General features: G+C 64.6%; 52 protein-coding genes (2 of these 52 running past the window's edge). 26 read left to right on the top strand and 26 right to left on the bottom strand.

Annotated elements, in window-relative coordinates; all coding sequences use genetic code 11:
- Positions 1–2,880, bottom strand: the 5' portion of a protein-coding gene (locus ABD654_RS03210) for an efflux RND transporter permease subunit (RefSeq protein WP_344702223.1). The gene continues 234 nt to the left of window position 1, outside the view; only the first 2,880 of its 3,114 coding nucleotides appear in the window; the start codon lies at positions 2,878–2,880; its stop codon lies off the left edge, out of view.
- Positions 2,880–3,980, bottom strand: coding sequence for an efflux RND transporter periplasmic adaptor subunit (locus tag ABD654_RS03205; RefSeq protein ID WP_344702221.1), 1,101 nt, complete (start codon positions 3,978–3,980; stop codon positions 2,880–2,882). Before ABD654_RS03205 ends, ABD654_RS03210 begins: the two co-directional genes overlap by 1 nt.
- A 225-nt stretch (positions 3,981–4,205) precedes the next feature.
- Between ABD654_RS03205 and ABD654_RS03200 the strand changes: the two genes are divergently transcribed.
- Both ABD654_RS03200 and scpC read left to right on the top strand, forming a co-directional pair.
- Positions 4,206–5,180: a malate dehydrogenase gene (locus tag ABD654_RS03200; RefSeq protein WP_344702219.1), complete on the top strand. Its 975-nt coding sequence runs from the start codon at positions 4,206–4,208 to the stop codon at positions 5,178–5,180.
- A gap of 274 nt (positions 5,181–5,454) precedes the next feature.
- The gene (gene scpC / locus ABD654_RS03195) at positions 5,455–6,990 is read left to right on the top strand and encodes a succinyl-CoA:acetate CoA-transferase ScpC (RefSeq protein ID WP_344702217.1); all 1,536 of its coding nucleotides are present in this window, start codon (positions 5,455–5,457) and stop codon (positions 6,988–6,990) included.
- Between the two features lie 26 nt (positions 6,991–7,016).
- Here scpC and ABD654_RS03190 read toward each other — a convergent pair whose 3' ends face one another.
- From ABD654_RS03190 to ABD654_RS03175, 4 genes are all read right to left on the bottom strand, one after another.
- Positions 7,017–7,391 carry a YbaN family protein gene (locus ABD654_RS03190; RefSeq protein ID WP_344702215.1) on the bottom strand — a complete coding sequence of 125 codons (375 nt, stop codon included), beginning with the start codon at positions 7,389–7,391 and terminating at the stop codon, positions 7,017–7,019.
- A gap of 68 nt (positions 7,392–7,459) precedes the next feature.
- Positions 7,460–7,849, bottom strand: a complete 390-nt coding sequence (locus ABD654_RS03185; protein WP_344702212.1) for a SirB2 family protein — start codon at positions 7,847–7,849, stop codon at positions 7,460–7,462.
- Positions 7,850–7,906: 57 nt separating this feature from the next.
- Positions 7,907–9,100, bottom strand: a complete 1,194-nt coding sequence (locus ABD654_RS03180; RefSeq protein ID WP_344702209.1) for an NnrS family protein — start codon at positions 9,098–9,100, stop codon at positions 7,907–7,909.
- Between the two features lie 147 nt (positions 9,101–9,247).
- Positions 9,248–9,523: a PepSY domain-containing protein gene (locus tag ABD654_RS03175; RefSeq protein ID WP_344702207.1), complete on the bottom strand. Its 276-nt coding sequence runs from the start codon at positions 9,521–9,523 to the stop codon at positions 9,248–9,250.
- 128 nt (positions 9,524–9,651) lie between these two features.
- Here ABD654_RS03175 and ABD654_RS03170 point away from each other — a divergent pair, with 128 nt between their 5' ends.
- The 4 genes from ABD654_RS03170 (at position 9,652) to ABD654_RS03155 (ending at position 14,205) form a co-directional block, all read left to right on the top strand.
- On the top strand, positions 9,652–10,590 hold the full coding sequence (locus ABD654_RS03170; protein ID WP_344702205.1) for a cobyrinic acid a,c-diamide synthase: 939 nt from the start codon (positions 9,652–9,654) through the stop codon (positions 10,588–10,590).
- 32 nt (positions 10,591–10,622) lie between these two features.
- Positions 10,623–11,780, top strand: coding sequence for a toxic anion resistance protein (locus ABD654_RS03165; protein WP_344702203.1), 1,158 nt, complete (start codon positions 10,623–10,625; stop codon positions 11,778–11,780).
- A gap of 78 nt (positions 11,781–11,858) precedes the next feature.
- On the top strand, positions 11,859–13,676 hold the full coding sequence (locus ABD654_RS03160; protein ID WP_344702201.1) for a monovalent cation:proton antiporter-2 (CPA2) family protein: 1,818 nt from the start codon (positions 11,859–11,861) through the stop codon (positions 13,674–13,676).
- A gap of 145 nt (positions 13,677–13,821) precedes the next feature.
- On the top strand, positions 13,822–14,205 hold the full coding sequence (locus tag ABD654_RS03155) for a thiol-disulfide oxidoreductase DCC family protein (RefSeq protein WP_344702199.1): 384 nt from the start codon (positions 13,822–13,824) through the stop codon (positions 14,203–14,205).
- A gap of 26 nt (positions 14,206–14,231) precedes the next feature.
- Here ABD654_RS03155 and ABD654_RS03150 read toward each other — a convergent pair whose 3' ends face one another.
- Positions 14,232–14,657 carry a DUF488 domain-containing protein gene (locus ABD654_RS03150; RefSeq protein WP_344702197.1) on the bottom strand — a complete coding sequence of 142 codons (426 nt, stop codon included), beginning with the start codon at positions 14,655–14,657 and terminating at the stop codon, positions 14,232–14,234.
- Between the two features lie 240 nt (positions 14,658–14,897).
- On the opposite strand from ABD654_RS03150, the gene ABD654_RS03145 reads away from it, so the two are divergent.
- Both ABD654_RS03145 and ABD654_RS03140 read left to right on the top strand, forming a co-directional pair.
- Positions 14,898–15,638, top strand: a complete 741-nt coding sequence (locus tag ABD654_RS03145) for a methyltransferase domain-containing protein (protein WP_344702303.1) — start codon at positions 14,898–14,900, stop codon at positions 15,636–15,638.
- A gap of 43 nt (positions 15,639–15,681) precedes the next feature.
- Positions 15,682–16,689 (top strand): methyltransferase, encoded by a 1,008-nt coding sequence (locus tag ABD654_RS03140; protein WP_344702195.1) that lies wholly within the window; start codon positions 15,682–15,684, stop codon positions 16,687–16,689.
- 79 nt (positions 16,690–16,768) lie between these two features.
- Here ABD654_RS03140 and greB read toward each other — a convergent pair whose 3' ends face one another.
- Complete coding sequence (gene greB / locus ABD654_RS03135) at positions 16,769–17,305, bottom strand: transcription elongation factor GreB (RefSeq protein ID WP_344702192.1); 537 nt, start codon at positions 17,303–17,305, stop codon at positions 16,769–16,771.
- Between the two features lie 176 nt (positions 17,306–17,481).
- On the opposite strand from greB, the gene ABD654_RS03130 reads away from it, so the two are divergent.
- From ABD654_RS03130 to ABD654_RS03105, 6 genes are all read left to right on the top strand, one after another.
- Positions 17,482–18,516, top strand: a complete 1,035-nt coding sequence (locus ABD654_RS03130) for an RNA-guided endonuclease InsQ/TnpB family protein (RefSeq protein ID WP_344702189.1) — start codon at positions 17,482–17,484, stop codon at positions 18,514–18,516.
- Between the two features lie 188 nt (positions 18,517–18,704).
- On the top strand, positions 18,705–19,352 hold the full coding sequence (locus ABD654_RS03125; RefSeq protein WP_344702187.1) for a TRAP transporter TatT component family protein: 648 nt from the start codon (positions 18,705–18,707) through the stop codon (positions 19,350–19,352).
- Positions 19,353–19,447: 95 nt separating this feature from the next.
- Positions 19,448–20,119, top strand: a complete 672-nt coding sequence (locus ABD654_RS03120; protein ID WP_344702184.1) for an NUDIX domain-containing protein — start codon at positions 19,448–19,450, stop codon at positions 20,117–20,119.
- A 17-nt stretch (positions 20,120–20,136) separates the two neighbouring features.
- On the top strand, positions 20,137–20,592 hold the full coding sequence (locus tag ABD654_RS03115; protein ID WP_344702182.1) for a DUF1249 domain-containing protein: 456 nt from the start codon (positions 20,137–20,139) through the stop codon (positions 20,590–20,592).
- A 10-nt stretch (positions 20,593–20,602) separates the two neighbouring features.
- Positions 20,603–21,388 (top strand): metallophosphoesterase, encoded by a 786-nt coding sequence (locus ABD654_RS03110; protein WP_344702180.1) that lies wholly within the window; start codon positions 20,603–20,605, stop codon positions 21,386–21,388.
- Between the two features lie 4 nt (positions 21,389–21,392).
- Positions 21,393–22,508, top strand: coding sequence for an App1 family protein phosphatidate phosphatase (locus tag ABD654_RS03105; protein WP_344702178.1), 1,116 nt, complete (start codon positions 21,393–21,395; stop codon positions 22,506–22,508).
- On the opposite strand, the gene cmoB is transcribed toward ABD654_RS03105, so the two are convergent.
- Both cmoB and cmoA read right to left on the bottom strand, forming a co-directional pair.
- Positions 22,505–23,506, bottom strand: a complete 1,002-nt coding sequence (gene cmoB, locus ABD654_RS03100) for a tRNA 5-methoxyuridine(34)/uridine 5-oxyacetic acid(34) synthase CmoB (protein ID WP_344702301.1) — start codon at positions 23,504–23,506, stop codon at positions 22,505–22,507. The genes ABD654_RS03105 and cmoB overlap by 4 nt on opposite strands.
- A gap of 15 nt (positions 23,507–23,521) precedes the next feature.
- Positions 23,522–24,265 (bottom strand): carboxy-S-adenosyl-L-methionine synthase CmoA, encoded by a 744-nt coding sequence (cmoA, locus tag ABD654_RS03095; protein ID WP_344702176.1) that lies wholly within the window; start codon positions 24,263–24,265, stop codon positions 23,522–23,524.
- A gap of 119 nt (positions 24,266–24,384) precedes the next feature.
- Between cmoA and pgi the strand changes: the two genes are divergently transcribed.
- Positions 24,385–26,085 carry a glucose-6-phosphate isomerase gene (pgi, locus tag ABD654_RS03090; RefSeq protein WP_344702174.1) on the top strand — a complete coding sequence of 567 codons (1,701 nt, stop codon included), beginning with the start codon at positions 24,385–24,387 and terminating at the stop codon, positions 26,083–26,085.
- A gap of 53 nt (positions 26,086–26,138) precedes the next feature.
- Here the strand turns inward: pgi and ABD654_RS03085 are convergent, their stop codons facing one another.
- Both ABD654_RS03085 and ABD654_RS03080 read right to left on the bottom strand, forming a co-directional pair.
- Positions 26,139–27,608 (bottom strand): NCS1 family nucleobase:cation symporter-1, encoded by a 1,470-nt coding sequence (locus tag ABD654_RS03085; RefSeq protein WP_344702173.1) that lies wholly within the window; start codon positions 27,606–27,608, stop codon positions 26,139–26,141.
- A 172-nt stretch (positions 27,609–27,780) separates the two neighbouring features.
- Positions 27,781–28,977 (bottom strand): IS4 family transposase, encoded by a 1,197-nt coding sequence (locus ABD654_RS03080; protein ID WP_344702171.1) that lies wholly within the window; start codon positions 28,975–28,977, stop codon positions 27,781–27,783.
- Between the two features lie 304 nt (positions 28,978–29,281).
- Here ABD654_RS03080 and parE point away from each other — a divergent pair, with 304 nt between their 5' ends.
- The 3 genes from parE to serB are packed head-to-tail and all read left to right on the top strand — an operon-like array spanning position 29,282 to position 34,449.
- Positions 29,282–31,177 carry a DNA topoisomerase IV subunit B gene (gene parE, locus ABD654_RS03075; protein WP_344702169.1) on the top strand — a complete coding sequence of 632 codons (1,896 nt, stop codon included), beginning with the start codon at positions 29,282–29,284 and terminating at the stop codon, positions 31,175–31,177.
- A gap of 37 nt (positions 31,178–31,214) precedes the next feature.
- Positions 31,215–33,488: a DNA topoisomerase IV subunit A gene (parC, locus tag ABD654_RS03070; protein ID WP_344702167.1), complete on the top strand. Its 2,274-nt coding sequence runs from the start codon at positions 31,215–31,217 to the stop codon at positions 33,486–33,488.
- A gap of 4 nt (positions 33,489–33,492) precedes the next feature.
- On the top strand, positions 33,493–34,449 hold the full coding sequence (gene serB, locus ABD654_RS03065; RefSeq protein WP_344702165.1) for a phosphoserine phosphatase SerB: 957 nt from the start codon (positions 33,493–33,495) through the stop codon (positions 34,447–34,449).
- On the opposite strand, the gene ABD654_RS03060 is transcribed toward serB, so the two are convergent.
- Genes ABD654_RS03060 through ABD654_RS03035 form a run of 6 tightly spaced genes read right to left on the bottom strand, consistent with a single transcriptional unit; the run spans position 34,446 to position 40,269 of the window.
- Positions 34,446–34,832: a Na+/H+ antiporter subunit G gene (locus tag ABD654_RS03060; protein WP_344702163.1), complete on the bottom strand. Its 387-nt coding sequence runs from the start codon at positions 34,830–34,832 to the stop codon at positions 34,446–34,448. The two genes, serB and ABD654_RS03060, sit on opposite strands and share 4 nt — an antisense overlap.
- Entirely contained in the window at positions 34,829–35,098 is a 270-nt protein-coding gene (locus ABD654_RS03055; protein ID WP_344702161.1) for a K+/H+ antiporter subunit F, read from the bottom strand. Before ABD654_RS03055 ends, ABD654_RS03060 begins: the two co-directional genes overlap by 4 nt.
- Positions 35,092–35,589, bottom strand: coding sequence for a Na+/H+ antiporter subunit E (locus ABD654_RS03050; protein WP_344702159.1), 498 nt, complete (start codon positions 35,587–35,589; stop codon positions 35,092–35,094). The genes ABD654_RS03055 and ABD654_RS03050 overlap by 7 nt, the downstream gene beginning before the upstream one ends.
- Positions 35,586–37,103, bottom strand: coding sequence for a monovalent cation/H+ antiporter subunit D (locus ABD654_RS03045; RefSeq protein ID WP_344702157.1), 1,518 nt, complete (start codon positions 37,101–37,103; stop codon positions 35,586–35,588). Before ABD654_RS03045 ends, ABD654_RS03050 begins: the two co-directional genes overlap by 4 nt.
- A complete protein-coding gene (locus tag ABD654_RS03040; protein WP_344702155.1) occupies positions 37,100–37,432 on the bottom strand; it encodes a Na+/H+ antiporter subunit C in 333 nt (110 codons plus the stop codon). Before ABD654_RS03040 ends, ABD654_RS03045 begins: the two co-directional genes overlap by 4 nt.
- Positions 37,432–40,269, bottom strand: a complete 2,838-nt coding sequence (locus tag ABD654_RS03035) for a monovalent cation/H+ antiporter subunit A (protein WP_344702153.1) — start codon at positions 40,267–40,269, stop codon at positions 37,432–37,434. The genes ABD654_RS03040 and ABD654_RS03035 overlap by 1 nt, the downstream gene beginning before the upstream one ends.
- A gap of 682 nt (positions 40,270–40,951) precedes the next feature.
- Between ABD654_RS03035 and leuA the strand changes: the two genes are divergently transcribed.
- Positions 40,952–42,658: a 2-isopropylmalate synthase gene (leuA, locus tag ABD654_RS03030; RefSeq protein ID WP_344702151.1), complete on the top strand. Its 1,707-nt coding sequence runs from the start codon at positions 40,952–40,954 to the stop codon at positions 42,656–42,658.
- A 99-nt stretch (positions 42,659–42,757) separates the two neighbouring features.
- Here the strand turns inward: leuA and epmB are convergent, their stop codons facing one another.
- Positions 42,758–43,783 (bottom strand): EF-P beta-lysylation protein EpmB, encoded by a 1,026-nt coding sequence (gene epmB / locus ABD654_RS03025; RefSeq protein WP_344702149.1) that lies wholly within the window; start codon positions 43,781–43,783, stop codon positions 42,758–42,760.
- Positions 43,784–43,874: 91 nt separating this feature from the next.
- On the opposite strand from epmB, the gene efp reads away from it, so the two are divergent.
- Together efp and epmA are read left to right on the top strand one after the other, a co-directional pair.
- A complete protein-coding gene (gene efp / locus ABD654_RS03020; RefSeq protein WP_344702147.1) occupies positions 43,875–44,441 on the top strand; it encodes an elongation factor P in 567 nt (188 codons plus the stop codon).
- A complete protein-coding gene (gene epmA / locus ABD654_RS03015; protein WP_344702144.1) occupies positions 44,441–45,451 on the top strand; it encodes an EF-P lysine aminoacylase EpmA in 1,011 nt (336 codons plus the stop codon). Before efp ends, epmA begins: the two co-directional genes overlap by 1 nt.
- 1 nt (position 45,452) lies before the next feature.
- On the opposite strand, the gene ABD654_RS03010 is transcribed toward epmA, so the two are convergent.
- The 6 genes from ABD654_RS03010 to rsgA form a co-directional block, all read right to left on the bottom strand.
- Positions 45,453–45,788: a hypothetical protein gene (locus ABD654_RS03010; RefSeq protein WP_344702142.1), complete on the bottom strand. Its 336-nt coding sequence runs from the start codon at positions 45,786–45,788 to the stop codon at positions 45,453–45,455.
- Positions 45,789–45,800: 12 nt separating this feature from the next.
- Positions 45,801–46,424, bottom strand: coding sequence for a hypothetical protein (locus ABD654_RS03005; RefSeq protein WP_344702140.1), 624 nt, complete (start codon positions 46,422–46,424; stop codon positions 45,801–45,803).
- A gap of 108 nt (positions 46,425–46,532) precedes the next feature.
- The gene (locus ABD654_RS03000) at positions 46,533–47,033 is read right to left on the bottom strand and encodes a DUF2628 domain-containing protein (RefSeq protein WP_344702138.1); all 501 of its coding nucleotides are present in this window, start codon (positions 47,031–47,033) and stop codon (positions 46,533–46,535) included.
- A 15-nt stretch (positions 47,034–47,048) separates the two neighbouring features.
- Entirely contained in the window at positions 47,049–47,888 is an 840-nt protein-coding gene (gene asd, locus ABD654_RS02995; protein ID WP_344702136.1) for an archaetidylserine decarboxylase, read from the bottom strand.
- A 29-nt stretch (positions 47,889–47,917) separates the two neighbouring features.
- A complete protein-coding gene (locus ABD654_RS02990) occupies positions 47,918–48,760 on the bottom strand; it encodes a sulfurtransferase (protein ID WP_344702134.1) in 843 nt (280 codons plus the stop codon).
- A 26-nt stretch (positions 48,761–48,786) separates the two neighbouring features.
- The gene (rsgA, locus tag ABD654_RS02985; RefSeq protein ID WP_344702132.1) at positions 48,787–49,797 is read right to left on the bottom strand and encodes a small ribosomal subunit biogenesis GTPase RsgA; all 1,011 of its coding nucleotides are present in this window, start codon (positions 49,795–49,797) and stop codon (positions 48,787–48,789) included.
- A gap of 152 nt (positions 49,798–49,949) precedes the next feature.
- Here rsgA and orn point away from each other — a divergent pair, with 152 nt between their 5' ends.
- The gene (orn, locus tag ABD654_RS02980; RefSeq protein ID WP_344702129.1) at positions 49,950–50,540 is read left to right on the top strand and encodes an oligoribonuclease; all 591 of its coding nucleotides are present in this window, start codon (positions 49,950–49,952) and stop codon (positions 50,538–50,540) included.
- 14 nt (positions 50,541–50,554) lie between these two features.
- Here orn and queG read toward each other — a convergent pair whose 3' ends face one another.
- Positions 50,555–51,664 (bottom strand): tRNA epoxyqueuosine(34) reductase QueG, encoded by a 1,110-nt coding sequence (queG, locus tag ABD654_RS02975; RefSeq protein WP_344702127.1) that lies wholly within the window; start codon positions 51,662–51,664, stop codon positions 50,555–50,557.
- Positions 51,665–51,786: 122 nt separating this feature from the next.
- Between queG and ABD654_RS02970 the strand changes: the two genes are divergently transcribed.
- The 4 genes in view from ABD654_RS02970 to mutL are tightly spaced (at most 40 nt apart) and all read left to right on the top strand, a layout consistent with a single transcriptional unit that may run on beyond the window.
- Entirely contained in the window at positions 51,787–53,289 is a 1,503-nt protein-coding gene (locus ABD654_RS02970) for an NAD(P)H-hydrate dehydratase (RefSeq protein ID WP_425552698.1), read from the top strand.
- A gap of 40 nt (positions 53,290–53,329) precedes the next feature.
- Positions 53,330–53,803, top strand: a complete 474-nt coding sequence (gene tsaE / locus ABD654_RS02965; protein WP_344702299.1) for a tRNA (adenosine(37)-N6)-threonylcarbamoyltransferase complex ATPase subunit type 1 TsaE — start codon at positions 53,330–53,332, stop codon at positions 53,801–53,803.
- Positions 53,800–55,257, top strand: coding sequence for an N-acetylmuramoyl-L-alanine amidase (locus ABD654_RS02960; RefSeq protein WP_425552697.1), 1,458 nt, complete (start codon positions 53,800–53,802; stop codon positions 55,255–55,257). Before tsaE ends, ABD654_RS02960 begins: the two co-directional genes overlap by 4 nt.
- Before the next feature lie 17 nt (positions 55,258–55,274).
- Positions 55,275–56,262: the 5' portion of a DNA mismatch repair endonuclease MutL gene (mutL, locus tag ABD654_RS02955; protein ID WP_344702123.1), read on the top strand. 968 nt of this gene lie beyond the right edge of the window; only the first 988 of its 1,956 coding nucleotides appear in the window; it begins with the start codon at positions 55,275–55,277; the stop codon falls past the right edge of the window.

Genomic DNA, 56,262 nt, shown 5'->3' with positions numbered 1-56,262 from the left:
CGTCAGCAGCACCGGGCGCAGGCGCAGGCACCCGGCCTCCAGCGCCGCTGCGGCCGGGGCCAGCGGCTCGTGGCCGCGCTCGCCGCCCCGGCGCAGCGCGTTGTAGGTATCGATCAGTACGATGTTGTTGTTCACCACGATGCCGGCCAGGGCAATAATCCCCATGCCCACCATCACAATGCCGAAGGCCTGCCCGGTGACCAGCAGCCCGATCAGCACCCCGGCGGTGGAAAACACAATGGCCGACAGCACCAGTGCGGCCTGATAGAAGCTGTTGAACTGGGTCACCAGAATCAGCGCCATCAGGCCGATGGCCACGCCAAAGGCGCTGACCAGAAACTGCGAGGCTTCCTGCTGGTCTTCCTGCTGGCCGGCAACGTTGATGCGCACGCCGTCGGGCAGCGCGCCGTCCATGTCGGTAAACAGCGCGTCCAGGCGCTCGGCGGACTGCGCGTCCGGCGCCAGCTCGGCCTTGACGGTGATGGCCCGCCGGCCGTCAATGCGGTTGAGCGTGCCGACCCGGGGGGCCGGGCCGATATCGACAAAGTGGGTGATCGGCACCTGGCCGCGCGGCGTGTTGAGCGTGAGGCGTTCAAGCTGGTCAAGCGAACGCCAGCCTTCGGGCAGGCGTACGCGAATGTCCACTTCGTCGTTGGCGGTGGGCGGGCGATATTCGGCTACCTTCAGCCCGTTGGTCAAAAGCTGCACGGCGCTGCCCACGGCGGTAACGTCGGCGCCCAGCCGGGCGGCGGCCTCGCGATCGACCTTGATACGCCATTCCACGCCCGGCAGGCTGCGGTTGTCTTCAATATCGACAAAGCCGCCCAGCTCACGCATGGCACGCTTGAGCCGGTCCACGGCCTGGCTGGCCTTGTCAGGCTCGGCGGCGCTGACTTCAAGGACCACGGGCTTGCCGCTGGTGGGGCCCATTTCCTGCTCTTGCGTCTCCAGCACAATGCCGGGCAGCGAGGCGGTGCGTCTGAGCATGTCGTCAAGGATGGCTCGGGCCGGGCGGCGCCGGTGCCAGTCGATGAACTGAAACTGCAAAACGCCGATAACGTCGTTGCCCATTTGCTCGTTGGGCACGGCAAAGGAGCGTGCGTACATGGCCTCGACCTCGGCCATGTTGCCCAGCCGCTTTTCTACCCGGCGCACAATGGCGTCGGTTTCCTCGGCGGAGAAATCGCCCCGGGCGCGCACCAGCACCTGGGCGCTGTCGGGCTCGACGCTGGGGAAAAAATTGACCCCGTGATTGAAGCGCGCATAGCCGCTGTAGGCCACGCCCATCAATAGCACGGCAATGAACACCACCCAGCCGGGGTGGCGCAAAAGGCGTGCGAGCATGCGGCGATAGCCGCGACCGAAAGACGTTGTCGTCGCAGCACCGCTGTGGGCTGGCGTTTCGGCGGCGCCGCGGCGGGTGAAGACGCGGCCCAGCGTCGGCAGAAAGACCAGCGCCATGGCAAGCGAGGCCAGCAGGCACAGCACCACCGTGGCCGGCAGGTATTTCATGAACTGGCCGACCACGCCGGGCCAGAACAAAAGCGGCAAAAACACCACCAGGGTGGTAGCGGTGGAGGCGATGACCGGCCAGCTCATGCGCGTGGCCGCGGCAAGCCAGGCGTCGTGCGGCGCCATGCCGTCGCGCAGGTGGCGATCGGCCAGCTCGCTGACCACGATGGCGCCGTCCACCAGCATGCCGGCGACCAGAATCAGGGCAAACAGCACCACGATGTTGAGCGTAAACCCCAGCGCCCAGATCAGCATGATGCCGGTGAGAAACGCCCCGGGAATGGTCAGCCCCACCAGCAGCGAGGTGCGCCAGCCCATGGCCGCAACGACCACAATAAGCACCAGCACCACGGCGGTGAGCACGTTGTTCAACAGCTCGCCGAGCATGTCTTCGACGGTGGTCGACTGGTCGAGAATGGTAGTCACGCTGAGCGCGTCGGGCAGCGTGTCGCGGGCGCTTTCCATCAGCTCGTCGACGGCGTTGATGGTGGCGATGATGTTGGCCCCGGCGCGCTTGGAGATTTCCAGCACCAGGGCAGGCTGGCCGGCAATGCGGGCAAAGCCGTCGGGATCTTTGAAGGTGGGATGAATCCAGGCCACATCGCCGAAGGTGATCACGCGATCGCTTTCCACCTTGATCGGCATGTTCATCACATCGTCAAGGTCTTCGATGATGCCGGGCACCTTGAGCGGGGTGCGCCCAGCGCCGGTGTCCAGGCTGCCGGCGGCGACCAGGCGATTGTTGTTGCGCACCCGGCTGAGCAGGGTGTCAAAGTCCAGCCGATAGCTTGACAGCACCAGCGGATCGACGACGATTTCCAGCAAATCGTCACGCTCGCCGGCGATGTCGACTTCCAGCACATCGGCAATGCCTTCGATTTCGTCTTTCAGCCGCCGGGCCACGGTCATCCGTTCGCGCAGGCCGAGCTGGCCGGAAAGCCCCAGGGTAAGCACCGGGAACTCGGAAACGTTGACCTCGTTGACCCGGGGCTCTTCGGCCTCGTTGGGCAGGCTGCTGCGGGCGATATCCACCTTTTCGCGAACGTCAGACAGCGCGGTGTCGGCGTTAAAGCCGGCGTCGAATTCAAGCGTGATCGAGGCGTGGCCCTGGCTTGCCTGAGCGGTGAATTTGTTGAGCCCTTCAATGCCGCGAAGCTCTTGTTCCATGGGGCGAATCAAAAGCCGCTCGCCGTCTTCGGGGCTGACGCCCTCCAGCGCCATGGCAACGTAGATAATGGGAATGGTGACGTCGGGATTGGCTTCCTTGGGAATGACCTGCCAGGCGGCGATGCCTGCCAGCAAAAGCCCGGCAAGCAGCATCAGCGTGGTGCGCGCGTAGGTCATGGCCGCAGCGATTAGACGGTGCATCAGCGCTCATCTCGTTCGGTGGTGTCTGCGGCCACGGCGTTGACCCGTTCGCCCGGCGCTACCAGCCCGGCGCCCAGGGTGATCAGCCGGGTGGGGTCGGGCAAACCGGTGACGTAGGCCTGGCGGGTATCGGCGCTGACCAGCTCAACGTTGGTTTGGGCCACCCGGCCGTCGTCGTCTACGTGGCGCACGCTAAGCGTGCCCTGATCGCTCAGGCGCAGCAGGGCCGGCGAAAAGGTGTGCACCCGGCGAGCGGGCAGGGCCACGGTAAATTCGGCACTGGCACCTGCCAGGCGCCGTCGCCGGGGATTGTCCAGCGTGACTTCTATGTAAAAGCTGCGGGTGTCTTCGGCGGCGCGGCGGGCCACATGGGTCAGCGTGCCGCTGAGCGTAGCGCCGTCAAGCAGCCGGGCCGTGACGCGCTGGCCTTCTGCCAGCGGGGCCACGTCCTGCTGGGAAACCCAGCCGGTGCCGGTCAGCGTTTCGTCGGCGACCAGCCGTCCCCACTGTTCGCCGGGCTGCAAAAGCTCGCCCAGCTCGACGCTGATGCGATCCACCGTGCCGGCAAAGGGGGCGTCGGGGCGGATGTCCGCCTGCTGTTTCTCCAGCCGGGCCACGTCGGCTACGTTTTGCGTGAGTGCGGCGCGCCGGCGCAGCAGCTCGGGGCGGGAAATCAGCTCGCGCCGGCGCAGCTTTTCGGCCCCGGCAAGCTCGGCCCGGGCCAGCTCAAGGCTGTCGCGCGCTTCTGCCAGGCGCTCGGGCAGGGCGTCGCTGTCCAGCACCAGCAGGGTTTCTCCCCGGGTGACATGCTGCCCCTGGGCGACGGGCTTTTCCTGCACAAAGCCTGCGACGTTGGCTCGCAGCGCCACTTCGCGCTGCGCTTCGAGCGCGCCCTGTATGACCTGCACCGGGGTATAGTCAACGGCTTCGATTCGGCGGGTTTCAACGCGGGTGGCCCGGGCGTTGCCGGCGGTGTCAGCGGGGGCGTCGCGGCGAAAAGCGTCGAAGTCGCCCAGCGCCAGCCATACCACCAAGGCGAGCAGCAGAAGGCTTGCCAGCACGTAGGAAAAAGGCAGTTGTGAAAATCGGGGTTGCCGCATGGACTCGGTGTCCCTCGGTCAGTGTGCGGCGCGGGTATGCGGCCGGCACGAGAACGCCAACGTAAACGCGCTTTAGCCTGCCCGATAGCCGGGTGCGAGCGCAACTGTGTGCGGCCAAGGTATGGCCCGGGGTTGATTGTGTTTTGCATCGACGGCGCATAACATCCGGACAGGGCAGCGCCGTTTGCCGCGGCTACCCCAAGGCAAAATACACAAGGAGTGATGATGAAAGATCCCGTACGTATTGCGATTACCGGCGGCGCCGGCCAGATCAGCTATTCGCTTATTTTCCGCATTGCCGCAGGCGACATGCTGGGGCCGGATCAGCCTGTCATACTCCAGCTGCTGGAAATTCCCCAGGCGATGGAAGCGCTGAACGGCGTGGTCATGGAGCTCAACGACTGCGCTTTCCCGCTGGTTCACGATATCGTGGCAAGCGATGACGCCAACGTTGCGTTCAAGGATGCCGACTTCGCACTGCTGGTCGGCTCACGCCCGCGCGGGCCGGGTATGGAGCGCAAGGACCTGCTTGAGGCCAACGCGGCGATTTTCTCCGCTCAGGGCCGGGCGCTCAACGACTACGCCAGCCGCGACGTCAAGGTGCTGGTCGTTGGCAACCCGGCCAACACCAACGCGCTGATTGCCTCGTGCAACGCCCCGGATCTCGACGCCGGCCAGTTTACCGCAATGACCCGACTGGATCATAACCGCGCTTTGACGCAGCTGGCCCAGCAAACCGGCAAACACGTCAACGACGTGGAAAATCTGATCATCTGGGGCAACCACAGCGCGACCCAGTACCCGGATATCGCCCAGTGTCAGGTGGACGGCAAGCCGGCGCTGGAGCTGGTGGAGCGCGACTGGTACGAAAACGACTTTATCCCCACCGTCCAGCAGCGCGGCGCGGCCATCATCAAGGCCCGCGGTGCGTCTTCAGCCGCCTCGGCGGCCTCTGCGGCCATTGACCACATGCGCGACTGGGCGCTTGGCTGCGACGCCGTTGTCAGCATGGCAGTGCCCGCCGACGGCAGCTACGGCATCGAAGAGGGCATCATCTATTCCTTCCCGGTGCGCTGCCAGGGCGGACACTACGCCATCGTCCAGGGCTTTGACATCGATGCCTTCAGCCGGGAAAAAATGCAGGCCACCGAAAATGAGCTGCGCGAAGAGCGCAGCGCCGTGGCGCATCTGCTGGGCTGATGGCCTGTAGCCTCGCCTGAAATCCCGCCTGAAACCCCGCCGGGCGCTACTGAACTGCACCCCGAACGCTGGATGTTTGCATCCGGCCACCGGGGTGCAGCTGAGTTCGCCGACGCCATTTTTTTGTCTGGCTTTTAGTCCGCGAAACCCGCAGCACGTGCAACTTTGGTCGTGAAACGCGCCGTTGGGCGCTTTGGCGTGGCATGATGCGGCGCGAAGCGGCAGCGGGGCAGGCCCGGATGCCGTTGCGACGTGTCTGCTGAAGGAGAGTTCCATGTTTGACGAGGGTATGGTCAATGAGCGCTGCCGCTGGCCCCGCTGGCGCGACAGGCTGCGTACCGCTGAACAAGCCGCTGCGCTGATTGAAGACGGCATGACCGTGGGCATGAGCGGCTTTACCCGAGCCGGGGAAGCCAAGGCCGTGCCCCGGGCGCTGGCCGAGCGGGCCAACAACGAGCCGCTTGCCATCACGCTGATGACCGGCGCGTCGCTGGGCAATGACCTGGACAAGCTGTTGACCGAGGCCAACGCGCTTTCCCGGCGCATGCCGTTTCAGGTCGACGCTACCCTGCGCCGGGCGATTAACGACGGTAGCGTGATGTTTATGGACCAGCATCTGTCCGAGACGGTAGAGCTGTTGCGCAATCGCCAGCTGGCCGAGATGGACGTTGCCGTCATCGAGGCCTGCGCGATTACCGAAGAAGGCTACATCGTGCCGACAACCTCGGTAGGCAACTCGGCCAGCTATGCGATACTGGCCGACAAGGTCATCATCGAACTGAACCTGGATTCGCCGGCGGCGCTGGAGGGGCTGCACGATATCTATATTCCCCAGATGCGCCCCACGCGCACGCCGATTCCGGTGGTAGCGCCCGATTCGCGCATCGGCACGCCGTATATACCGATCGATCCCGATAGCGTCGCGGCGATTGTGATCACCCAGGGCAAGGACAGCCCCTCCACGGTGCAGCCGCCGGACAACGATACCCGGCGTATCGCCGAGCACCTGATCGGCTTTTTTGCCGATGAAGTGGAAATCGGCCGTTTAACACCGGCGCTGCTGCCGCTGCAGGCGGGTATCGGTAACATGGCCAACGCGGTGGTGAGCGGGCTGGCCGAAGGCCCTTTCAAGCACCTGACCATGTACTCTGAAGTGCTGCAGGATTCGACCTTTGAGCTGCTGGACAGCGGCAAGCTGGACTTTGCTTCGGGCTGCTCGATTACGCTTTCAGAGCGCTGCGGCGAACGGGTGTGGAACGATATCGAACGCTACCGTGACCGTTTGATACTGCGGCCCCAGGAGCTTTCCAACCATCCGGGGATTATTCGCCGGCTGGGCATCATCGCCATCAACACAGCGCTGGAAATGGACATTTACGGCAACGTCAACTCCACCCACGTTGGCGGCACCAAGATGATGAACGGCATCGGCGGCTCCGGCGATTTTGCCCGCAACGCGCAGCTGTCGGTTTTCATTACCAAATCGCTGGCCAAGGGAGGGGATATTTCCAGCATCGTGCCCTTTGTCAGCCATGTGGACCACACCGAGCACGACGTGGACATTTTCGTGACCGAGCACGGCCTGGCCGATCTGCGCGGGCTGGCCCCGCGGGAGCGCGCGGTGCAGATCATTGAACGCTGCGTGGATCCCTCCTACCGCCCGGCGCTGCGCCGCTACTTCGCCGATGCCTGCAAGCGCGGCGGCCACACTCCGCACTGCCTGGAGCAGGCGCTGAGCTGGCATATCGCCATGGAAGAACACGGGCATATGCGTCGCTTTCGCAGCGAAGAAACCGCCGACGCCGTGTAGGTAGCGCGGTGCTCGCCGCCGGGGCCTCAAGGGGCCCTGGCGGCATCCGGACGGGTGGCGATAAAGGCGGCCACGCCGCTGAACAAAAGCGCCAGCGCGGCCAGAAGCCACGGATGAGCGCCGCCCAGCCATAGCGTGACAAAGCTCAAGGTCAGCAGCACATAGGCCGTGATCTTGGCCCGGGGAGGAATTGCCCGCTGTTCGCGCCAAGCGTACAGGTAAGGGCCAAAGCGCGGATGTTCAAGCAGCCAGCGGGCAAGTCTGGGCGAGCCCTTGGTGGCCGCCCACAGAGCCAGCAGCAAAAACGGCGTGGTAGGCAGCAGCGGCAACACGATGCCGGCAGTCCCCAGGCCGATACAAAGATACGCCAGCGCGCACCAGGCGATGGGAGTAAAACGCATACCGCGCCTCCTTGACGCGCCTCCTTGAAAGGGGAGTTGCGCAGTTTAAACGTTAAGTCGCGAGCCGCTTACATGGCGGCAAGCCAAGAGAGTGCGCTGTGCTGGTTGGCCGCCCCCAGCATGTAGGCAAAGACCATCACCGCGGCAACGGCAAAAGAGGCACGCACGGTGGGCGTGGCGCCGCGCTTGATGGCAACGGTGCCCAGCACGATATACACAATCAGCGCCGCGATCTTGGCCGTCAGCCAGCCCGGCAGCGGCCAGAAGTTCAGCATCACCGCGAGAGCCACGCCGAACGTCAGCAGCGCGGTATCGATAACGTGCGGTGCAACTTTGACCCAGCGTGCCTTGAGCACGCTGTTTTCATTGACCGACCAAAACGCCCGCAGCACAAAAAACATAACGCTCAGATAGGCGGCGCTTACGTGCAGGTGTTTAACGGCTGTATAGCTTTCCATAATGCGTTGTTCCTGAAATCAGTGTGTGCCCGCTGCCGGCGGTGCCGGCGGTGTCGGTTAGCCGGCCTTGCCGTCAGGCCGTGCGCGCAGCAGAGGAACCACATAGTACAGGATAAAAACAAAGTAGCTGATACACCACGCGATAATCGTCAGCGTATAGACCCAGTGGCTGGTTTGCGGGTACAGCCACAGCCACAGCGAGCGCATCAGCGCGGCGGCCAGCATTAACCCCAGCGCCACCCCGATTCCCGGCAGCGTGCGAATAATGCGGCCGGTGTGCCCAAGCGATACCCGAGACATCATGGAAAGCATCATGGTCCCCATGCCGCCGATGGCCAGCGCATGCAGCGCGGTTTCTACCCGCTGGCCGCCGGCGTGCTCGATGGCCCACAGCACTAGCCCCAGTACAATAAACGCATAGCTGGCATGCAGCCCCCACAGCAGCGGCTCGCGCAGGATGTCGACGTGATACCAGCGCGACAGCCGCCAGGCGTTGGCCGTAGCGGCCACCAGCAGCGCCGGAACGAGCAGTGCGTGGGCGATTCCCAGCCCCGCAGCGGAGAAGATTTGCAGCACCAGCACCGCGACAAGACCGCCCAGGCTTGCGATTTCCAGCGAGCGCAGCCGTGCGGGCTGTTCAATGCCGAGCTTGCGCGAGGTGAAAAACGGAATCACCCGCCCGCCGAGCAGCGCCATCAGCAAAACGATCAGCAGCATGGCGGAGTGGCTGGCCTCACGCATCAGCGCGCCGTCGCCCTGCTGCGCGCCCAGGTGCATAACGGCGTTGGCGCAGGCCAGCGCGACCAGCAGCGGCACAAACGCCAGGTTGCGCCACATGCGCACGGCAACGACGCGCCGGGCCATGGCCAGCGCTGCCAGAGGAAGGAAAGCCACGTCCACCGTGAACAGCAGCGCCGGCGGCAGCGAGCCGCCGTAGGCCAGCAGCACGCGCGCCCCGAGCCACAGCCCGGCCAGCCCGGCCAGCGGCCAGCCGCTCAGCCCCGGCCGGCCGGTCCAGTTCTGCACGGCGGTGAGCAAAAAGCCAACGATAATGGCGCTGCCAAAGCCAAACAGCATTTCGTGCGGGTGCCACCAGAACATGCCGCCGTAGGGCGAAAGCCACAGATTGCCGTGCCAAAATGCCAGCCAGGCCAGCAAGGCCAGCACGCTGAACACAGCGCCCAGCAGGAAAAAAGGGCGGAATGCCAGCCGCATCAGCGGCAGGCGGCGGAGCAGGGCGGATTCCTTCATGGGGCGATTCCTGACGAGTTTACTGGGGTATGCGGCCAGCATACGAAAAACTCATCAAAAACGCATGACCTGCGTCAACGTGCAGCGGCACCGCGCTGAATGGCCAACCATCAGCGATCCCGGGGCGCCGCACTGGTTTTTCGGGCATCACTCGTTGCGATGCTCTTCCACGATCTCGCCGTTGACCGGATTGAAATAGATCTCGACTTTCACACCTTTTTTGTCTTTGCCGTAAATCTCGTAGCAGCTGCCGTCGGTGACCTTGAACCTGTCAACGGTGTAGCCCTGGTCGGCCAGCTTTTGTTTCATGGCGTTTTGGGAAAGCCAGTCAGCCTCGGGCGCCTCGGTGCACTGCGGGCCGGCAACGGCGGCACCGGCAAACAGCAGGGCCGCACCGGTCACGGCGATTGAATGCATTTTCATACTCGTTCTCCTTGTCGATTCACAATGCATGCCGGTTGGCATACCCGTTATCCAAACACGCCAAACTTACGCGAAACTTAATCAACCTTTACACTGTTGGCCTGTCTGTTGATCGGGCTTGACGACGCATGCTGGCATTTCTGCAAGGTTTCTCGTACGGGCTGTTTCTTTCCTGTCTGCCCTGGCTGGTCATCGGCCTGGCAAGCCCGCAGCGTGCTCTGGGCACGCTGCGACCCACGCGCCTGCAGGCGCTGGGCCGCTACGGGCTTGCCGTGCCGTTTGTGGCCGGGCTTTTGTGGCTGACCTCGCTGTGGGGCGGCTTTGGGCCTTCGCTGAGCGGCTGGCTGGCAGGGCTTGTCGCGGTGGCCGTGGCGATCCCGCTGGAGCGCCGCGGGCGCAAATGGCAAACAAAGCGCCGGCAGCGGCGCGCGCAAGCCCGGCACGAACAGAAGGCAGCAGAGCGCCGGGCCGAGCAGGCCCGTCAGGCGCGGGAAAGCGGCGAGGAACGCCTTGATCCGAACGCCCCGCCGCCGGATGCCGACGACGTGACCCTGGCGCTGTGCGATGCCAAAAAGCGGCTGCTGGCGGCTCGCCAGCCGGCACTTGCCGAGCAGGCCGACCGTTTGTATGGCCGCTACCGCAAGGCGATGGCGGTATTGCTGGAGCGCTTCGACGTCGGCGAGCTGGCTTTCGAGCGCGCCCGTTCACTGGTCGCCGAGGTGTGTTTTACCGCGGTGGACAACCTGGTCGCCATGGCCTCTCAGGCCAGCGGCATGGCCGGCATCGACGCCGACGCCGTGCGCCGGCGGCTGGCCCACGAAGGCGAGCGGCTGAGCCCGGCGGAGCATCTGGCCTTGAAGCGTCGCCTGGCGCTGGTGGAAGATACCCGCCGGCAGCTGCGTGCGCTTAGCGGGCGCAACGAAACCGCGCTGACCGCTTTGGACAACATGGCGGTGGCCATGGCCCGGGTGGATACGCGCCGCCCGCAGGCGTCCGTGAGCGCAGACCGGGCGCTGGCCGACCTGCAACGCTTCGCCGACGCGGCGCCGCGCTACGGCCGCCGCTGAAGGCCCCTTTGTACAAAAAGGACCCCTGATCCATGCCAACGCCACACGATGCTCGCCGCCAGGCGCTCTATCTGCCGCCGGCAGAAGACGTGGCCGCCGAGCTGAAACGCCGGTCCGCTGGCGCATCTGCAAGCGCTGTATCCAGCCACGAATCGCTGGCGGACCGGGCCGCGCGCTTTGCCGATGCGCTGCTGGCCCACAGCGACGAGCGCCAGACCCGGCGCCGCTATATAGACGAGCTGGGAAGCGACGCCCAGCGCCAGGCCGCCTATCAAAGTGAGCTGCTTAAAACGCCCATGCGCACCCTTGCCGAACAGAGCGAAGAAGGCGGGCCGGTGGTTCAGGCGCTGACCGGGCTGAAGCGCCGCATGCGTGAGCTTGACCCCCAGCACCACCGGCTTTCCCGGCGCGGCCTTGACCGCGTACTCGCGTTTATTCCCGGCATGAGCACCGGCCTGGCGCGCTATTTTCACAAGTACGAAAATGCCCAGCAGGCGCTGGACGCGATCATCCACGAGCTGGAGTCGGGAAAGGATCGGCTGGGCCGTGACAATCTCACCCTGGCAGACGATCAGCAGGCGCTGGAAGACGCCGCGGAAAAGCTCCAGGAGCAGATTGAACTTGGCCAGCTGATCGATCAGCGCCTGGTGAGAAGCGCCGAAGCGCTGCCGGCGGAAGATACCGAGCGGCGCTTTATCGAAGAAGAGCTGCTTTTCCCGCTGCGCCAGCGCGTGGTTGATCTTCGCCAGCAGCTATCGGTCAGCCAGCAGGGCGTGCTGGCGCTGGAAGTGCTGATTCGCAACAACCGCGAGCTGATGCGCGGGGTCGACAGAGCCATCAACGTCACCGTCTCGGCGCTGAGCGTGGCGGTAACCGTGGCGCTGGGGCTGGCCAACCAACGGCTGGTGCTGGACAAGATTGAGGCGCTCAACGCCACCACTGCCGACATGATTGCCGGCACTGCCGGGGCGCTGCGCCGTTCGGGCGCGGATATTCAGGCCCGCGCCGGATCGGCGATGCTGGATATGCAAAAGCTCGAACAGGCCTTTGACGACGTTCTGGTAGCCATTGACGATGTGGCCCGCTATCGTCGCGAAGCGCTGCCGCAGCTGGCAGAACAGGTCAGCCGTCTGGACGCGCTCTCTCGCCGGGGCGGGGAGGCGATTAAGCGCCGCCCCGGCCCTTTGTAACCGGCGCATCGTATCGTGAGCGCGGTCGTCATTGAGGCGAGCGTTATTGGGACGATCGTTATTGGGGAGTAGGTGCCCGTGGATGCTGGACTGACGTATTCCGCCCTGGTGTTTCTGGTGGCGGCGGTGGCGGTTGTGCCGCTGTGCAAATGGCTGGGGCTGGGCGAGGTGCTTGGGTACCTGCTGGCAGGCGTGGCCATTGGCCCGTCGGTGCTTGGTCTGGTGCCTGATCCCGAGCAGGTGCTGGGGTTTTCCCAGATCGGCATTGTTTTTTTGCTGTTTATCATCGGGCTGGAGCTTAAGCTCTCACGGCTGAAGCTGATGCGCCAGGCGGTTTTTGCCTTTGGCAGCCTGCAGCTTGTGACCGCCAGTCTGGCCATTGCGCTGATGGGCTGGTGGCTGGGGCTGGCGCCGACGGCGGCGCTGATCGTGGGCTTTGGTCTGGGCCTGAGTTCGACGCCGCTGGTGCTGCAGCTTCTCGGCGAGGGCGGCGAGCTGCAAAGCCGCCAGGGCCGCTATGCCTTTTCCATCCTATTGTTTCAGGATATGGCCACGATTCCCCTGCTGGCGCTGATTCCTTTTCTCGGCGCTGACAGCGCCCTTGACGGAGGGGCTGCGTCCGCTTTTCAGGATGTAGGGCTGGGCATCGGTGCGCTGGCGGTATTGATTTTTGGCGGGCGCTATCTGCTGCGCCCGTTTTTCCACCAGGTCGCCAGGATGCGCAGCCGCGAGATGTTTCTTGCCGCGGCTCTGATGGTCGTGCTGGGGGCGGCATTGCTGATGGAGCAGGCCGGGCTATCCATGGCGCTGGGCGCTTTTGTGGCCGGCGTGCTGCTGGCGGATTCAGAGTATCGCCCGGCTATCGAGGCGGACATTCAGCCGTTCAAGGGGCTTTTGCTGGGGCTTTTCTTCATGGCGGTGGGGATGACCGCTCAGGTCGAGCTGTTGCTGGCAGAGCCCTTGCGCATTTTGCTGCTGGTGCTCGGGCTGTTTGTGGTCAAGTTTTTCATGCTGCTGCTGGCCACGCGGCTATTTCGCCGGCCCTGGCGTGTGGGCCTGCGGCTGGGCATTTTAATGGGGCACGGCGGCGAATTTGGCTTTGTGCTGTTTTCCACCGCGCTGGCCGCCGGCGTTATGGATGCCGCGCTGGTCGATACGCTGATTTTGATCGTATCGCTTTCCATTGCGCTGGCGCCGCTGATCAACGCGCTGGCGCTGCGCTCTGGGCTGCTGGCGCATAAAAAGAAGCCGGCGCGCGACTACGACCGCCCGGAGCACCACCGGCCGCGTGTGCTGATCATCGGATTCAGCCGCTTCGGCCAGGTGGTCGGCCGGGTGCTGCAGAACTTGCAGATCCCCTTTACGGTGTTGGACAGCGATCCGGAGCGCGTGGATTTTGTCCGCCGCTACGGCCATGAGGTGTATTTCGGCGACGCCTCGCGACTGGATCTTCTGGAGGCGGCCGGTGCCGGGCGCGCGCACCTGCTGGTGCTTGCGGTAGGCGAGGTGGATATGTCCATCCGCGTGGCGAGCCTGATTAGGCGGCGCTTCCCCCGGGCCAGGCTATTGGCCCGAGCGCGGGACCGCTACCATGCCCAGCAGCTGATGCGGCTGGGGGTCTCCGGGGTGATTCGCGAGCTGCTGCTGTCGAGCCTGGAAATGACGCGGCGGGTTTTGCTGGAGCTTGGCGTTGAAGATGACATTGCCCGGCACACCATTGAGACCTTTCGGCAACACGACGAGTATACCCTGGCCCGGCAGATGGAAGCCTCGCGCGAAGAGCAGCAGCAGCCGCAAAGCCACGCGCAGGCCAACCGCGAGCTGCAGGAGCTTTTTCAGGCCGATGCGGAAAGTTTGACGCCGGGCACCCTTGAGGCGCCGGCGCCGCGCAGCTGAGCCGCTGTCTGGCCGGGCGGCGATCAGCCGGCCCGCCAGGGTACAGCCCGCGTGGGGCCGGCGTTTTGCATTGCCGGCGTGTCGGCTTATGGTGGGGGCAACGGCCGCCGCGCCGGCGGCGAGCTGAACATCGCAAGGAGGAGCCATGAGCCAGAGCAAGGCGTTATCACCGCTTTACGTGTACTACGACGGCGCCTGCCCGATCTGCCGGCGTGATCGAGCCCGCTACGAGCGCTGGGCCGGCGAAGCCGGCGACTCGGTGCGCTGGTGCGATCTCAACGAGTACGGCGAGCGCCTGCGCGATATCGGTGTGGACCCCGACGTGGCGCTGATGTCGCTGCACCTGGAAGACGACCAGGGGCGTCTTTACGCCGGCATTGACGCCTACGTGCTGCTGATGAAGCGTGTTCCGCGCCTGCGCCCGGCCGCGTTCATCATGGCGCTGCCGGGCGTCAAGCCCGTGCTGACCGCGCTGTACAAACGCTGGGTGCGCCGGCGGCTGGCGCGGGAAGGGCGCCTGCCTTCCTGAGCGCAAGGGCTGTGCCGGCGGCGGCCTTACCGATTCAGCTCATCGGCGTAGCAGGGCGGGGAGGCCGGCGGCTCGCGGTCGCGCGCGTCTTCGTTTTCCAGCGCCTGCAGCAGGCTTTCGCGCAGGGCCGGCAGGTGCGAATCCTCAATGCGCCGGGTAGCGGTCAAAAGCGTCAAGCGCCCGGCCCGGGCAAAGCGCATCAGTGACAGCAGCAGGGTGTCGCTTTCGGCAAGCTCCAGGCGATAGCGGGTAGCAAAGGCTGCGTGACTGCGCTGGTTGCGACGGTACTGGCGCCGCAGCGCGTTTGAAGGCGCCGTTTCCGGGTGCCAGGCGCTGAGTGCGAGCGCCTCGCGGGCCTTGCCCCGGGGCCAAAGGCGATCCACCAGCACCCGGGCGCCGTCTTCCGCCTCGATGGGGGCATATACGCGCTTTAGCGCAATCGAGTAGCTCACTGTGCCTTCTCCTTGTTTCTTACAGGCCGTTGCCGATTTGCGGCACAGTCTAGCAAACCCCGGACCGGGCGTTTAGCGCGCCCCAGCGGTGCTTTGCCTTGATGGTGGCGCGCCGAGGCCATAGTCTGGTGCGCTACCGCCTTTGTTTTTGATGCGAGCCCTGAACGCGTGACATCCACCCATTACGCCCCAGAAAAAGCCGCTGAGCTGACGCCCGAGGGCGATCGTTACTTTGACGGCATGGCCGACAAGTTCGCACGCTCGCTGTACAGCGCCCCGCGCGGTGCGCTGCGCCTGGCTCTGCTCGAAACGCTTATGCCCGAGATGCTCCCCCTGGACGGCCAGCCGGCGCTGGACGTGGGCGGCGGCCTGGGCCAGCAGGCGGCCTGGCTTGCCCGGCGCGGCCATGCGGTAACCCTTGCCGAGCCGTCTGCCGATATGCTGGCGTACGCCCGCCGCGCGTTTGCCGATGCCCCCTTTGCCGAGCGTATTGACTACTTGCAAGCGCCGCTGCAGGCGCTGGAAGCCCGCGCGCCCGGCCCCTGGCCGCTGATGGTGTGCCATGCGGTGCTGGAGTGGCTGGGCAATCCCGGCGCTGCCCTTGCCGTTCTCGGCCGGCTGCTGGCGCCGGGCGGCCGGCTAAGCCTGATGGTGTTTAACCGTGACGCCCTGCGCTTTGCCAACGTGATCAAGGGCAACCGGCAAAAGGCGCTGGACGATCGGCTGGAAGGCTGGGGGCGGGGCAAGCGCCTGACGCCGGTATCGCCTTTGACCCATGCCGACGTTGAACGTTTTGCCGCCGCCGCCGGGCTGGAGATCGAAGCCACCGCCGGTATCCGTATTTTTCAGGACTATCTGCGTGATCCCGTAGCCGATGACGCCGACCGGGCGACGCTTTGGGCCCTGGAGCGCGCCTATTGCCGCGTGGAACCCCACTGGCGGCTGGGCCGCTATTTGCTGTATACCCTGCGCAAGCCCTAGCGCACCTCCCTGGAACCGCTACCCACACCACAAGAGATTGCCCATGAGTGCCCAGACGCCGAGCTGCCAGCTGCTCAACCGCGATGCGTTTTGCCATGATGATGACTTTGCCGGCTTCTGGGCGATATCGCCGCCGGACGACCCCTGGCTTTGGCACGCCGCCGCAGGCGGTGTTAGCGCCGACGAGGCGGTGCTTGAGCGCTGGCGCGGTGCCGGTCAGCCTGTTGCCTCGCCGCTTGGGCAGGCGCCGGCGATGCCGGCGGCGGTACTGTTCTGGCCCAAGGCGCTGAAGCTGGCCGGCTGGTGGCTGGACTGGCTCAACCAGAGCCTGCCCCACGGCACGCCGTTGGCCGTAGTAGGCGAGCACGGCGGCGGCGTGCGCCGGGCCGCTCACATGCTTGCTGAGCGGGCCATGGCGTGCGACAAGCGCGACAGCGCCCGGCGCTGCTCGGTGTTTGTCAGCAAGACACGCAGGCCCGCCGAGCCGGCAGCAGACGCCGCCTGGGAGCGCTTCACCGCCGGCGAGCTAACGCTTGCCAGCCACCCCGGCGTGTTTGGCCACGGCAAGGTGGATGAAGGCACCGCGCTGCTGCTGGAAACGCTGGCCGGCACGCTGGGGAAAACGCCGCTGAAGGTGCTGGACCTGGGCTGCGGTGACGGCATCATCAGCGCCTGGCTTGCCCGGCGCGGCCATCAGGTGACGGCGGTAGACGTCAATCACTTTGCCGTGGAAGCCACCCGCCGCACGCTGGCGGCAAACGGGCTTGAAGGCCGGGTACTGGCAAGCGATGTGTACTCAGGGCTAGAGCCGGACGCGCGCTTTGATCTGATCGTGAGCAACCCGCCGTTTCACCAGGAGCGTGATATTGACTACGGCCCGGCCGGCAGGCTGATCCGCGAAGCGCCCGCCCGGCTTGGCCGGGGCGGGCAGCTGGCGCTGGTTGCTAACGCCTTTTTGCCCTACGCCGCCACGCTCGGTCACGCCTTTGGCGAGTTTGACGTGCTTGCGGACAACCGCCGATTTCGGGTGTATCGCGCCTGGGTGCAGTAAAGAAGCAGGCCGGGCGCCGGCACGCCGCACTCCGCTGGCTCACACGCTTGGCTTTGCCGCTTTGCGCTGATAAGCGCCGCTACGTGATCGGCGCGTAGTGAACGGCGGTGACAATGTATTCCTGCTGGCCGCCGGGGGCCGCTACGGTGACGTCGTCATCCACGGCCTTGCCCAAAAGGGCCTGGGCCAGCGGCGCATCCACGCTGATCCAGCGCTTGCGCGTGTCGGTTTCGTCGTGGCCGACAATGCGCAGCGAAAGCGTCTCGCCGTTGTCGTCTTCAAGCTCGACAAAGGCGCCGAAAAATACCTTGCCGGTATCTGCCGGCAGGCGATCCACCACCTGCAGCTCGTCAAGGCGCTTGGTCAGGTAGCGAATGCGCCCCAGCACGCGCCCGAGCTCTTTTTTATTGTAGGTGTAGTCGGCGTTTTCCGAGCGGTCGCCCTGGGCGGCGGCTTCACCTACCTTGGCGGAAAGCGCCGGGCGTTTCACCCGGGCGAGGTGGTCGAGAATGCCGCGCAGGCGCTGGGCGCCCTCAGCGGTGATCAGATTGCTCTTGGGCTGCTGGCGCGGGTCCTTGGCCGGATCGCGCCAGCGCGTCATGTTTCTGCCTTTCATGGAAGCTCTCTTTATCTGCGCGGGGGTAGCCGGGCGCTACTCTACGCCAAACGCCACTTTAAGGGGTTCGCAATCGCGGTGCCAAGGCGCGAAGTTGATGCTGGCAGGATATTCAAGCGTCCGTTACTCATCAGCGCGTAAAGCATCGCCCCATNCCGACGCCCGAACAAGCCGCCTTGCTGGCGCAATCGTTTGGCTGCGCGCGTTTTGTCTGGAACAACACCCTGGCCTATCGCACCGAAGCGTATCAGCAGCGCGGGGAAACGCTCACCCACTCGGCAGCGGAAAAGCGGCTGGTGGCCCTCAAGGCGGAATATCCGTGGCTGAAGGACGTGTCCAGCGTGATTCTGCAACAAGCCCTGCGCGATCAAAAAGCGGCCTTCGACAACTTCTTTAATCCGACGCTCAAGGCGCGATATCCGCGCTTCAAGGCCAAGAATGGCCGGCAATCCATCCGACTGACCCGAGCCGCCTTCCGCTACCGGGACGGCGAGATCACTATCGCCAAAACGAAAACACCGCTACCGATCCGCTGGAGCCGGCCATTGCCCGGCGCCCCGTCCAGCGTGACGATTTCACGCGACCGTGCAGGCCGCTACTTCATCAGCTGTCTGTGCGAATTCACGCCCGAGCCGTTGCCGTTCTCTCCTAACACCGTGGGTATTGATCTGGGGCTGACCGACCTGTTCATCACCAGCCAGGGGCAGAAGTCGGGCAACCCGCGCTACCTCAAACGGTATGCCGCCAAACTGGCCTACCTGCAACGCCGATTGAGCAAAAAGCAGCGAGGCTCGAACAACCGCCACAAAATGCGCCGCAAGGTGGCGCGTCTGCATGCCAAAATCGCGGACTGCCGCCGCGACGCCATGCACAAGGCCACTCGAACGCTGGTCAACGAAAACCAAGTGATCTGCGTCGAGACGTTGAACATTGTCGGCATGCTCAAGAACAAGACACTGGCCAGAGCCATCAGCGATGCCGGCTGGGGCGAGTTCCTGCGCCAGCTGGCCTACAAGGCCGACTGGGCGGGCCAACAGCTCATTCAGGTCAGCCGGTGGCTGCCCAGCAGCAAGACGTGCCACCACTGCGGCCACAAGATCAAAAAGCTGCCGCTATCGCAGCGCCACTGGCACTGTGACGGCTGCGGCCAGGCCATTGACCGCGATATCAACGCGGCCAGGAATATCGAAACCGCCGGACGGGCGGGGTAGCCTGTGGAGCGACTGGATCGGGGGCTGTGGTCTAATCGTCACGGTCTAGTGAAGGCGTGTTGAAGCAGGAAGGTTCTCGGGGTGACCCGGGAACCCTCGCCCAAAGCGCAGTGCGCGGCGGGCGGGGAGTGTCAGATTGCGTGCAGCAGTGATCTTTTAACAGCCTCACAAGATGCCGGGAGCCTCTTATGTCTTGTATACGTATTCGCAAAGCCGCGGTAATAGCGGCGCTGGCCGGTGCGGCGACGATGTTTGCCGTTGCTGCCTCAGCCACTGCACCCGAGGGCTTTTTCGAGCTGAAAAATCGCGTGGAATATACCCTGGCCGAGGTGCCCGATGCCGAGCGCGAGGCAACGCTGAAAGCGCTGGCAGAAGAGATGAATACGCTGGCCGAGCAACATCCCGATAACGCCGAAGTGCTGGTGTGGCAGGGGTTGGTGCTGGCCGCCTATGCTGGCGAGCGGCGCAGCTTTGGCGCGCTGGGCGATGCCAAGGCGGCGCGCCGGGCGCTGGAGCGCGCCATCAAGCTGGACCCAAAGGGCAATAACGGCTCGGCCTATGTCACTTTGGGGATTTTATATGCCCGGGTGCCCGGCGGGCTGATCAGCTTTGGCGATAGCGAAAAAGCCGATCGCATGTTCCAGCGCGCGCTGGAGATACGCCCTGACGGCATTGACGTGAACTATTATTACGCCACGATTCTTGCAGACGAAGACCGCACGCAGGCGGCCCGCGAACACGCCCGGCGCGCGGTAAACGGCACGCCACGCCCGGCCCGGCAAGATTCCGATGAAGCGCTGCGCGAAGACGCCCGCTCTTTGCTTGACACCCTGTAGCGCTTTGCCCCGGCGCCCGGCGGCGGAAAGTCGGTTGGCATTCCCGGCGACGTGCCCCGATAATACGCCGACATGTTCCGTGTCGGGAGGCACTTATGGCGTTTATTTCCGCCGAATCGCTGCTAACGCCGCCTTTTACGCAAAAAGATGTGGATATCACCTCGCGCGAGGTGCTGCAGCAGGGCTTTTTCCACGTGGAGGCACTGACCCTGCGCCATCGTCTTTTCGAAGGCGGGTGGAGCCCGCCCATGCGCCGTGAGCTGCACTGCCGCCACGGCGCGGTGGGCGTTTTACTGTATGACGTAGCGCTGGATTCGCTGGTGTTTATCGAGCAGTTTCGCGTGGGGGCCATCGATGACGCCTCGCCGTGGAAGCTCGAAGTCGTGGCCGGCCTGACCGAAGACGGCGAAAGCGCAGAGGACGTGGCGCGGCGCGAAGCCCGGGAAGAGGCCGGCTGCGAGATTCAGGAACTGATCAAACTGCACGACTACTACCCCAGCGCCGGCGCCTGCAACGAGCGGGTGACGCTGCTGGCCGCGCTGGTTGACGCCAGCCAGCTGGGCGGGGTGCACGGCGCGGTGGATGAAAACGAAGACATCCGCGTGCATGTGGTACGCTTTGCCGATGCCTGGGAGCTCATGGCCGCCGGGCGGCTCGATAACGCCATGGCGCTGATCGGCATGCACTGGCTGGCCGGCAAGCGCGCCTCGTTGCGCGCCCTTCCCGAGCACGCGCGCCGCTTTGGCGCGCTGACCGCCGCGCAATAACCCAAGCAGGAGCGAACATGGCACGAAATGCCTATGTGACCGATCTGAAAACGCTGCAGGGCGAATGCAGCGCCAACTACCTGCGGCTGCTGCGCCTGGTGGGCGACATGGAGCAGGGCGAGCGGCGTGAGATCGGTCTGGGCGATACCTTCACTGACGCTGCAAACGCCTTCGCGCTGCGCCTGCACGTGCGGCAAAATGCGCCGTACACCACCCTGGTTGAGATCAGCCAGACTGGCCCGCTGGACCGCGTGATAAAGCATCCGCGCATGCGCGTGCATCTCTACCATGACGTGCGCATGGCCGAGGTGATCGACTTTCAGCGCGAGCGCCATTTCAGCGGGCGCTACCGCTATCCCAATACGCGTATGCACCAGCCCGATGAAAAGCTCCAGCTCAACCGCTTTCTGGGCGAATGGCTGGCCCATGGCCTGGCCCACGGGCACAGCGCCTTTGTCGCTGAAGTGCCCTGAGGCGTTGCCGGTGAAGCTAATCCAAATGACCGATCTGCATCTGCACGCCGATCCCGCCGCGCGATCGCGCACCGGCGTGCCCTTTAGCCGGCTACAGGCCGTGGTGGCCGCGGCGAGCGCCGAGCAGCCCGACGCTGTGGTAGTAACCGGCGACATCAGCCAGGATGAAACGGCGGCCTCCTACGCCGCCGCCGCACGGCTGCTGGATACGCTGGCGTGCCCCTGGCACTGGCTGCCCGGCAACCACGACCGGCTGGAACGCATGGCCGCCGAGCGCGCGCCGCCGGCGGCGGTGGACCTTGGCGGCTGGCGCATGCTGCTGCTGGATACCCAGGTGCCCGGCGCGCCCTACGGCCGACTCGGGGTGCGAAAGCTTGCCGCCATGGCCACACAGCTTGACAAAGACCGCCGCCCTACGCTGATCGCCATGCACCACCCGCCGGTGGCGGTGGGGGCTGCGTGGATGGACGCCATCGGCCTGGCGGACTGCGACGCTTTTTGGCGCACGCTGGCCGGCTACCCCCAGGTGCGCACGGTGCTGTTCGGCCATGCTCACCAGACGTTTGCCGGCCAACGGCAAAATGCCGGTCGCACGGTGGACGTTTACGGCTGCCCGGCGGCGGCGGATCAGTTCTTGCCCGGCGCTACGCACTTTGCCGTGGACCCTGATGCAAGCCCGGGCTATCGCGTACTTGCGCTTGACGGCGGCCATCTGAGCACCCGGGTGGTGCGCGTTTGCGATGCATACAGCGGGGCATTGCAGGAAAAAGCCGCGCGTCCTGTCCCGGGAGTGTGAGGGCATGAGGCACGCTCTGCGGCGCGTTGCGCATTTTTTCAAGCGGCTGGTTCATCTGGCCGCGTCGCCCATGCGTCGGGACAGCGGCCGTGGGGGAACGGTCGTGCATCCGTATCGCGGCTACGGCTCGCGGCAAGAAGCGTTTGTCATGGGGCGCGTCTATCGTCAGCCGGCGCCGGCGCGGATGATACCCCGGCGCGGCGCGCTGCGCGACGTGGCCGATGTGGCCCGGCGCATGCTGCGCCGAGGCGTGGTGCGCGTGGAGGTGGAAGTGCGTCTGGGTGACAACGTCCGCCGGGTTGTCACCGACCGCGACGGCTATTTCAGCGCACGCATATCACTGGCGTCGCCGCTGCCGGTGGCGCTCTCCTGGCACCGGGCCGACATCGCGGTGAAAACCGTCGCCGAAGGCACGGTGCGCACCCGTGCTGAGGTCTATGTGCCCTCACAGGACACAGACCTGCTGGTGATCAGCGATATCGACGACACGGTCATGTTCACCGGCGTGGCCGAAAAGCTCAAGATGCTCTATCGCCTGTTTATGAAAAAGGCCGAGCGGCGCACGGCGTTTCCCGGCGTCGCGGCGCTGTATCAGGCGCTGCATTGCGGCGCAAGCGGCAGGCTGGAACGGCCGATTCTTTACGTGTCTCGCGGACCCTGGGCGATTTATGAAATGCTCGAAGCGTTTTTCCAGCTCAACCGCATTCCCGTAGGGCCGATTTTGTTTCTGCGCGAATGGGGGCTTTCCTGGCGTCACCCCTGGCCGCGCCGGGCAACCGATCACAAGCGTGATTTGATCGAGCGTATGCTGGCTTTGTTTGACGGGGTGCCCTGCGTGCTGATCGGCGACAGCGGCCAGCACGACCCGGAAGTCTATACCCAGATTGTCAAGGCCTACCCCGGGCGCATCGCGGCGATTTATATTCGTCGGGTAGACAGCAGCCCCGAGCGCGAAACCGCTATTAACCGGCTACGCGAAGAGCTTGTCGGCAGCGACTGCGAGTTGATACTCGCCGCGGATAGCCTGAAAATGGCGCGCCATGCCCATCACCGCGGGTTTATTTCGGCCCACGGCCGCCGCGCCGTCAGAGACGACGTTCGTGCCCACCCCGACGCCTAGTGCGGCCGGTTGGCGATCACCACCGCCCGGCGCGGGGCCGGATAGCCCTCAACGGTGCGGGTGCGGTCTTGCGGATCGAGAAAGTCGGCAAGCGACTGGTAGGTCATCCATTCGGTTGAGCGCTGCTCGTCAAGCGTGGTGGGGGCCTCGTCCACCACCCGCACGCCGGTGAAGCCGCAGCGTTCAAGCCAGTGGCACAGCGCAGCGGAGGAAGGCAGAAAATAGACGTTGGGCATGGCCGCGTAGCGGCTGCCGGGCAGCATCACGGTCTGCTCGTCGCCTTCGACCACCAGGGTTTCCAGCACCAGCTCGCCGCCGGGCGCTAGCGCCTCTTTCAGCTGCTGAATGTGCGCAAGCGGCGAAGGGCGGTGGTAGAGCACGCCCATGGAAAACACCGTGTCGAAAAACCCGAGGTTTTCCGGCACGTCTTCGATGCCCACGGGCAGAAAGTGCGTGCGCCCGCCGTCGGCATCGCCGACAAAGTGGCGCACCGCCTGAAACTGCCAGTAAAACCGCGGCGAGGGGTCAATCACCAGCGCAAACGCCGCGCCGGCGCCGGCCATGCGCCAGGCGTGATAGCCGCTGCCGCCGCCCACGTCGAGCACTTTTCGCCCGGCAAGCGGCGCCAGATGCGGGGCCACGCGCTGCCATTTCCAGTCCGAGCGCCACTCGGTATCAATCTCGATGCCGCCCAGCGAAAACGGCCCCTTGCGCCAGGGCGCGAGCTTTTTCAGCAGGTTCTCGCACTGGCGGCGGCGGCTGTCGTCAAGGTCAAGCGCCACGCGCACGGTGTCCTCGTTCAGCGCGACCTCGCGCTCGGCGGACAGCTCGGGCAGCTTGGCCACGGCTTTTTCCCACATGGGCAAATCGCCGTGGCGGCGGCGGTCGAGCCCGGCGGCCAGCTGCTCGGGCAGCCGGGCCAGCCATTCGGTTAGCCCCTGGTCCAAAAACGCCTGGTAGAGTGCGCGCTGGTCGTCGGGCAGGGTTTTTTGCGGCATGGTGTCGGGCACCGTTCAGCCCTCCTTGAAGGCGATCATTGAGGCGAAGTTGAGGTACTGAAACCACGTCATCGAGCGGGCAAAGCCTACGCGCGCAAGCCGGGCGTGGTGGGCCTCCAGCGTATCCGGCACCAGCACGTTTTCCAGCGCGGTGCGCTTTTGGCTGATTTCCATGTCGCTGTAGCCGTTGGCGCGCTTGAAGTCGTGGTAGCGTTCCACCCGCCAGGCGTTGTCGTATTCGTCGGCGTCTACGGTCTTTTCCGACAGCACCAGCACGCCGCCGGGCTCAAGGGCCTGGTACAGCCGCGCCAGCAGCGCGTCGCGGTCTTCCGGCGGGAGAAACTGCAAGGTGAAGTTGAGCATGATCATGCCCGCCGAGGCGTACTCCACCTCGCGAATATCGGCAACATCGACCTGCATGGCGTGCGCCGGGCACTCAGCGGCAAAGGTTTGGCGGGCGCGCTCGGCCATGGCCGGGGAGAGATCCAGCCCTACGTAGTCAAAGGCGTCCGGCGGCAGGGCACCGGCCAGGGCCAGGCCCCCCGCGCCCAGCGAGCAGCCCAGGTCGTATACCCGGGCGCCGTGGCGCAGGTGGCGGCTGGCGATCAGGCCGAGCATGCCCAGCACCTGGCCGTAGCCCGGCACCGAGCGGCGGATCATGTCGGGAAAGCACGCCACAACGGTCTCGTCGAAGGAAAACTGCGCCACCCGATCAAGGGGTGTCGAAAAAATGGCGTCACGGTAAGATGCATCACTCATGGGGCAGGCCGGTCCGTAAAACGATCTGTAACAATAAACGGTCGCGCCCTAGTTTACGCGCCCCGCCATGACGCGAACAGACGCCGTTTCACAAACGCGTGCCACAAGGAGAGGGCCAGATGGCCAACGCTGAACCTACCACGCCCGATACGCTGCCGGCCTGGCAGGCACTTTTGCGCCACGCCGAACGCCACCGGGCAACACACTTGAAAACGCTGTTTGCCCGTGATTGCCAGGGCAAACGCTTTGCGCATTTCAGCCGCCGGGTGGCCGGGCTGACGCTGGATCTGTCCAAGCAGCGCTGGGACGAGCCGACGCTTGCGCAGCTGCTGGCGCTGGCCCGGCAGGCCGGGGTTGCCGATGCCATCGACGGGCTTTTGAGCGGCCGGCGGGTTAACCAAAGCGAAGATCGCCCGGCGCTGCACACCGCGCTGCGCCTGCCGGCGGATGCCACGCTCAGCGTTGACGGCGAGGACGTGGTGGCCGCAGTGCATCAAAGCCTTGCGCAGATGGAGACCCTGGTCAAGCGGCTGCACGCCGGCCAGTGGCGAGGAGCGACCGGCAAGCCGATTAAGCGGGTGATCAATCTCGGGGTGGGCGGCTCGGACCTGGGCCCGCAGATGGTGGCCCACGCGCTGGCGGATTTTCGCCCTGACGATATCCATCCGCTGAAGGTGCACTTTGCCTCGACCATGGACGGCTCCCAGCTGGCCGACTATCTTGGCCGGCTGGACCCGGAAACCACGCTGTTTGTGCTCTCGTCGAAGTCGTTTACCACTGTGGATACGCTGTCCAACGCCGGCACCGCGCGGGACTGGCTGCTTTCGCGGCTGGCGCGCAAGGGCGCTACGTCGATCCGCCCGGAGCTGGTGATTCGCCAGCATTTTATCGGCGTTTCTGCCAGCCCCGAAAAAATGACCGACTGGGGCATCGCCCCGGCGCACCAGCTGCGCTTTTGGGAGTGGGTCGGCGGGCGCTACTCGCTTTGGGGGACGATCGGGCTGCCCATTGCGCTGGTGATCGGCATGGCCAACTTTCGCCGCCTGCTGGCCGGGGCGCACGCCCTGGACGAGCACTTTGCCAGCGCCCCGCTTGCCGATAACGCCCCGGTGATGCTGGCCCTTGCCGGTATCTGGAACGTGAACTTTCTGGATATTCGCGCCCACTCGATTTTGCCCTACGATGGCCGGCTGGAGTATTTTTCCGCCTATCTGGAACAGCTGGAAATGGAGTCCAACGGCAAATCCGTCACGCGGGACGGCGCGTCTGCCGGCTACTCCACCTGTCCGGTGCTCTGGGGCCAGCTGGGGCCCAACGCCCAGCACGCTTTTTATCAGCTGCTGCATCAGGGCACCCAGCCGGTGGTGTGCGATTTTATCGCGCCGCTTTCCCGCTATGACGGCGTCAGCGACCCCGACACCCGCCGGCTGCTCCAGTCCCAGCACCGTTTGACCCTGGCCAACTGCTTTGCCCAGTCCAGGCTTTTGATGCTGGGCGACGAAGCCATCGCCGACGACGCTCCGCGTCCGGCGCACAAGCGCTATCGCGGCAATCAGCCCTCTACTACGGTGCTGCTGGATCGGCTGACGCCGGAAACGCTGGGTTCGCTGATCGCCCTGTACGAGCACAAGGTATTCGTTCAGGCAACGATCTGGGATATCAATCCCTTCGATCAGTGGGGCGTGGAGCTTGGCAAGCAGATTGCCGGACAAACGCAGCGCATTCTTGAAGGCGACGCCGCGCCTGACGGCATGGACCCCTCCACCCGGGGGCTGATGGAGGCGTTCTGGCAGCTTGGCCGGAAAAACCCCGCCGGCTAGGGCGGGGCAGGGAGCGGGGCGGGCTGCCCCGGCGTGGGTCGGCCGGGGTGAGCTTAGCGGGCGCGTGCCTGCTGCTCGATGGACGGGCGCTTGCCCAGCATCAGCAGATGGTAGAAAAAGCCGCCCAGCGCTGCGCCGATCAGCCAGGCGTAACCGCCCAGCGCTTCAAGGGCCGGCACCCACACAGAGGAAACAGAGAAAATGGCGGCCAGCGCAAACGCCATGATGGCGCGCTTGTTCCAGCCTTTGATGTAGTAGTAGGCCCCGTCGGGATCGCGCGAGAACATGTCCTGGATATTGAGCTTTTGCCGGCGTAGCAGGTAGTAGTCCACCACGATGATGCCGTAGAAGGGGGCGACGATGGCGCCAATGGCGTTGACAAAGCCGGCAATGCCGATATTGCTGATCAGCGCCACCCACAGGCCGCCGACCACAAAGGCCACGCAGGCGGTAATCAGCCCGCCGGTGCGAAAGCTGATTTTGCTGGGGAAAAGGTTGGCCAGATCATAGGCCGGCGGAATAAAGTTGGCGACCAGATTGATGCCTACCGTTGCGGCAAAGAAGGTAATGGCGGCAATGATGGTCAGCGGCAGGGAGTCCACGTGGGCGATGATATCGGACGGGTTGGTCATGGTCTCGCCGAACAGCGCAAGCGTGCCGGCGGTGATGATCAAAGCGATAAACGAAAAGAAAGCCACGTTGAGCGGCAGCCCCACCAGGTTGCCGATCTTCATCTGCCGTTCGCTTTTGACAAAGCGCGTGAAATCGCCAAAGTTGATCACCACAGCGGCAAAGTAGGCAATCATGGTGCCGGTGATGGCCAGAAAGGCGTTGGCCGGGCTGCCCTTGAAGTCGCTTGAGCCGCTGAAAATGGTGTCGATCGCCGGCAACAAATCGCTGCCCGCCTGATACCAGATGATGATCATCAGCGCCACCATCACCACATAGACCAGCGGCCCGGCCCAGTTGAGAAAGTGCTTGATCCGTTCGATGCCCTGCCAAAACAGCATGACCTGGAACACCCACACCAGCGCAAAAGACAGCCAGTCAACGCCGGACATGCCCAGCCACCGGCCGCCGGGGTCGCCGAACAGGGCAGTGATCAGCAGGGCCAGCGCGGTGGAGGCAAAATAGGTTTGCACGCCGTACCAGAAGATGCCGGTAATGGCACGCAGCATGGCGGGAAAGTTAGCGCCGAAGACCCCCATGCTGGCGCGAATGAGCACGGGGAAAGGCACGCCGTACTTGACGCTGGGCTTGCCCGAAAGATTGACCAGCACCATCACTACGCAGCCGGCCAGAATAATGGCGGCCATGACCAGCCAGCCGTTCAGCCCGTAGGAAATAAACAGCGACGCTGCCAGGGTATAGCCGAAAAGGCTTTGAATGTCGTTGGACCAGACGTTGAAGATTTCAAACCAGCCCCAGGTGCGTGACGCCTTTTTGACCGGCGCCAGGTCTTCGTTGTAGAGCAAACCGGAGCTGTGCGTGATTTCCAGCTCTTCATCAGAAATGTCAGCCATGGGGCAATTCGCGCCTGTTGGTAGTATTGGTGTTGTTTTTACGAAATGTCATCTGAGCGCGAAAGGGCCACGCCGTGCCTTTCCGCGTCTTTGTATACAAAACGGATTCTGACAGTCGGATTCTGCGCGCGCAATTGAGCGTAAATCCTGAGGGATCCCCACGAATATGTTGCTACTCGCCGCATAAGCTCTGCTCCCTGACTTCCTCGCGAAGTTGCGCTCGGAGGGTAGTCCAGGTAGGCCAGGGCACGGCCCCAGGCTGATGACGTCGAAGATACTCCAGTCCCAGGCGCCACACGGAGAGCACGCTTCGGTGCCGGATACTGTTGCTCTGGTAGCGTTGCTGTTGCCCCCGGGCTCGGACATCCAAGCCGGCCACCATCATGGCCACGTTCGCCAGCATGGCGATTAGCAACAGGATCTCGATACGCTTGCCCTGGCGAGACTGTTGCATGCCGAAACCCAGACCGAACAAGGGACTTTTCACATCGCGAAAGCCTTCCTCGATCTGCATGCGCTGTCGATAGATCGTTACGACCTTGTTGGCCAGCGTTGAGCGGTCCGGCAGGTTGCTGACCAGCACCCAGGGCTCCTGCTGACGCCGCGCGATCGTTCGGCTTCCGCCATCCTGAGAGACCCGGCCTTGTTTATTGCGATGTTTACGTCCCCGTGGCGATTGATGATAGAGCACCATCTGGGTGTGGAACGGATGGTTTTCGGCGATCCGGACGGGGCCTAATGCGCGCGGTTCCGATGTCGCGTGTTGAAACAAGGTCTTCACGGGTTGCCATGCGTCGCCTGACGCCTGGTAACGGGTCGGCTGACGGACTCGTCCAACGATATACCAGCCGCGCGCTTCAACGGCCCGAAACCACGGATTACGGAAGCCGGCATCGGTCACCAGGATTGGCGTGGCGTCGTCGGGCAGGATCTTTGTTAGCGCATCCAGCAGATAGGCTTCACAGTGTGGGCATCCTTCCTTGTGGTGAACCTTCTCGAAGATGGGCAGCGATCGTCCGGCGAAGGGCACCGCCGCACGCAGCAGGAAATGTCGGCCGCGATCATCAATCGGCGACCAGTCCACCAGAATCAGGGGGCGCGTTGTATGGCCAATCAGCAGCGATGCCATGCGCCAATAGATTAGTGGCCTTTCTTGATGCAGGTGGGAATTGCCCAATAAACGATCGACTCGTTTAATGGCGTGCTTGGCATCCGTCGAGCACGGCAAAGCACGACCAATAGCCGTTAATCCCAGCCGTCGCTCGCCCAGCAGCGCGCCAACGGTATCGAGTACGGCCTGTAGCCGCTTGGCATGGATGACGGGGAGTGAAGATGTCAGTAAGTTATGCAAGAATCGAGGGGCCTGCATGGGTCTCCGTCGCATGTTGTTGTGTGTCGTAACTTACAACATGCATGACTCATGCAGGCCTTTTCAATCCTATCGTGCTGATTTTACTACCCAATTCATGGGGATCCCTCAGGCGTAAATCGCACTTTAGTCGCGCTTTTTGATCTGTTCGAATATACAGCTTTATTCTTTTGCGTTACCCTCTGGGCGCTATAGTATCCGTCTGGTCCTGACCGGCGGGTGCGCTGCGTTTTTTCGCTGCTTTCGGCGGGCAAGTGCCGTATGCGCCGGCAGCCAGCTTCACTTTTCAGGAAACCCGTGCCACATGTCTCAGTTTGATGCCTCTCAGTACGGCGCCAGCGCCATCGAAGTCCTCTCCGGGCTCGATCCGGTACGCAAGCGCCCCGGCATGTATACCGACACGTCCCGACCCAATCACATGGCCCAGGAGGTCATCGACAACAGCGTTGACGAAGCGCTGGCCGGCTATGCTCAAAAAATCAGGGTGGCACTGCTGGCAGATGGCGGCATTGAAGTCGCTGACAACGGTCGCGGGATGCCCATTGACATTCACCCTGAACACGGCGTGTCAGGGGTCGAGCTGATTTTGACCAAGCTGCATTCCGGGGGAAAGTTTTCGGCTTCCAGCTACCGCTTTTCCGGCGGGCTGCACGGCGTTGGGGTATCGGTGGTCAACGCCCTGTCGCGCCGGCTGGAGGTGGAAGTCACCCGCGACGGGGCGCGCCACGCCATGGCCTTTGCCTTCGGCCACAAAGTCGAGGAGCTGGCGGTGGCGGGCAAAGCACCCAAGCGCGCCCGGGGCACGCTGCTGCGTTTCTGGCCCGACGAAAGCTACTTCGACAGCCCCAAATTCGCCGTCGGGCGGATGAAGCACCTGCTGCGCGCCAAGGCCGTGCTGTGCCCCGGGCTTGAGGTCACGCTTATCGAGCCGGACGGCACCCAAAGCCGCTGGCAGTACGCTGACGGCCTGCGTGACTACCTGGTGGAGGCCACCGACGGCTATGACGTGCTGCCCGCCGAGCCGTTTCTGGGCCGCTTCAGCGACAGCGACCACGGCGTTGACTGGGCCATTCAGTGGCTGCCCGAAGGCGGCGAGGCCCTGGCGGAATCCTACGTCAACCTGATTCCTACCCCGCTTGGCGGGACCCACATCAACGGCTTTCGCTCAGGGCTTTTGGATGCGCTGCGCGAGTTCTGCGAGTTCAGAAGCCTTCTGCCCCGGGGCATCAAGCTCACCGCTGACGATCTGTGGGAGCGGGCGGCGTTTGTGCTCTCGATCAAGATGCTCGACCCGCAGTTTGCCGGCCAGACCAAAGAGCGGCTGTCCTCGCGGGCCGTCTCGACGTTTGTAGCCGGCGTGGTGAAAGATGCCTTTTCGCTGTGGCTCAATCACCACGTCGCCGACGGCGAAGCGCTTGCCGAGCTTGTGATCAGTGCCGCCCAGCGCCGGCAGAAAAAGGCCAAAAAGGTGGTGCGCAAAAAGGTTACCTCGGGCCCGGCGCTGCCCGGCAAGCTGGCGGACTGTTCCGGCCAGGACCCGGCCCAGAGCGAGCTGTTTCTGGTGGAAGGCGACAGCGCCGGGGGCAGCGCCAAGCAGGCGCGCCACCGCGAAACCCAGGCGATCTTGCCGCTGCGCGGCAAGATTTTGAACACCTGGGAAGTCGATTCCCACGAGATCTACGCCTCCCAGGAGGTCCACGATATCGCCGTGGCCATCGGCGCCGATCCCGGCAGCGCCAATCTGGAACGGCTGCGCTACCACAAGATCTGCATTCTCGCCGACGCCGACTCCGACGGCCTGCACATCGCCACGCTTTTGTGCGCGCTGTTTGTGCGCCATTTTCCCAGTTTGGTGGACGCCGGCCATATCTTTGTGGCCATGCCGCCGCTTTATCGCATCGATCTGGGCAAGGAAGTGCACTACGCCCTGGACGAAAGCGAGAAAGACGCCATTGTAAAGCGACTGGCAAAAAAGCGCGGCACGCCCAACGTCCAGCGCTTCAAGGGGCTCGGCGAGATGAGCCCGCTGCAGCTGCGTGAAACCACCATGGCGCCGGACACCCGCCGGCTGGTGCAGCTGACCCGCAGCGACGGCGACGGCAGCGAACAGATGCTGGACATGCTGCTGGCCAAAAAGCGCGCCGCCGACCGCAAACACTGGCTGGAACACTACGGCAACCTCGCCGAGGTCAACGTATAAGCACCGGCGATGACCGGTTACGACAAGAGGCGTATTAATGAGCATGGATATTGCCGTGGCGGAAGGCAGCGTCGAGCGCCTTTCTCTGCGTGACTACACTGAAAAAGCCTACCTTGACTACTCGATGTACGTCATTCTCGACCGTGCGCTGCCCCACATCGGCGACGGGCTCAAGCCCGTACAGCGCCGCATTGTCTACGCCATGCGCGAGCTTGCGCTGTCGGCCAGCGCCAAGCACAAGAAATCCGCGCGCACCGTGGGCGACGTGCTGGGCAAGTTTCATCCCCACGGCGACAGCGCCTGCTACGAAGCCATGGTGCTGATGGCCCAGCCGTTTTCCTACCGCTATCCGCTGGTGGACGGCCAGGGCAACTGGGGCAGCCCGGACGATCCCAAATCGTTCGCCGCCATGCGCTACACCGAGGCCAAGCTGTCGAAGTTCGCCGAGGTGCTGCTCGCCGAGCTTGGCCAGGGCACCGTGGACTGGTCGCCCAACTTCGACGGCACCATGCAAGAGCCGGACGTGCTGCCCGCGCGGCTGCCGCACATTCTATTGAACGGCGGCACCGGCATCGCCGTGGGTATGGCCACGGATATCCCGCCGCACAACGTGTCTGAGGTGGTCGAGGCGACCTGCCATCTGCTGCGCCACCCCGAGGCGACCACCGCAGACCTGCTGGACTACCTGCCGGCGCCGGATTTTCCCACCGAGGCGGAAATCATCACCCCGCGGGCGGAGCTGGCCAAGCTTTACGAGGCCGGGCGCGGCTCGGTGAAAATGCGTGCGCGCTTTGCGCGGGAAGATGCCAGCATCGTGGTTACCGCGCTGCCCTATCAGGTCAGCGGGGCCCGGGTGCTGGAGCAGATTGCCTCTCAGATGCAGGCCAAAAAGCTGCCCATGGTCGCCGACCTGCGCGACGAGTCCACCCACGAAGAGCCCACGCGGCTGGTGATCGAGCCGCGCTCGGCCCGAGTGGACGTCGAGGCGCTGATGGCGCATCTGTTTGCCACCACGGATCTGGAAAAAAACGTCCGCGTCAATTTCAACGTCATCGGCCTGGACGGTCGCCCCCAGGTGATGGCGCTGCCGGAGATTTTGGGCCAGTGGCTTGCGTTTCGCCGGGCCACGGTGCGCCGTCGGCTGGAGCACCGACTGTCCAAGGTAAATGACCGCCTGCACCTGCTGGAAGGGCTGCTGGCTGCCTTTCTCAACCTGGACGAAGTGATTCGCATTATCCGCGAAGAGGATGCGCCCAAGCCGGCGCTGATCGCCGCGTTCCGGCTTTCCGAGCCCCAGGCCGAGGCGATTTTAGAGCTGCGCCTGCGCCATTTGGCCAAGCTCGAAGAGATGAAGATTCGCGGCGAGCAAGACGAGCTGGACAAAGAGCGCAAGCGCCTTGAAGGGCTTTTGGGCAGCGAGGCCAGACTGACCACCCTGATGGAAAAAGAGCTCCGGGCGGCAGGTAAAGAGCACGGCGATGCGCGCCGCTCGCCGCTGGTGGAGCGCAAGGAAGCCCGGGCGCTTTCCGAGGTGGAGCTGCTCGGTGCTGATCCGATCACCGTGGTGCTGTCCGAGAAAGGCTGGATCCGCGCCGCCAAGGGCCACGAGATCGACCCGGCGGGGCTTTCCTACAAGGCCGGCGACCGCTTTGCCCTGGCCGCACGGGGCAAGACCAACCAGCCGCTGGTGCTGCTGGACGACACCGGGCGCGCCTATACGCTGGCCGCACACAATTTGCCCAGCGCCCGGGGCCAGGGCGAGCCGGTGACCGGCCGGGTCAACGTGGCCGCCGGTGCACAGATGGCCGGCGTGCTGCTGGCGCCGCCGGCGCAGCGTTTTTTGCTGGCCTCGGACGGCGGCTACGGTTTTATCACCGAGCTTGAGCGTTTGACCAGTAAAAGCAAAGCCGGCAAGGCCGCGCTGACGCTGCCCAAGGGCTGTAGCGTGCTGGCGCCGGTGGCGCTGCCGGCAAGCGAGGCGCCGTGCTGGGTGGCAGCGGTTTCCAACGAAGGGCGGCTTTTGCTGTTTGCGCTCGACCAGCTGCCGGAGATGACCCGGGGCAAGGGCAACAAGATGCTCGATATTCCCGCTGCCCGGGCGGCCAGCCGAGAAGAGTTCGTCCGCGATATCGCCGTGCTCACCGAAGGTGACGCCCTTGTTGCCTATGCCGGCAAGCGCAAGCTCACGCTCAAGCCCGCCGATCTTGACTACTACCGCGGCGAGCGCGGCCGGCGCGGCAACAAACTGCCCCGAGGCCTGCAGCGCGTCGACCGCCTGCAGCGCCAGCCAGCCGATCAACCCAAAGGATAACCCCATGAACCGTAATGCACTGGTGTTAACGCTGCTGGGCGAGTCGCTGCCCGAGGCGCTGATGGCCCGAGTAGACACGCTGGTCAGCCGCTACGCGCTATACGCCTCGGCGCACCGCTGGCTACGCCATGACACCGCCGCCGCCCCGGGCCGCGCCGCCTGCCTCGCCGTTGAGCTTAGCGGGCCGGCGCTTGCCGGCGGCCGCGTGGACGTAGAGGCGCTGCGGGAAGAGGCGCTGGCGCTGGGTCGCGAAGAGGGCGTCGACATCGCCATCCAGGCGGCGGACGAATGGCGCGGGCACCGCCGACTGGTGTGCTTTGACATGGACTCCACGCTGATCAAGACCGAAGTCATCGACGAGCTGGCACGCCGCCACGGGGTAGGCGATGAAGTGGCGGCCATTACCGAGCGTGCGATGCGCGGCGAGCTGGATTTTCAGCAGAGCTTTCGCGCGCGCATGGCCCGGCTTGAAGGGCTGGATGAGGCAGTGCTTGAAGACATTGCCGCTACCCTGCCGCTGATGGACGGGCTGGAGACGCTGATGGAAGGCCTTGCGCGCTACGGCTACCGCACAGCGATTATCTCCGGCGGCTTTAGCTACTTTGCCCGGCACCTGCAAAAGCGCTTCGGCTTTGATGAGGTGCACGCCAACGAGCTGATCATCGCAGACGGCCGGGTGACCGGTGAGGTGCGCGAGCCGATTGTAGACGCGGCGCGCAAGGCTGAGCTGCTCCAGGAGGTCGCCGCGCGCCACGATCTCAAGCTAAGCCAGACCGTGGCCGTGGGCGACGGCGCCAACGATCTGGAAATGCTCGCCCGTGCCGGGCTTGGCATTGCCTTTCGTGCCAAGCCGCTGGTGCGCCAACAGGCCCGCCAGTCGATCACAACGCTGGGGCTGGACGCCGTGCTGTTTCTTATGGGCCACGGTTGCGCGGAGCGGGCGGATACGCCGGCCGGTTAGCTGTCGCCTTTGCCCGGGTGCGGTACGGGGTTGTCGCCGACTTCTTCGTCGCGCAGCTCAAGCGGCTCGCCTCGGGTTTTATCGGCGCGTTCAAGCTTCATGTGCAGCCCGGTTTTGGCCAGCAGGTGGGCGCTGACCGGGGCTGTGATAAACAAAAACAGCGTAATCAGCATTTCTTGAACGTCCGGTGCGCCGTGGCGATGCCAGAAATACAGCATCGAGGCCATCAGCATGCAGCCGATGCCGATTGTGGTGGCCTTGGTCGGGCCGTGCAGGCGCATGTAGAAATCCCGAAGGTGCGCCATGCCCAGCGAGCCGATAAAGGCGAACACGCCGCCGGCGACCAGCAGCAAAGATGCGGTAAATTCGACCAGAGTGCTCATTCGATGATGTCTCCGCGCAGAATGTACTTGCAAACCGCCACGGTGCTGACAAAACCCAGCATGGCGATCAAAAGCGCCGACTCAAAGTACGTTTTGCTGTCCAGCCACAGCCCAAGCAGGACGATCAGCGCAATGGAGTTGACGTACATGGTGTCCAGCGCCAGCACGCGATCGGGCAGGCTTGGCCCCACCGCCAGCCGATACAGGTTCATCAGCAGGGCCATGATCACCAGCGCCAGCGTAACGGGAAGCGCGATGCTCAGCATTCGTAGATCTCCTTGAGCGGTGCTTCGTAGCGCGTGCGAATCTGTGCCACCAGGGCCTCCGGATCGTCGATGTCAAGGGCATGGATCAAAAGCGACTTGCCGTCCAGGCGCAGGTTGGCCGACACCGTCCCCGGCGTCAGGCTGATGGTGCTGGCCAGCAGGGTGATGGTAAAGCGCTCTTCCAGCATCAGCGGGTATTCCACAAAGTGCGGGCGCATCTTGCGCCACGGGTTGATGATCAGATAGGCGACCTGGAAGTTGGCAACGACGATATCGCCCAGTACCCGCAGCACAAAGCGCAGCAGCCGCCAGGGCTTTTGAATATGCGGCCGGCGATCCATGAAGCGATAACACACCAGCGGAATCACCACGGCCAGCCCGCCGCCCAGCAGTATGTGCCCCAAAGCGATGCTGCGCGTCAGCAGCAGCCAGACGACCAGCAAAAGCATAGAGAGAAAAGGCGTAGGTAGAAAGCGGCGTGACCGGATCATGGGCGATCTCCTGTGGCGGGCAGCAGCGTATGAATAAGAACGTCGGGATTGGCCAGCTGCTGGGCGGCGGCCCGGGTGTAGTCGCTTACCGGCCCGGCAAACGCCACCAGCACCACCGGCGCGACGGCCACCAGCAGGATAACGCCGGCCCACTGGGCTCGGTGCAGAGCCTCGCCGCCGGGCGTGCCGCGGTGGCTGGCCCAGAAAAACGTCGACCCGGCGCGGGAAAGTGCCACCAGAGAGGCAAGCCCCGCCAGCAGCAAAAGCGGCCACAGCCACAGCCGCTCACTGCCTTCGGCGGCGTTGAGCAAAAGCGCCTTGCCCAGCGCGCCGGAGAGCGGAGGAATGCCGGCCACGGTTACCCCGCCGATGAAAAACAGCAGGGCCAGTCCGCCGCCGGCCGCCATGGGCCGGCCCTTGACCAGCCGGGTGCCGGCTTTGCCGCGCTGGGTGCCGATCATCGCGGCCAGCAAAAACAGCCCGCCGGTGACCAGGGTGGTGTGGACCAAGTAGTACAGCAGGGCAGAAACGGCCTCTGGCGTACTCATGCCCACGCCGGCCAGCAGCGTGCCGACCGAGATGAGCACCAGATAGGCCACCATCAAGCGCAAGTCCCGGGTGGCAAGCACGCCCATGGCGGCCACCACCAGCGTGCCCAGGCCCAGCCACCAGACCCAGGGCTGCTCCAGGGCGGCAAGCCCGCCGGCCTGCTCGCTGAAGATCAGCGTATACACGCGCAGAATGGCGTAAATGCCCACCTTGGTCATGATGGTAAACAGCGCCGCCACCGGCGCCGGCGCGTAGCCGTAGGCGCGCGGCAGCCAGAAATACAGCGGCAGCATGGCCGCCTTTAGCCCGAACACCACCAGCAGCATTAGCGCGCCGGCGGTGACCAGCCCTTCGCGCTCGGCGGGCAGCTCGGCTATGCGCAGCGCCATATCAGCCATGTTGAGCGTGCCCGTGGCGCCGTAGAGAAGGCCCACGGCAATAAGGAAAAGCGACGAGCCGGCCAGGTTGAGCACCACATAGTGCACGCTTGCCTGAATCTTGGCCTTGCCGCCGCCGTGGAGCAGCAGCGCGTAAGAGGCCAGCAGCAGCACCTCGAAAAACACAAACAGGTTGAACAGATCCCCGGTTAAAAAGGCGCCGTTCAGGCCCATCAGCTGCCACTGGAAAAGGCCGTGGAAATTGCTGCCCTTTTCATCGTCGCCGCCGCAGGAATACACCACAGCACCCAGGGCAAGCACAGAGGTGGTCGCCACCATCAGCGCCGAAAGGCGGTCAAGTACCAGCACGATGCCAAAGGGCGGCTGCCAGCTGCCCAGCGCGTAATAGGTCACCCCGTCCGTGGCTGCCCGGTAGAGCAGCATGGCGGATACCAGCACAAGCGCCGCCGTGGCCGCCACGCTAATGAGGCGCTTGACCTGGCTTACCCGGCCCAAACGCTTGTAGAGCAAGAGTATCCCCGCCACCAGCGGCAGCACCACGGGCAGAATAATCAGATGCTGGGTCATTCGTGATCGTCCTTTTTACCGTCAACGTGGTCGTTACCCACTTCGCTGCGCGCCCGCATGGCCAGAATGACCACAAAGGCGGTCATGGCAAAACCGATGACGATCGCGGTGAGCACCAGCGCCTGGGGCAGGGGGTCGGCATAGTCTTTGGCCCCGTTGATAATCACCGCGCCGTGCGTTGTCAGCCCGCCCATGGAAAAAAGAAACAGGTTGACCGCATAGGAAAGCAGCGTCAGCCCCACCACCACGGGAAAGGTGCGTCCGCGCAGGGTCAAATAAAGGCCACAGGCGGTGAGAATGCCGGTGGCAATGGCGTACAGCGCTTCCATCAGGAATCCTCCTTGCCCTGGGCGGGCGTGGTGGCATCGGTATGTCGTGCCGGGGCATCGGGCACCGGGCGATAGGGCGTGGTGACCTTGCCCAGATTGGCCAGAATCATCAGCGTGGCGCCGACCACGGCCAGATACACCCCAAGATCAAACAGCAGCGCTGTGGCCAGCTCGAACCCGCCGATCAGCGGCAGCGAAAAGTGGCCGAACGCCGAGGTGAGAAACGGCTGGCCAAAGGCCCAGCTGCCAAGCCCGGTCAACGTTGCCGTGGCAACGCCGATCACCGCGACGGGCTGGAAGGGGAAGTCCAGACGGTGCTGGGCCCAGTCCACGCCGCGCGCGATGTAGATCAAAATCAGCGCCACGGCGGTTACCAGTCCGGCAATAAAGCCCCCGCCGGGCTGGTTGTGGCCGCGCAGAAAGATAAACGCAGAGACCAGCAGCGCCAGCGGCAGCAGCGTCATGGCAATGGAGGTGAGAATCGGCGGGTAGCGATCCGGCGACCACAGCCGGCCTTCCACGTCGCTGTGGGGCATGAACAGCCGCAGGCGGTTGAGCAGCTTGAAAATCGCAAGCCCGGCCAGCGCCAGCACGGTAATTTCGCCCAGGGTATCGAAGCCGCGGAAATCCACCAGAATCACGTTGACCGCGTTGTGGCCGCCTCCGCCGGGCACGCTGTTGTGGAGGAAAAAATCAGAAATCGATGCCGTAGCCCGGGTCAGCACCGCGTAGTTGAGGCTCGCCACCACCAGCCCCAAAGCGCTTGCCAGCAGAATATCGCGGACGTTGCGCATCGGGGTTGAATCACGCGGGGTGCGCTGGGGCAGAAAAAACAGCGCCAGCATCAGCAGAATCATGGTGACCACTTCTACCGACAGCTGGGTCAAGGCCAGATCCGGCGCCGAGAAGCGAGCAAACGTCAGCGCCACAAACAGCCCGACAATGGACAGCATCAAAAGCGAAATCAGCCGGAAGCGATGGGTCGCGGCGGTGGCGATGCCGCCAAAGATCAGCATGGCCGCGCCAAACAGCACCACGCCGTCCACCGGCTGGTTGCCAAGCGCGCCGGTCAGCGGGGCAATTTTTGCCAGCCCGATGACCCCGCCGACCACCGCGGACAGCAGCAGAAACGCCATATAGCGCTGCAAAGAATGGCCTTCCAGCCAGTCAAGCGTGCGCTCTGAGCCGTGCTTGCAGGCCAGTATCCCGCGTTCGAATACAAAGCGTGCGTCCAGGCTGCCAAACTGGCCAAGAAAACGGCGCATGTCGTCGTGACGCCAGTACATCAGCCCGCCGCCGGCCAGCGCCACCGCGCTCATCGCCAGGGGCAGATTGAAGCCGTGCCACACGGCCAGATGGAAATTCAGCGGCTCAAGCAGCACCGCCCGGGTAGCCAAATCCAGCAGGCCGCCGGCGAAAAACGACGGAAAAATCCCCACCAGCACGCACAGCGCCACCAAAAACTCCACAGGCACGCGCATCAGCCGCGGCGGCTCGTGGGGCGGTTTGGGCGGCATCTTGCGCGGGGGTTTGAAAAACACCGCCCAGGCCAGGCGCAGCGAATACGCCACCGAAAGCACCCCGCCCAGGGTGGCCAGCACCGGCATAAGCCAGCTCAGCCCGGCGAGAACCGGCGTGTTGAGCGCCTCGGCAAAGAGCATTTCCTTGGAGAGAAAGCCGTTGAGCAGCGGCACGCCCGCCATGGCCGCGGCGGCCACCGACGTCAGCACCGCCATTACCGGCATGGTGGTGCGCAGCCCGCCCAGGCGCTTGAGCTCTCGGGTGCCGGTTTCGTGGTCGATAATCCCCGCGCTCATGAACAGCGCCGCTTTGAAAGTGGCGTGGTTGACGATGTGAAACAGCGCGGCAAGGATCGCCATGGGACTGCCGATGCCCAGCAGCATGGTGACAAGCCCCAGATGGCTTACGGTAGAAAACGCCAGAATGCCCTTGAGATCGGTTTTGAACAGGGCAAACCAGGCCCCGTATAGCAAGGTGACGGCACCGGTGAGCGAGACCAGCACGGTCCACAGCGCGTCATCACCGATGGCCGGGTGCAGCCGCGCCATGAGAAATATGCCGGCTTTTACCATGGTGGCCGAGTGCAGGTACGCCGACACCGGCGTGGGCGCGGCCATGGCGTGGGGCAGCCAGAACTGGAAGGGGAACTGCGCCGATTTGGTAAACGCGCCCAGCAGCACCAGCACCAGCATGGCCGGATAGCGCGGGTCGGCGGTGATGACCGCCCCACGGCTGAGCACTACGTTCATGTCGAAACTGCCGGCAATATGTCCCAGCAGCAGCACCCCGGCAAGCAGGGCAAGCCCGCCGGCGCCGGTTACCGTCAGCGCCATGCGCGCGCCTTTGCGCGCCGCGCTCTGGGTGGTCCAAAAGCCGATCAGCAGAAAAGACGCCAGGCTGGTGAGCTCCCAGTAAAGCCACAGCAAAATCAGATTGTCGGCCATGGCGATGCCCACCATGGACGCCATGAACAGCACCATAAAGGCGTAAAAGCGCCCGAACGGCTCGTTCTGATCAAGGTAGAAATGGGCGTAAAGCAAAATCAACAGCCCAATGCCTAAAATCAGCAGGTTGAACAAAAGCGTCAAGCCGTCCAGCCGCAGCGCCAGATCAAGCCCCAGCTGGGGCAGCCAGCTTGCACTAAAGCGCAGCGACTCACCGTCGGCAAGCGCGGGCACCTGTAAAAGCGTCAAGGCAAGTGCAAGGGCGGGTAGAAGGGCAGTGGCAAGCGTGCAGGCCGTACGCCCGTAGCGCGCGGTGAGCACAGGCGCCAGCACGCCGGCAAGCGGCAGTAAAGCGATCCATAGCAGTGTCATGAGGTAATCCAGCGGTTAAGTATCATCGTGGCGGCCGGGTATAGGGCGTGGTGACATGGAATAGATGACATAGATCGATAACCTGACGTTAGTGACAGAGCCAAAGGGCCTTGTCAGCGGCTTTATGGCGCAAACCCTTAAGCGTATCAGCTGAGCTACGTTTGGGGAATTTTAGGCGCAGGGTTTGTTCTGCACGGGGCGAACGCCCGAGCCGCGGACAGCCGCGGGCCACAGGCGTTGACAAAATCTGCCGGGGCTGATTGTCTAAGGATATGCACACTGCCATGACGCCTATCTTACTGGACCTACGACTACTGCGCGCTCGTCTCTGACGATATCGGAGGCGGGCCGCGCCGCGTGCGCTTTTTACACGCACTGTTTACACGCACTGTTTACACGCACTGTCGTTGGTGGTTACAAGGTAAAATCGTCATGGAGTTCAAAACGTTGCACCCCTGTCCGAGTACGTCTTCCTGCACGCGCCGTAAAAAAGCAGCCCACGCCTTTTGGCGGCGCGCTGCAGCCGCTGTATCCGCCCTTGCCGAAAGCGTCGCGCAGGCAAATGCACGCCTTAACGCCTCTTCAGCCTTCGCGTTGAAGAGGCGTTTTGCGTGGACACTCGCCCGCACCGGCTATACTTGCGGTGCCGTTTTTCGTTTGTTTTTCTTCCAGGAGAGCCGCCATGATGTTGTCTGATCCCGCGCAAAAATACCGCCCGTTCGTCGCCGTCGACCTGCCGGATCGCCGGTGGCCGTCCCGGCGCATTGAGCACCCGCCCATCTGGACAAGCGTCGATCTGCGCGACGGCAACCAGTCGCTGATTGACCCCATGGATCACGAGCGCAAGCAGCGGCTGTTCGATACGCTGGTCAAAATCGGCTTCAAGGAAATCGAGGTGGGGTTTCCCTCGGCTTCGCAGACCGACTTTGACTTCGTGCGCTCGCTGATCGACGAGGGCAAGGTGCCTGACGACGTGACCATCCAGGTCCTCACCCCGGCGCGCCCGCATCTGATCGAGCGCACCTTTGAGGCGCTCAAGGGCGCGAAAAGCGCCATCGTCCACGTGTATAACGCCACCGATCCGGTGTTTCGTCGCGTGGTGTTCAACGTCGACAAGGAAAACTGCGTCAAGATCGCCCGGCAGGCGACCCGCCAGATCCGCGATGCCATGAACGCCGCGCCGGAAACGAACTGGACGTTTCAGTACTCGCCGGAACTTTTCACCACCACGGAGCTGGATTTTGCCGTGGAAATCGTCGAGGCGGTCATGGACGAATACCGGCCGACCACGGCCCAGCGTATGATCGTCAACCTGCCGGCCACGGTGGAGTGCGCCACGCCCAACCACTACGCCGACCAGATCGAGTGGTTCTGCCGCGAGGTGAAAAACCGCGACGCGCTTATTATCAGCCTGCACCCGCACAACGACCGCGGCACCGGCATTGCCGCCGCCGAACTTGGCCTGATGGCCGGCGCCGACCGGGTGGAAGGCACGCTGTTCGGCAACGGCGAGCGCACCGGCAACGTGGATCTGGTCACCGTGGCCATGAACATGTACACCCAGGGCGTGCACCCGGGGCTGGATTTTTCCAATATTACGCCGATCATGCGCGAAGTGGAGCACTGCAACCAGCTGCCGGTGCACCCGCGCCACCCCTACGTGGGCGATCTGGTGTTTACCGCGTTTTCCGGCTCCCACCAGGACGCGATCAAGAAGGGCATGGCCGAACGCCGGGCCAACCCCGACGCCGTCTGGGAAGTGCCGTACCTGCCCATCGACCCGCTGGACGTGGGCCGCAGCTACGAGGCGGTGATCCGCGTCAACAGCCAGTCGGGCAAGGGCGGGGTGTCCTACCTGCTGGAAGAGGAGCACGGCGTGGTGCTGCCGCGCCGGCTGTCCATGGAGTTCAGCCAGGTGGTGCAGGAAGTCGCCGAGCGCACCGGCCGCGAGATCACTTCCCAGATGATCTACCAGGCCTTCAGCGACGAATACCTGGAGCGCAGCGCGCCGTTTGCGCTGGCCAGCCACAGCATGGCCTCCGAGCCGGACAGCCCCCGGGTCACGCTGCAGGCCACGGTGGACCTTGACGGCGAGCGCAAGACCCTGGCCGGCGAAGGCAACGGCCCGCTGGCCGCCTTCGTGCATGCCCTGGCCGGTGCCGGCCACGAGGTGGAAATCATCGACTATCACGAGCACTCCCGGGGGCAGGGCACCGACGCCGAGGCCGTGGCCTATGTGGAAGTGCGCGTGGGCGGCAGCGCCGTGTTCGGCGTGGGCATTGATGAAAGCATCACCAGCGCTTCGATGAAGGGCGTGCTCAGCGCCATCAACCGCCACCGCTCGACCAGCGCGCCGGCGGCCAACGTTACCGCGGAAACCCTGGTGTAGCTCAGACTCGCCGGGCCTGCCATATCAACCGGTGCTCGTTAGCGGGCGCCGGTTTTTGTATGTTTACCGTGTAGTTGGCTACTGCTGTTTGCCTGCGGGCTACAGCGGCGTTTTGCTGGGCTCGCCGGGGATCTCGCGCACCAGCCTGGGCATTAAAAAGCCCGGCAGGCGCTCGCGCAGTTTATCCACGAGTTCGCGGGCCTCGTTGTCGCTGACGTCAAAGTGCGCCGCTCCGGCCACCGGATCGAGCACGTGCAGGTAGTAGGGCAGAATGCGCGCGTCGAACAAACGCTCAGAGAGCGCTTCCAGGGCGGCCACGCTGTCGTTGACTCCGCGCAGCAGCACGCTCTGGTTCAAAAGCGTCACCCCGGCGCGCTGCAGCCGGGCGCAGGCGTCGATCACCGCACTGTCGATTTCTTTGGCATGGTTGATGTGCAGCACCATTACGGTTTGCAGCCGGGTGCTGCCAAGCCAGCCGAGCAGGGCGTCGTCGACGCGGTCGGGGATGACCACCGGCAGGCGGGTGTGAATCCGCAGCCGCTTGATGTGGCGGATGCTTTCCAGTTCGCCCACCAGCCACGCAAGCTGTTTGTCATTGGCCGCCAGCGGATCGCCGCCGGAGAAAATCGCCTCGCGGATGGAGGCGTCTTCGCGCAGATAATCCAGCGCATCCTGCCACTGGGCCCGGGACGGGGCGTTATCGGCATAGGGAAAATGCCGGCGAAAGCAGTAGCGGCAGTTCACCGCGCAGGTAGGGCTTGCAATCAGCAGCGCGCGGCCGCGGTATTTATGGATCAGCCCTTGGGCCGGGCGCTGCTCGGCTTCTGCCAGCGGATCGGTGACAAAGCCCGGCGCGGCGCGCGCTTCTTCGCCCAGGGGCAGCACCTGGCGCAGCAGCGGATCACCCGGGTTGCCGGGCGCCATGCGGGATAAAAACGCCTCGGGCACGCAGGTTGCAAACAGCGCATCCCCGGCCCCGGCGCCGGCCAGCCAGGCGTCATCCAGCGCAAGCCGGCGGCACAGCTCGGCGGGGTCGCGCACGGCCTGAGAAAGCTGGCGCTGCCAGGTGCTGCTCGCCGCCAAAGCCTCGGCGCTTTCGTGGGCAATCAAGGTGTTGTCCTGCAAAAAATCCCTCCTTCGGGTTATCATGCAAACGCCGGTCAGGCAATCGCGCTGACGCTTTCATTCATACGTAAAACGCAACTCAAGAGGCACCATGGCCAACTATTCTACCAACGAATTCAAGGGCGGTTTAAAAGTAATGCTTGACGGCGATCCGTGCTCGATCGTCTCCAATGAGCTGGTCAAGCCCGGCAAGGGCCAGGCGTTCAATCGCGTCAAGCTGCGCAACCTGATGACCGGGCGCGTCTGGGAGCGCACGTTCAAGTCAGGTGAGTCTCTGGAAGGCGCCGACGTCATGGAGCTGGAAATGGAATACCTCTACACCGACGGTGATATGTGGTATTTCATGCAGACCGACGGCTCCTTTGAGCAATACGCAGTAGAGAAGCGCGCGCTGGGCGACGACGAGAAATGGCTCAAAGAGCAGGTGGTCTACACCGTGACGCTGTGGAATGACAACGCCATTCAGGTAACGCCGCCCAACTTTATCGCACTGGAAGTGGTGGAAACCGATCCCGGCCTCAAAGGCGATACCGCCCAGGGCGGCTCTAAGCCGGCCAAGCTGTCGTCGGGCGCGGTGGTGCGCGTGCCGCTGTTCATCAACGAAGGCGAAGTGCTCAAGGTGGATACCCGCACCGGCGAGTACGTATCGCGCGCCTGATGGGCGATGCGTTGCCCTGTGCCCGCTGGCAGCCCACGGCGGATATGGCCACGCTTCGCGCCCGCGCCCGGCTGATGGCCCGGGTGCGGGCGTTTTTTGCCGAGCGCGACGTGCTGGAAGTCGAGACCCCCATACTCGGCCAGGGCGGCAGTACCGATGTGCATCTGGCTTCGCTTTGTACACAGGCGCGCACCCCGGCCGGCCGTCAGCGCCTGTGGCTGCGGACTTCGCCGGAGTTTCACATGAAGCGCCTGCTCGCCGCCGGCAGCGGGCCGATCTACCAGCTGGCGAAAAGTTTTCGCGACGGTGAGGTGGGCGGGCGCCACAACATCGAATTCACCATGTTGGAGTGGTACCGTCCGGGCTTTAGCCTTCCGGCCCTGATGGAGGAAACCGCAGCGCTGATCCGGGAGCTTTTGCCCGATACCTTGCTGCCCGACGGGCAGGGGCTGCTGCGCTGCTGCGCCTACCGCTCGCTGTTTCATGAGCACCTGCAAATTGATCCGTTCAGCGCGCCGCTGACGTGCCTGCGCCGGCTCGCCGCCGAGCGCGGCGGGATGCCCGAAGGCGCGCTTGACGACGAGCCGCGCGATACCTGTCTGGATCTGCTGATGAGCCTGGTCATCGAGCCTGCCCTGGGCCGAGGCGCGCTCACCGCGGTGGTGGACTACCCGGCCAGCCAGGCCGCTCTTGCCCGACGTCATACAGATGCTTTGGGTGACGAGGTGGCCTCGCGCTTTGAGCTTTATTTCAACGGCGTGGAGCTTGCCAACGGCTACGATGAGCTCACCGACGCCGCCGAGCAGCAGGCTCGCTTTGACGAAGACAACGCCGCGCGGCGCCGGCTTGGCTTTGCCCCGGTTGACGTGGATACGCGCCTGGTCGCCGCGCTTGCCCACGGCCTGCCCGAAGGCAGCGGCGTGGCGCTGGGGCTTGACCGGCTGCTTCAGCTGGCACTTGGCAAACCTCGGCTAAGCGATGTGCTGAGCTTTGCCACGCCAAGCTGCTGAATCACTTTGTATCCTCTGCGGATTCATCACAGGCGTCGTCGGGCGATGCGCTTTTCAATTCGAACGCTCGTCTGTCGTCGGGCAGGCGTACGATATCGTCAAGTGCCAGCTTGCCGTGCTGCGTTAATCGCTTGCCGTGGGGGTCGATAATGGCGGCGACCGTGCCGATGCTGACCCGGTCTTTATAGGCCTCGACCTTCACTCGCACGTTAACGCCCTGATAGTGGCCGGAAACGATGCTGCCGGGGTGCGGTTCGCTATAGCTTTCGGGGTGCTGGGTATAGTAGGCGATAACGCTTTGCGCCTCGGGCGCGTCCCATTCGATATGTTTGTGCACGGGTTTCTCCTGCTATGCGTTTTCGGATGTTTCAACCTGTATCAGCGCCGGATCGTCGGCGTGGTCAATCAGCATACGGCGTACGCGCGCCTGCCACAGCCGGGCAAATTCGCTCTGCTGGGCGGGCGTTTCGCTTCCCTGAACGATCGCCTGGAGGCGTTCGCGCTGCGTCGGGTCGGCTGGGATGTAGCGGTGGTTAAACGTGACGCGAACGCTTTGGCCGGTATCCAGTCGGGTAAAGCGTATGGCACCGTGCCGGTCCGGGGTGTCGGCAAAGTGTAGCCGGCCGTGGCGGGCGAAGCGCTCGCCGATGCCCTTGAACCCGCCGTCGCCGGCAGCGCCGGTCATCAGCGTGAGCACCTGCGCGGTAACGCCGACGGTGCCCTCGTGCTCCGGGTGGGGCATGTGCACGGCGATGTTGCCGCGTTCAGGCAGCGAGGCGGGGTAGAGCGCCTTCAGCGCGGCGCGGGCGGTGAGAAAGGCACCGGCCACGGTGGGGCAGGAGTGCCCGGTCAGGCGAACCGCATCAGCGTAGCGGTAGTCCATGATGCCGTCGTCGGCACTGCCCAAAAGCGCGGCCAGCGGGTCGCGCAGCCGAACGGTTGGCGCCTGGTCGAAAAAGTCGGGAAAAGCCATGGTTGTTTCCTGGGCCCGCGTAGAGCGGGCATAGCGTCAAGTGTCAGCGCCCGATTTCAGCACAAACAAACAGCGCGGCTTCGTCGCCGCCGGGCGCCAGCGGTCAGGCTAGGCAAAAACGCCGATGGGGCTAAACGATACCGCGCAATAAAGCCCCACGCCGGCCAGGGCAAAGCCGGCCGCTCCGGCGGGGCGGGCAAACATTGCCGGCAGCCCGGGCCATATCGCTTCGCTGTGCACAACCTTGCGATAGTAGTCGTGGTTGGCGATCCGGGTGCAGATAATCGGCGTTGGCAGCCAAAACACTACCCCGGGAATATGCCCGCCGGTCAGCGCATCAAGCACCGTCACCAGGGTATAAAACGAGAAAGTGGCGCCGATGATAAACGCGCCCTTGAGCCACATACCCTTGCACAGGTAGTACACCCAGTCGAAGAAAAAAGCCCAGGGATTCAGCGAGACCCTGAGTTTGTCCCGGAGGCCCAGCGCCCTGTATTCGGGCGAGCGTATGAGGGCATACACGCTGCGGCTGTCGGCGCCCAGCTTGTGCAGCAGGGCAAATCGAGCCTGCCAGGCGTGGCTCAGGGAGCGGTGAGTGCGGTGCGTCATGGCTATGGCCTCGTGTCAGGAAGGGGCGTGGCCCAGGGTTTCCCCCATCTGCACCTTGGCGCCGGCTGCAAAGGCGCTGAAGTCGATCGCGCCGGCGCTGCACATCACCACCGTAGAGCCGAGCTTGAAGCGGCCGAGCTCCGCGCCTTTTGCAAGCGTTACGGGCTTGTCCAGCCGGGTGCGCTGGGGCGTGCCGGCAAGCGGGGTGACCTGCCCGGCCCAGACGGTTTCAATGGCGGCGACGATCATCGCGCCGACGAGCACCACGGCCAGCGGGCCGTGCTCGGTGTCAAAAATACACGCCAGCCGCTCGTTGCGGGCAAACAGCCCCGGCACGTGGTTCGCCGTTGCCTGATTGACCGAAAACAGCCGCCCGGGCACGTAGATGGTCTCGCGCAGGGTGCCGGTGACCGGCATGTGCACGCGGTGATAGTCCCGGGGCGAGAGGTATATCGTGGCGAAACTGCCGCCGCTGAAGGTGTCGGCCAGGGCGGCGTCGCCGCCCAGCAGCGCCCGGGTGGAATAGCGATGCCCCTTGGCCTGAACGAGCTCGCCGGCGGCCATGCGGCCGAACTGGGAAAGCGCGCCGTCGGCGGGGCTGATAACCCCTTCGCCGACGGGCCGGGCGTCGTCTTTCAGCGCTCGGGTAAAAAAGTCGTTGAAGGTGGCGTAGGCGCGGTAGTCGGGCTCTTGGGCCTGGCGCATGTCCACCTGGAAGCGCTGAATAAAAGCGCGGATCAGCGCGTTTTTAAGCCCCGGGGCGCGGCATTCGGCCAGCTGCCCCACCAGCCGCGAAATGGCGCGGTGGGGCAGCGGGTACTGCATGAGCGCAAAGGCTTTTTGGGAAAGCGTCACGTATGTTGGTTCCGTCAGGTGTTGTCGGGTCAGGTCTCAACCGGCGTGTCGTCGCGGTTGCCCCACTCGTTCCAGGAGCCGGCGTAGCCGCGAATGTTGAAGCCCAGCGCTCGGCCCACCAGCCAGGTAAAAGCGCTGCGGTGGTGGCCCTGGCAGTGGGTCACAACGTCCATGTCCTGGGTGATGCCCAGCGTATCCAGCTCGTTGACCAGCTCGGCGTAGCCGCGGATGCGCAGGTTGCGCTCAGGGTCCATAGCACGGGTCCATTCCATGTTGACCGCGCCGGGAATATGACCCAGGCGTTTGTTCTGGCCTGTCTCGCCGCGGTATTCCGCCGGCGAGCGGGCGTCCCAGATGGCAAGATTTTTCTCACCCAGGCGCTCTTTGATTTCATCGGCGGTAATGCGCGTTTCCGGGTTCAGGATCTCGGCGTGATACGTGGACGGCGTGGGCGTGTTGGGCTCGGTTTGCACGGCCAGACCGGCGGCGCGCCAGGCGTGAATGCCGCCGTTAAGATAGGAATAGCGGGGGTGGCCGATCAGCTCCAGCGTCCACAAAAGCCGCGCGGCAAAGCCGCCGCCTTCGTCGTCGTAAGCTACTACGTGGGTGTCTCGGGTCAGGCCCAGCTCGCTGAACAGGGCAGAAAGTGCGGCCACGTCCGGCGCCTCGCTGGGAAGCGGCGCCTGGCCGTTCATCAGCCGGCGGCTTTCCAGAAATATCGCCCCCGGCACGTGCCCTTGGGTATAGCTGCCGGAATCCTTGGGCACGTCAATGATCAGCAGCTGCGGGTCGTCAAGGTGTTCCTGCAGCGTTTCCGGCTCAACGATCAGCGGCAGTATATTGGCTTCCGAGCTTTGCTGTGGGGTGCGCATGACAACTCCTTGCGTTGGCGTGGCGTTTAGGTGTCCAGGCTGGCGAGAATCCGCCGATAGCTGGCAAAACGTTGAGGGTGGATATTGCCTGCCTCCACCGCGGCAAGTAAAGCGCAGCCCGGCTCTGCCCGATGGCGGCAGTCGCGAAAGCGACAAAGGCCCAGATGCGGGCGGAATTCGACAAAGCCGTCGGTGACGGTGTCGGCGTCCAGATGGGTCAGGCCGAATTCGCGTATGCCGGGCGAGTCGATGAGTACGCCGTCGGCGTCCGGCATGGCGTAGAGCCGGGCGGTGGTGGTGGTGTGGGTGCCCTTGCGCATGTCTTCGGACAGCGCGCCGATGCGCAGAGTTTCATCGGGCAGCAGACGGTCGATCAGCGACGACTTGCCCACCCCGCTCTGGCCGACGAGCACCGAGGTGCGCCCGGCAAGCTGGCGGTTGAGCGCATCAAGCCCTGCGGGCTGTTCGGTTGAGGCGCGGACCACCGGGTAGCCCAGCGCCCGGTAGCGCTCCAGCAGCTGGCCAAGCTCGCCGTCGTGGTCGGCCAACAGGTCTACCTTGTTGAGCACCAGCACCGGCGCGATGCCGGTGGCCTCGGCGGCGACCAGGTAGCGGTCGATGAGGTTGGCGTGGGGCGTGGGTTCCACGGCAAAGACGATCAGGATCTGATCGACGTTGGCGGCCACGGGCTTGAGCCGCCCCTGCGGGTCCGGGCGGGAAAGCACGCTTGCCCGCTCGGCGGCGGCGACCACCACGCCGGAGCCGTCTTCGCCCTTGCGCCAGATCACCGTATCGCCGGTGACCAGCCCCTGCAGGTTGGCGCGCAGATGGCAGCGCACCGCGGCGCCGTCGGCCCCGCGCACTTCCAGCGTGCGGCCGAAATGCGCGATGACCCGGCCGCTCTGTTCGGCGCCGTATTCCCCGGCGGCCAGCTGCTCGGTCTGGCGGGCGCTGTGTTTGGCGGCGCGCTTTTCGCGCTCGGCCTGGACTTTCTCCACGCGCCAGCGCTGCTGACGGGTCAGTTTACGTTTGCTCATGGCACCTGTCGGTTGCAACGGTTGAACGGTACACTGGCGTATTTGCCGTAGCGTTATGGCATCGCCTGTGATGAGGCTGCCCAGTGTAACGGGTTTGGCGTCGGCAGGTGAGCGGCCTGACGCTACGGTGGCAAGGCAACCAAGGAGCCACCATGAGCGAAACCTCGCCACGCAGCGACCTGCTGATCTGGATTGATCTGGAAATGACCGGGCTGGACCCCAACAAGGAGCGCATCATCGAGGTGGCCACGCTGGTCACCGACGGCGAGCTCAACACCGTGGCCGAAGGCCCGGTGATTGCGGTCAAACAGCCGGATAGCCTGCTTGAGCAGATGGACGACTGGAACCGGAAAACCCACGGCGAGTCCGGGCTGGTCAAGCGGGTGCAGCAAAGCCGCACGGATACGGCGGCCGCGGAGGCGAAAACGCTGGACTTTCTGCGCGAATACGTAGTGCCGGGCACCTCGCCGATGTGCGGCAACAGCATTCATCAGGACCGGCGTTTTCTGGAGCGCGAAATGCCCGAGCTGTGGGCGTTTTTCCACTACCGCAATCTCGACGTGTCCACGGTCAAGGAGCTGGCCAAGCGCTGGAACCCGGAGGCCATCAAGGGCTTTAAAAAGCGCAACGTACACCTGGCCATGGACGATATCAAAGAGTCCATCGGCGAGCTTGCCCACTATCGCCGCACGTTTTTGCAGGCGGCCACCAGCGCTGAAGACCTCTACGGCGAGGAGGAATAGCCAAGGGTGAGGCGTTAGCCGGCGGTGGCAATGCGCTGCCGGCCTTTTTCGCGCTGCTCGCCAAGCGCCCAGGCGACGTGTTCGCGCACCAGCGCGCTGGGGTAGGCGCGCCGGGCCATCAGCGCGGCGATCACCGCCTCGCTGTACGGCGCGTTGCCCAGCGCCACGGCAATGTTGCGCAGCCAGCGGACGTAGCCGATGCGGCGAATGGCGCTGCCGGCGGTCTTGTCGAGAAACTCCTGCTCGCCCCAGCCGAACAGCGTCACAAGCTCGGCGCGGTCGAGATCGTGGCGCGGGTAAAAATCGTCTTCCCGGGTGGGCTGGGCAAAGCGGGTGAAGGGGCAGAAAAGCTGGCAGTCGTCGCAGCCGTAGATGCGGTTGCCCATGGCGCGGCGATGCTCTTCGGGAATCGCACCGAAAAGCTCGATGGTGAGATACGAAATGCACTTGCGCGCGTCCACCACGCCGTCGTCCACAATCGCCCCAGTGGGGCAAACGGTCTGGCAGCGGTTGCAGCTGCCGCAGTGGTCGCGCTCGAAAGGCGCATCCACGGGCAGCGGCAGGTCGGTGTAGAGCTCGCCGAGAAAAAACAGCGAGCCGGCCCTGGGGTTGAGCAGCATGGCATTTTTGCCAAACCAGCCAAGCCCGGCCTTTTGTGCCAGAGCGCGCTCCATGACCGGGGCGGAGTCGACAAAGGCGCGATAGCCGATCTGGCCGGCCCGCGTCTCGATGCGCTTGGCCAGCGCGGCCAGGCGCTTGCGCATCAGCTTGTGGTAGTCCCGGCCCAGCGCGTAGCGTGATACGTAGGCGCTGTGCGGGTTTTGTAACACCTCCATGCTTGCCGTGTCCGCCGGCAGGTAGTCCATGCGCACGCTGATGACGCGCACGGTGCCGGGCTCAAGCTCCGCCGGGCGGGTGCGCTTGGTGCCGTGCTTGGCCATAAAGCCCATTTCGCCGTGGTAGCCGTTATCCAGCCACTCGTTCAGCCGCTGTTCATGGAAGGCAAGGTCGGTATCGGTAATGCCGAGCTGCTGAAAGCCCAGCGCCTCGCCCCAGGTCTTGATGTCCTTGGCCAGCGTGGCCAGCTCAGGCGTTGGGGCGGTATCGGGAACGGAGCGGGACATGACAGGTCAACTTAAAGGCGAAAGAAAACCGCTATGCTACCGTATCCTCTATCCGGGCCAAAACGTTCAGCCGCGCCGTCCCGTGTTCAAGCCGGAACGCGCCCATGCCAGAAGGAGACACCGTGACCGCTGCAACTCAGCCCCAGCATCACCCGCTGTATACGGCGCGCCAGGTACGCGAGCTTGACCGGCGCACCGTCGCTGCCGATATCGCCGGCTTTGCGCTGATGCAGCGCGCCGCTGCCAGCGCCTGGCGTTGCCTGGGCGAACGCTGGCCTCGCGCGCGCAGCCTGAGCGTGCTGTGCGGCGGCGGCAACAACGGCGGCGACGGCTACGTTATTGCCGCGCTGGCCGCCCAGGCCGGTTTGCAGGTGCAGTGCCTGGCGCTCAAGCCGATAGCCGAGCTGACCGGTGATGTCGCCCGCGCCGCGGCGCTTGCAGCCGCGGCAGGCGTGGACGGTAAAGCGTGGGAAGACGACACCCGTCTGACCGGCGAGGTGATTGTCGATGCGCTGCTGGGCACCGGCCTTTCCGGCGAGGTGACGGGGGCCTATCGTCAAGCGATCGCCACGGTGAATCGCGCCGGCCGGCCGGTGCTGGCGGTGGATATTCCTTCAGGGCTTGCCGCGGATACCGGCGCGCGGCTGGGCTGCGCGGTGCGCGCTGACGCGACGATCACGTTTATCGGCGACAAGCTCGGACTCCATACCGGCAGGGCGCCTGAGCATACCGGCGAGGTAACGTTTTGCCCGCTGGGCGTTGACGCCGAGGCGTTTGACGATATTGCGCCGCGCGGCGTTTTGCTGCACAAAAGCGCGCTCAGCGGCGCCTTTGGCCCGCGCCGGCGCACCGCCCACAAGGGGGATATGGGCCACCTGCTGGTGCTGGGCGGCGCCCCGGGCATGGGCGGTGCTGCGCTGATTGCCACCCAGGCCGCCGCGCGGCTGGGGGCGGGCAAGGTAAGCCTTGCCACCGCGCCGGAACACGTCAGCGCAAGCCTGATCCGCTGCCCGGAAGTCATGGCCTGCGGGGTACGCGGCAGTGCCGACGTTGCTGAACGGGTGGAGCAAAGCGACGTCATCGTTGCCGGCCCCGGCATCGGCTGCGGCGCCTGGGGCCAGGCCATGCTGGCCGCAGCGCTGGAAAGCGGCCGGCCGCTGGTGCTCGATGCCGACGCGCTCAACCTGCTGGCCGAGCGCTTTACCGGCGAACGCCGGGACAGCTGGGTGCTGACGCCGCACCCGGGCGAGGCAGGCCGCCTGCTGGGGATCACCGCCGCCGAAGTGGAAGCCGACCGCCCGGCCGCAGCGCTGGCGCTGCGCGAGCGCTACGGCGGCTGCGCGGTGCTCAAGGGGGCGGGCACGCTGGTGGCCGGCCCTCAAGGTCTGGCCGTGTGCCCCTACGGCAATCCCGGCATGGCAAGCGGCGGCATGGGCGATGCGCTGGCCGGCATGCTGGGCTCGCTTGCCGGCCAGCGCGGCCTGAGCGAGCAGACCGTGCGGCTGGGCGTGCTGGTTCACGCGCTGGCCGCGGACGCCGCCGCCGCCGAGCACGGCGAACGTGGTTTGCTGGCTGGCGATCTGGCATCCTGTGCGCGCCGGCTGGTCAACCCCGGGTTTGAATAATTTGTCATCAAGGTAATAGCCGCCCATGCAGATGCAACCCATGCAGGTGCAACTTCCCGACGAGCACACCCACGTCGCGTTTGGCGAAACGCTTGGCCGCCTGCTTCAGGGCCGCGGCCGTCTTTATCTTCACGGTGATCTGGGCGCGGGAAAAACCACGCTGACGCGCGGCATACTGCGCGCCTACGGCCACCGGGGCGCGGTGAAAAGCCCCACCTATACCCTGATTGAGCCCTACGCGCTTGCCGGCAAGCGCGTCTATCATCTGGATCTGTACCGGCTGGGTGATCCCGAAGAGCTTGAGTTTATCGGCGGGCGCGACGTGTTCGCCGACGACGCCCTGTGCGTGGTCGAATGGCCCAGCCGCGGCGCGGGCTGGCTGCCCCCGGCCGATATCAATCTGACGCTTGAAGTAGCCGAGCCGGGCCGGCGTGCCCGCCTGGCCAGCGCCACACCCCGCGGCGCGGCGCTGCTGGCCGCCCTGTTTGAAAACGCCCCGGGGAGCGGCAGATGAGGGCGGCGCGGGGCGCTCGACCCGGGCGGCGCCTGGCCGTTGCGCTGGCGGCGGGGCTGGCCTGGCTGGCAACGACCGGCACGGCAGCGGCGGCCACGGTTGACAGCATGCGCCTGTGGGCTGCGCCGGATCACGCCCGGCTGGTATTTGATCTCTCCGCGCCGGCCACGGCCAAGGTTTTTTCGCTGGAGTCGCCGTCGCGGCTGGTGATTGATCTGGCCGACAGCCGCCTGGAAGCCAACGCTCAGGACCTGCCCCTGGAAGGCAGCGCGATTTCGGCGGTGCGCACCGGCGTACGCAAAGGCGACGACCTGCGCGTGGTGCTGGAACTCAGCCGCGAGATCGAGCCCCGCCACTTTAGTCTGGCGCCCAACCAGGAGTACGGCCATCGGCTGGTGGTGGATCTGGAGTACCCCGGCGAAAGCGCGGTGGAAAACCCCATTGATCCTATCGAATCGATGATCCGCGAGCAGGAAATCGCCGCTGCGCGGGCCACAGCCAAGGCCAAGGCGCTGGGCAAGACGCCGGAGAAAACCTCCGTTGTCGAACAGGCCGAACCGCACCCCAAACGCGATATCATCATTGCCGTGGATGCCGGCCACGGCGGCGAAGACAGCGGCGCCATCGGCCCCGGCGGCACCCGGGAAAAAGACGTGGTGCTGGCTATCAGCCAGCGGCTGGCCGGCCGCATCAATGCCGCTGAGGGGTTCAAGGCGGTGCTGATCCGCGACGGTGACTACTATCTGGGCCTGCGCCAGCGTACCCGGCTGGCCCGGGAACAGAAGGTTGACTTTTTTGTCTCGATCCACGCCGATGCCTTCACCAGCCCGCGGCCCAAGGGCAGCTCGGTCTACGCGCTGTCCCAGCGCGGGGCCACCTCGGAAACCGCCCAGTGGCTGGCCGACAGCGAAAACCGTTCGGATTTGATCGGCGGGGTGGACGGCAATCTGTCGCTGCGCGACAAAGATCAGGTGCTGCGCGGGGTGCTGCTGGATTTGACCATGACCGCCACGCTCAACGACTCGCTGACCATCGGCGGGCAGGTGCTCGACCAGCTGGGGCGGATCAACCATCTGCACAAGTCCCGGGTGGAGCAGGCCGGCTTTGTGGTGCTCAAGTCGCCGGATATTCCCTCGCTGCTGGTGGAAACCGGGTTTATTTCCAACCCGACCGAAGAGCAGCGCCTGGCGGCACCCTCGCACCAGGAAAGCCTGGCCAAAGCCGTGTTTACCGGCATTCGCAAGCACTTTGAGCGCAACCCGCCGCCTGCCAGCCTGCTGGCCTGGCTGCGCGATCACGACCGCCGCCCCGGCAGCGACGAATACCGCATCCGCGCCGGCGATACGCTGTCTGCCATTGCCACGCGCCACAACGTCTCGGTGAACCGGCTGCGCCGGGCCAACGAGCTCAGCGGCGATGTGATTCGCGTCGGCCAGGTGCTGCACATTCCCTAATGCTGACGAGGTGACCTTTGGACGATAACGCGGCGGCGAGCGCAAAAATTCACGTGCTGGACCCGCGCCTGGCCAACCAGATTGCCGCAGGCGAAGTGGTCGAGCGCCCGGCGGCGGTGGCCAAAGAGCTGATGGAGAACGCCATTGATGCCGCTGCCCGGCGCATCGAGGTGGAAACAGAGCAGGGCGGTGCCCGGCTGATCAAGGTGCGTGACGACGGCACCGGCATCGCCGAGAGCGATATGGCGCTGGCGCTTTCCCGCCACGCCACCAGCAAAATCGAGACATTGGATGACCTTGAGGGCGTAAGCTCGCTGGGTTTTCGCGGCGAGGCGCTGGCCTCGATCAGCTCGGTGTCCAGGCTTTCGCTGACGTCCAATGCCCTGGACGACCCGCGCGCCGGTTTTCGCGTGACGGCCGAAGGCCGCGGCATGGAGGCCCACGTGACGCCGGCGCCGCATCCGCGCGGCACCAGCGTGGAAGTGCGCGATCTGTTCTTTAATACGCCGGCCCGGCGCAAGTTTCTGCGCACCGAAAAAACCGAGTTTGCCCATCTGGAAGAGGCGTTTCGCCGCCAGGCGCTGTCCCGCTACGACGTGGCCTGGACGCTGCGCCACAATGGCAAGACCGTCCACCGGCTGCCGCCGGGCGATTCTCCCGCCGCCCGGGAGCGGCGCATTGCTTCGCTGCTGGGCAAGACGTTTATCGAGCACGCCCGCTATATCGAACGTCAGGTAGGCGCGCTGCGCCTGTCCGGCTGGGTGGGGCTGCCCACCCACTCCCGGGCCCAGGCCGACCAGCAGTATTTCTTCGTCAACGGCCGGGTGGTGCGCGATCGCCTGGTGGCGCATGCCGTGCGCCAGGCCTACCGCGACGTGCTGTACAACGGGCGTCATCCGGTGTTTGTGCTCTATCTCGACGTTGATCCGGAAGTGGTGGATGTCAACGTTCATCCGACCAAGCACGAAGTGCGTTTTCGCGACGGGCGCACGGTGCACGACTTTT

It is taken from the genome of Halomonas cibimaris (genome assembly GCF_039537045.1).
GTDB classification, from domain to species: Bacteria; Pseudomonadota; Gammaproteobacteria; order Pseudomonadales; family Halomonadaceae; genus Vreelandella; species Vreelandella cibimaris.
Note: the sequence above shows the minus strand (reverse complement) of the source record. Positions and strands in the feature narration are given on the sequence as shown.

Bases quoted from the DNA above. Each gene is read 5' to 3' on its own strand.
- ABD654_RS03205 (WP_344702221.1), bottom strand. From the start codon at position 3,980: ATGCGGCAACCCCGATTTTCACAACTGCCTTTTTCCTACGTGCTGGCA.
- ABD654_RS03200 (WP_344702219.1), top strand. From the start codon at position 4,206: ATGAAAGATCCCGTACGTATTGCGATTACCGGCGGCGCCGGCCAGATC.
- scpC (WP_344702217.1), top strand. From the start codon at position 5,455: ATGTTTGACGAGGGTATGGTCAATGAGCGCTGCCGCTGGCCCCGCTGG.
- ABD654_RS03190 (WP_344702215.1), bottom strand. From the start codon at position 7,391: ATGCGTTTTACTCCCATCGCCTGGTGCGCGCTGGCGTATCTTTGTATC.
- ABD654_RS03185 (WP_344702212.1), bottom strand. From the start codon at position 7,849: ATGGAAAGCTATACAGCCGTTAAACACCTGCACGTAAGCGCCGCCTAT.
- ABD654_RS03180 (WP_344702209.1), bottom strand. From the start codon at position 9,100: ATGAAGGAATCCGCCCTGCTCCGCCGCCTGCCGCTGATGCGGCTGGCA.
- ABD654_RS03175 (WP_344702207.1), bottom strand. From the start codon at position 9,523: ATGAAAATGCATTCAATCGCCGTGACCGGTGCGGCCCTGCTGTTTGCC.
- ABD654_RS03170 (WP_344702205.1), top strand. From the start codon at position 9,652: ATGCTGGCATTTCTGCAAGGTTTCTCGTACGGGCTGTTTCTTTCCTGT.
- ABD654_RS03165 (WP_344702203.1), top strand. From the start codon at position 10,623: ATGCCAACGCCACACGATGCTCGCCGCCAGGCGCTCTATCTGCCGCCG.
- ABD654_RS03155 (WP_344702199.1), top strand. From the start codon at position 13,822: ATGAGCCAGAGCAAGGCGTTATCACCGCTTTACGTGTACTACGACGGC.
- ABD654_RS03145 (WP_344702303.1), top strand. From the start codon at position 14,898: ATGGCCGACAAGTTCGCACGCTCGCTGTACAGCGCCCCGCGCGGTGCG.
- ABD654_RS03140 (WP_344702195.1), top strand. From the start codon at position 15,682: ATGAGTGCCCAGACGCCGAGCTGCCAGCTGCTCAACCGCGATGCGTTT.
- greB (WP_344702192.1), bottom strand. From the start codon at position 17,305: ATGAAAGGCAGAAACATGACGCGCTGGCGCGATCCGGCCAAGGACCCG.
- ABD654_RS03125 (WP_344702187.1), top strand. From the start codon at position 18,705: ATGTCTTGTATACGTATTCGCAAAGCCGCGGTAATAGCGGCGCTGGCC.
- ABD654_RS03120 (WP_344702184.1), top strand. From the start codon at position 19,448: ATGGCGTTTATTTCCGCCGAATCGCTGCTAACGCCGCCTTTTACGCAA.
- ABD654_RS03115 (WP_344702182.1), top strand. From the start codon at position 20,137: ATGGCACGAAATGCCTATGTGACCGATCTGAAAACGCTGCAGGGCGAA.
- ABD654_RS03105 (WP_344702178.1), top strand. From the start codon at position 21,393: ATGAGGCACGCTCTGCGGCGCGTTGCGCATTTTTTCAAGCGGCTGGTT.
- cmoB (WP_344702301.1), bottom strand. From the start codon at position 23,506: ATGCCGCAAAAAACCCTGCCCGACGACCAGCGCGCACTCTACCAGGCG.
- cmoA (WP_344702176.1), bottom strand. From the start codon at position 24,265: ATGAGTGATGCATCTTACCGTGACGCCATTTTTTCGACACCCCTTGAT.
- pgi (WP_344702174.1), top strand. From the start codon at position 24,385: ATGGCCAACGCTGAACCTACCACGCCCGATACGCTGCCGGCCTGGCAG.
- ABD654_RS03085 (WP_344702173.1), bottom strand. From the start codon at position 27,608: ATGGCTGACATTTCTGATGAAGAGCTGGAAATCACGCACAGCTCCGGT.
- ABD654_RS03080 (WP_344702171.1), bottom strand. From the start codon at position 28,977: ATGCAGGCCCCTCGATTCTTGCATAACTTACTGACATCTTCACTCCCC.
- parE (WP_344702169.1), top strand. From the start codon at position 29,282: ATGTCTCAGTTTGATGCCTCTCAGTACGGCGCCAGCGCCATCGAAGTC.
- parC (WP_344702167.1), top strand. From the start codon at position 31,215: ATGAGCATGGATATTGCCGTGGCGGAAGGCAGCGTCGAGCGCCTTTCT.
- serB (WP_344702165.1), top strand. From the start codon at position 33,493: ATGAACCGTAATGCACTGGTGTTAACGCTGCTGGGCGAGTCGCTGCCC.
- ABD654_RS03060 (WP_344702163.1), bottom strand. From the start codon at position 34,832: ATGAGCACTCTGGTCGAATTTACCGCATCTTTGCTGCTGGTCGCCGGC.
- ABD654_RS03055 (WP_344702161.1), bottom strand. From the start codon at position 35,098: ATGCTGAGCATCGCGCTTCCCGTTACGCTGGCGCTGGTGATCATGGCC.
- ABD654_RS03050 (WP_344702159.1), bottom strand. From the start codon at position 35,589: ATGATCCGGTCACGCCGCTTTCTACCTACGCCTTTTCTCTCTATGCTT.
- ABD654_RS03045 (WP_344702157.1), bottom strand. From the start codon at position 37,103: ATGACCCAGCATCTGATTATTCTGCCCGTGGTGCTGCCGCTGGTGGCG.
- ABD654_RS03040 (WP_344702155.1), bottom strand. From the start codon at position 37,432: ATGGAAGCGCTGTACGCCATTGCCACCGGCATTCTCACCGCCTGTGGC.
- ABD654_RS03035 (WP_344702153.1), bottom strand. From the start codon at position 40,269: ATGACACTGCTATGGATCGCTTTACTGCCGCTTGCCGGCGTGCTGGCG.
- leuA (WP_344702151.1), top strand. From the start codon at position 40,952: ATGATGTTGTCTGATCCCGCGCAAAAATACCGCCCGTTCGTCGCCGTC.
- efp (WP_344702147.1), top strand. From the start codon at position 43,875: ATGGCCAACTATTCTACCAACGAATTCAAGGGCGGTTTAAAAGTAATG.
- epmA (WP_344702144.1), top strand. From the start codon at position 44,441: ATGGGCGATGCGTTGCCCTGTGCCCGCTGGCAGCCCACGGCGGATATG.
- ABD654_RS03005 (WP_344702140.1), bottom strand. From the start codon at position 46,424: ATGGCTTTTCCCGACTTTTTCGACCAGGCGCCAACCGTTCGGCTGCGC.
- ABD654_RS03000 (WP_344702138.1), bottom strand. From the start codon at position 47,033: ATGACGCACCGCACTCACCGCTCCCTGAGCCACGCCTGGCAGGCTCGA.
- ABD654_RS02990 (WP_344702134.1), bottom strand. From the start codon at position 48,760: ATGCGCACCCCACAGCAAAGCTCGGAAGCCAATATACTGCCGCTGATC.
- rsgA (WP_344702132.1), bottom strand. From the start codon at position 49,797: ATGAGCAAACGTAAACTGACCCGTCAGCAGCGCTGGCGCGTGGAGAAA.
- orn (WP_344702129.1), top strand. From the start codon at position 49,950: ATGAGCGAAACCTCGCCACGCAGCGACCTGCTGATCTGGATTGATCTG.
- queG (WP_344702127.1), bottom strand. From the start codon at position 51,664: ATGTCCCGCTCCGTTCCCGATACCGCCCCAACGCCTGAGCTGGCCACG.
- tsaE (WP_344702299.1), top strand. From the start codon at position 53,330: ATGCAGGTGCAACTTCCCGACGAGCACACCCACGTCGCGTTTGGCGAA.
- ABD654_RS02960 (WP_425552697.1), top strand. From the start codon at position 53,800: ATGAGGGCGGCGCGGGGCGCTCGACCCGGGCGGCGCCTGGCCGTTGCG.